General features: G+C 56.5%; 42 protein-coding genes (1 of these 42 running past the window's edge). 25 read left to right on the forward strand and 17 right to left on the reverse strand.

Annotated features, from left to right (window positions below):
• The 4 genes from HZU72_RS08750 to HZU72_RS08765 form a co-directional block, all read right to left on the reverse strand.
• Positions 1-781, reverse strand: the 5' portion of a protein-coding gene (locus HZU72_RS08750; RefSeq protein ID WP_371829538.1) for an ABC transporter substrate-binding protein. The gene continues 200 nt to the left of window position 1, outside the view; the window shows 781 of its 981 coding nt (coding positions 1-781); it begins with the start codon at positions 779-781; the stop codon falls past the left edge of the window.
• 72 nt (positions 782-853) lie between these two features.
• Positions 854-1,189, reverse strand: a complete 336-nt coding sequence (locus HZU72_RS08755) for an AzlD domain-containing protein (protein WP_027958561.1) — start codon at positions 1,187-1,189, stop codon at positions 854-856.
• Positions 1,186-1,926, reverse strand: a complete 741-nt coding sequence (locus HZU72_RS08760) for an AzlC family ABC transporter permease (protein WP_180091437.1) — start codon at positions 1,924-1,926, stop codon at positions 1,186-1,188. Before HZU72_RS08760 ends, HZU72_RS08755 begins: the two co-directional genes overlap by 4 nt.
• Positions 1,923-2,453, reverse strand: a complete 531-nt coding sequence (locus tag HZU72_RS08765; RefSeq protein ID WP_180091438.1) for a helix-turn-helix domain-containing protein — start codon at positions 2,451-2,453, stop codon at positions 1,923-1,925. The genes HZU72_RS08760 and HZU72_RS08765 overlap by 4 nt, the downstream gene beginning before the upstream one ends.
• 129 nt (positions 2,454-2,582) lie before the next feature.
• On the opposite strand from HZU72_RS08765, the gene HZU72_RS08770 reads away from it, so the two are divergent.
• Positions 2,583-3,887 (forward strand): MFS transporter, encoded by a 1,305-nt coding sequence (locus HZU72_RS08770; protein WP_180091439.1) that lies wholly within the window; start codon positions 2,583-2,585, stop codon positions 3,885-3,887.
• 96 nt (positions 3,888-3,983) lie between these two features.
• Here the strand turns inward: HZU72_RS08770 and sstT are convergent, their stop codons facing one another.
• Positions 3,984-5,207 carry a serine/threonine transporter SstT gene (gene sstT / locus HZU72_RS08775; protein WP_180091440.1) on the reverse strand — a complete coding sequence of 408 codons (1,224 nt, stop codon included), beginning with the start codon at positions 5,205-5,207 and terminating at the stop codon, positions 3,984-3,986.
• A gap of 99 nt (positions 5,208-5,306) precedes the next feature.
• Positions 5,307-13,943, reverse strand: coding sequence for a GH36-type glycosyl hydrolase domain-containing protein (locus HZU72_RS08780; protein WP_180091441.1), 8,637 nt, complete (start codon positions 13,941-13,943; stop codon positions 5,307-5,309).
• Between the two features lie 300 nt (positions 13,944-14,243).
• Between HZU72_RS08780 and HZU72_RS08785 the strand changes: the two genes are divergently transcribed.
• The 5 genes from HZU72_RS08785 to HZU72_RS08805 all read left to right on the forward strand — a co-directional run bounded on the left by HZU72_RS08785 (position 14,244) and on the right by HZU72_RS08805 (position 21,620).
• Positions 14,244-15,893: a DASS family sodium-coupled anion symporter gene (locus HZU72_RS08785; RefSeq protein WP_235976043.1), complete on the forward strand. Its 1,650-nt coding sequence runs from the start codon at positions 14,244-14,246 to the stop codon at positions 15,891-15,893.
• Between the two features lie 152 nt (positions 15,894-16,045).
• Positions 16,046-17,194: an exonuclease SbcCD subunit D gene (locus HZU72_RS08790; protein ID WP_180091481.1), complete on the forward strand. Its 1,149-nt coding sequence runs from the start codon at positions 16,046-16,048 to the stop codon at positions 17,192-17,194.
• Complete coding sequence (locus tag HZU72_RS08795) at positions 17,191-20,256, forward strand: AAA family ATPase (protein ID WP_180091442.1); 3,066 nt, start codon at positions 17,191-17,193, stop codon at positions 20,254-20,256. The genes HZU72_RS08790 and HZU72_RS08795 overlap by 4 nt, the downstream gene beginning before the upstream one ends.
• Positions 20,257-20,385: 129 nt before the next feature.
• Positions 20,386-21,132, forward strand: a complete 747-nt coding sequence (locus HZU72_RS08800) for a tellurite resistance TerB family protein (protein WP_180091443.1) — start codon at positions 20,386-20,388, stop codon at positions 21,130-21,132.
• The gene (locus tag HZU72_RS08805; protein ID WP_180091444.1) at positions 21,132-21,620 is read left to right on the forward strand and encodes a phosphatidylglycerophosphatase A family protein; all 489 of its coding nucleotides are present in this window, start codon (positions 21,132-21,134) and stop codon (positions 21,618-21,620) included. Before HZU72_RS08800 ends, HZU72_RS08805 begins: the two co-directional genes overlap by 1 nt.
• 93 nt (positions 21,621-21,713) lie before the next feature.
• Here HZU72_RS08805 and HZU72_RS08810 read toward each other — a convergent pair whose 3' ends face one another.
• The 6 genes from HZU72_RS08810 to HZU72_RS08835 form a co-directional block, all read right to left on the reverse strand.
• Positions 21,714-23,096, reverse strand: coding sequence for an NAD-dependent succinate-semialdehyde dehydrogenase (locus HZU72_RS08810; RefSeq protein ID WP_180091445.1), 1,383 nt, complete (start codon positions 23,094-23,096; stop codon positions 21,714-21,716).
• 237 nt (positions 23,097-23,333) lie between these two features.
• Positions 23,334-24,122 (reverse strand): IclR family transcriptional regulator, encoded by a 789-nt coding sequence (locus HZU72_RS08815; protein ID WP_180091446.1) that lies wholly within the window; start codon positions 24,120-24,122, stop codon positions 23,334-23,336.
• Positions 24,123-24,219: 97 nt separating this feature from the next.
• Positions 24,220-25,512, reverse strand: coding sequence for an NAD(P)/FAD-dependent oxidoreductase (locus HZU72_RS08820; protein WP_180091447.1), 1,293 nt, complete (start codon positions 25,510-25,512; stop codon positions 24,220-24,222).
• A 12-nt stretch (positions 25,513-25,524) separates the two neighbouring features.
• On the reverse strand, positions 25,525-26,253 hold the full coding sequence (locus tag HZU72_RS08825; protein ID WP_180091448.1) for an amino acid ABC transporter ATP-binding protein: 729 nt from the start codon (positions 26,251-26,253) through the stop codon (positions 25,525-25,527).
• The gene (locus tag HZU72_RS08830; protein ID WP_180091449.1) at positions 26,250-26,915 is read right to left on the reverse strand and encodes an amino acid ABC transporter permease; all 666 of its coding nucleotides are present in this window, start codon (positions 26,913-26,915) and stop codon (positions 26,250-26,252) included. Before HZU72_RS08830 ends, HZU72_RS08825 begins: the two co-directional genes overlap by 4 nt.
• 120 nt (positions 26,916-27,035) lie before the next feature.
• The gene (locus HZU72_RS08835) at positions 27,036-27,821 is read right to left on the reverse strand and encodes an ABC transporter substrate-binding protein (RefSeq protein WP_208458006.1); all 786 of its coding nucleotides are present in this window, start codon (positions 27,819-27,821) and stop codon (positions 27,036-27,038) included.
• A gap of 408 nt (positions 27,822-28,229) precedes the next feature.
• Between HZU72_RS08835 and HZU72_RS24295 the strand changes: the two genes are divergently transcribed.
• The 4 genes from HZU72_RS24295 (at position 28,230) to HZU72_RS08850 (ending at position 30,466) form a co-directional block, all read left to right on the forward strand.
• The gene (locus HZU72_RS24295) at positions 28,230-28,745 is read left to right on the forward strand and encodes an iron-containing alcohol dehydrogenase family protein (RefSeq protein WP_443089491.1); all 516 of its coding nucleotides are present in this window, start codon (positions 28,230-28,232) and stop codon (positions 28,743-28,745) included.
• 14 nt (positions 28,746-28,759) lie between these two features.
• Positions 28,760-29,710, forward strand: coding sequence for an iron-containing alcohol dehydrogenase (locus HZU72_RS08840; protein ID WP_443089492.1), 951 nt, complete (start codon positions 28,760-28,762; stop codon positions 29,708-29,710).
• Between the two features lie 95 nt (positions 29,711-29,805).
• Positions 29,806-29,991 (forward strand): CBS domain-containing protein, encoded by a 186-nt coding sequence (locus HZU72_RS08845; RefSeq protein WP_180091450.1) that lies wholly within the window; start codon positions 29,806-29,808, stop codon positions 29,989-29,991.
• Positions 29,951-30,466, forward strand: coding sequence for an AAA-type ATPase lid domain-containing protein (locus tag HZU72_RS08850; RefSeq protein WP_180091451.1), 516 nt, complete (start codon positions 29,951-29,953; stop codon positions 30,464-30,466). Before HZU72_RS08845 ends, HZU72_RS08850 begins: the two co-directional genes overlap by 41 nt.
• 17 nt (positions 30,467-30,483) lie before the next feature.
• On the opposite strand, the gene msrA is transcribed toward HZU72_RS08850, so the two are convergent.
• Positions 30,484-31,107 carry a peptide-methionine (S)-S-oxide reductase MsrA gene (msrA, locus tag HZU72_RS08855; protein WP_180091452.1) on the reverse strand — a complete coding sequence of 208 codons (624 nt, stop codon included), beginning with the start codon at positions 31,105-31,107 and terminating at the stop codon, positions 30,484-30,486.
• A 107-nt stretch (positions 31,108-31,214) separates the two neighbouring features.
• Positions 31,215-32,147 carry a LysR family transcriptional regulator gene (locus HZU72_RS08860; RefSeq protein WP_180091453.1) on the reverse strand — a complete coding sequence of 311 codons (933 nt, stop codon included), beginning with the start codon at positions 32,145-32,147 and terminating at the stop codon, positions 31,215-31,217.
• A gap of 180 nt (positions 32,148-32,327) precedes the next feature.
• Between HZU72_RS08860 and HZU72_RS08865 the strand changes: the two genes are divergently transcribed.
• The 10 genes from HZU72_RS08865 to HZU72_RS08910 all read left to right on the forward strand — a co-directional run bounded on the left by HZU72_RS08865 (position 32,328) and on the right by HZU72_RS08910 (position 45,291).
• Complete coding sequence (locus HZU72_RS08865) at positions 32,328-33,839, forward strand: CoA-acylating methylmalonate-semialdehyde dehydrogenase (protein ID WP_180091454.1); 1,512 nt, start codon at positions 32,328-32,330, stop codon at positions 33,837-33,839.
• 26 nt (positions 33,840-33,865) lie between these two features.
• A complete protein-coding gene (locus tag HZU72_RS08870; RefSeq protein WP_180091455.1) occupies positions 33,866-35,542 on the forward strand; it encodes a GMC family oxidoreductase in 1,677 nt (558 codons plus the stop codon).
• Between the two features lie 204 nt (positions 35,543-35,746).
• The gene (locus HZU72_RS08875) at positions 35,747-35,953 is read left to right on the forward strand and encodes a cold-shock protein (RefSeq protein WP_022522448.1); all 207 of its coding nucleotides are present in this window, start codon (positions 35,747-35,749) and stop codon (positions 35,951-35,953) included.
• Between the two features lie 295 nt (positions 35,954-36,248).
• Complete coding sequence (locus HZU72_RS08880; RefSeq protein ID WP_180091456.1) at positions 36,249-38,018, forward strand: SLC13 family permease; 1,770 nt, start codon at positions 36,249-36,251, stop codon at positions 38,016-38,018.
• 90 nt (positions 38,019-38,108) lie between these two features.
• The gene (locus HZU72_RS08885; RefSeq protein ID WP_180091457.1) at positions 38,109-38,774 is read left to right on the forward strand and encodes an alpha/beta hydrolase; all 666 of its coding nucleotides are present in this window, start codon (positions 38,109-38,111) and stop codon (positions 38,772-38,774) included.
• Between the two features lie 40 nt (positions 38,775-38,814).
• Entirely contained in the window at positions 38,815-39,513 is a 699-nt protein-coding gene (locus HZU72_RS08890) for a hypothetical protein (protein WP_180091458.1), read from the forward strand.
• Positions 39,510-41,000 carry a complex I subunit 5 family protein gene (locus tag HZU72_RS08895; protein WP_180091459.1) on the forward strand — a complete coding sequence of 497 codons (1,491 nt, stop codon included), beginning with the start codon at positions 39,510-39,512 and terminating at the stop codon, positions 40,998-41,000. Before HZU72_RS08890 ends, HZU72_RS08895 begins: the two co-directional genes overlap by 4 nt.
• A complete protein-coding gene (locus tag HZU72_RS08900; protein ID WP_180091460.1) occupies positions 40,997-42,502 on the forward strand; it encodes a complex I subunit 5 family protein in 1,506 nt (501 codons plus the stop codon). The genes HZU72_RS08895 and HZU72_RS08900 overlap by 4 nt, the downstream gene beginning before the upstream one ends.
• Positions 42,499-44,271: a complex I subunit 5 family protein gene (locus tag HZU72_RS08905; RefSeq protein WP_180091461.1), complete on the forward strand. Its 1,773-nt coding sequence runs from the start codon at positions 42,499-42,501 to the stop codon at positions 44,269-44,271. The genes HZU72_RS08900 and HZU72_RS08905 overlap by 4 nt, the downstream gene beginning before the upstream one ends.
• Positions 44,272-44,307: 36 nt before the next feature.
• On the forward strand, positions 44,308-45,291 hold the full coding sequence (locus HZU72_RS08910; RefSeq protein ID WP_180091462.1) for a YihY/virulence factor BrkB family protein: 984 nt from the start codon (positions 44,308-44,310) through the stop codon (positions 45,289-45,291).
• Between the two features lie 71 nt (positions 45,292-45,362).
• Here the strand turns inward: HZU72_RS08910 and HZU72_RS08915 are convergent, their stop codons facing one another.
• Together HZU72_RS08915 and HZU72_RS08920 are read right to left on the reverse strand one after the other, a co-directional pair.
• Positions 45,363-46,772: a PhoH family protein gene (locus HZU72_RS08915; RefSeq protein WP_180091463.1), complete on the reverse strand. Its 1,410-nt coding sequence runs from the start codon at positions 46,770-46,772 to the stop codon at positions 45,363-45,365.
• Between the two features lie 217 nt (positions 46,773-46,989).
• Positions 46,990-47,859 (reverse strand): LysR family transcriptional regulator, encoded by an 870-nt coding sequence (locus HZU72_RS08920; RefSeq protein ID WP_144811058.1) that lies wholly within the window; start codon positions 47,857-47,859, stop codon positions 46,990-46,992.
• Positions 47,860-47,974: 115 nt separating this feature from the next.
• Between HZU72_RS08920 and HZU72_RS08925 the strand changes: the two genes are divergently transcribed.
• Together HZU72_RS08925 and HZU72_RS08930 are read left to right on the forward strand one after the other, a co-directional pair.
• Positions 47,975-48,841, forward strand: a complete 867-nt coding sequence (locus HZU72_RS08925; RefSeq protein ID WP_180091464.1) for a cation diffusion facilitator family transporter — start codon at positions 47,975-47,977, stop codon at positions 48,839-48,841.
• 101 nt (positions 48,842-48,942) lie between these two features.
• Positions 48,943-49,215 (forward strand): hypothetical protein, encoded by a 273-nt coding sequence (locus tag HZU72_RS08930; protein ID WP_180091465.1) that lies wholly within the window; start codon positions 48,943-48,945, stop codon positions 49,213-49,215.
• Positions 49,216-49,278: 63 nt separating this feature from the next.
• Here HZU72_RS08930 and HZU72_RS08935 read toward each other — a convergent pair whose 3' ends face one another.
• Complete coding sequence (locus tag HZU72_RS08935) at positions 49,279-49,464, reverse strand: DUF3008 family protein (RefSeq protein WP_180091466.1); 186 nt, start codon at positions 49,462-49,464, stop codon at positions 49,279-49,281.
• A gap of 220 nt (positions 49,465-49,684) precedes the next feature.
• Here HZU72_RS08935 and ybaK point away from each other — a divergent pair, with 220 nt between their 5' ends.
• From ybaK to HZU72_RS08950, 3 genes are all read left to right on the forward strand, one after another.
• Positions 49,685-50,152 (forward strand): Cys-tRNA(Pro) deacylase, encoded by a 468-nt coding sequence (gene ybaK, locus HZU72_RS08940; protein ID WP_180091467.1) that lies wholly within the window; start codon positions 49,685-49,687, stop codon positions 50,150-50,152.
• 135 nt (positions 50,153-50,287) lie between these two features.
• Entirely contained in the window at positions 50,288-51,685 is a 1,398-nt protein-coding gene (gene dbpA / locus HZU72_RS08945; protein ID WP_180091468.1) for an ATP-dependent RNA helicase DbpA, read from the forward strand.
• 33 nt (positions 51,686-51,718) lie between these two features.
• A complete protein-coding gene (locus tag HZU72_RS08950; protein WP_180091469.1) occupies positions 51,719-52,594 on the forward strand; it encodes a PA4780 family RIO1-like protein kinase in 876 nt (291 codons plus the stop codon).
• The last annotated feature ends 138 nt before the right edge of the window (positions 52,595-52,732 follow it).

Raw genomic sequence — 52,732 nt, forward strand, 5'->3', positions numbered from 1 at the left:
AGAGAGGGTGGGAGGCCCAGTGTTGGTAATTATCTGCAATAGCAGGGTCATCGGGTTCAAGCAGAATAAAGAGGGCATCGGCATCCAGCATCGGAATGTTTTCGGTACTGGAAAGCTTCATTCCCCAACTCTGGCTTTGCAGTGTCTCCGGCTGAGCAAAGCCCAGCTCATCAAGAATCGCGCCCGCAAAGCCACTGGTATAGATACGCACGTGGTCGCTTTTAAACCGTACCACGGCCACTTTTTGCGGCCATTCGCTGCTCAACTTGGCGGCGATCTGCTGGCGAAAGTCGGCGACACGATCATCCCATTGCTCAAGCAGCTCATTTGCCTGCGCTTCGCGGCCAGTGGCATTAGCCACCATCGTGAGCGTGGTTTTGAAGTTAAACACCGTAGGTGCTGATACCGTGGGGGCGATAGCGTTGAGTAGCGGCGCTATTCGCGCATGGCGAAAGTCGCTGGCAATCACGAGGTCTGGATCAAGCCAGGCGATCTTTTCCAGATTGGGTTGGGTTTCCAGCCCCACATGCTCGACGCTATCAAGCGCATCGCGCAGATAGCGGTACATGGGCTTTTCCAGCCAGGAATCGACTACGCCAATAGGCATTAGTCCAAGGGCGACTGCGCTGTCGGTAGCCCCCTGGTAAAGCGTCACAATGTGTGGTGATTCCGGTGGGCTGCTCGGCGTGTTAGCGGCTGCCGTTAAGGGCATTAGCGCCGCCTGCGTTAACAGCAACACACTCATAAAAACCTTCTTGCGATGAGTGAGTGCTTTTAACATTAATGTCACTTTACGATTGGCTCGGAGTTAAGAGCCAGGATGATGGCATGACGTAAAAGTTAATGCAAAGCATTACCAAATGAAGGCCGCGACCTCTACTATCCCAAATACCGCGACCCCGGCCGCTACCGGCCAGCCCAGTGAGCGTACCCGCGACCACACCAGCAGCGTGACGGAAAGCCCGATGGCGGTGGCGATCCAGGATACAGCGCTTGGGTTAACCGGCACAATGGACACCCCCAGCACGGCAGCAATCATCAGCGGGCCGAGAATACCCAGCCACTGGGGCATGTTATTAAGGCCGCTTTCGCTGTTGAGGCGGCGTTGCATCCATAAAAATGGCACTACCCTCATCAGCAACGTGCCAATGGCAGAAACCGCTACCGCTATCCAAAGAGCAGTGCTCATGATGCACGCCTCCTGTTGGTGGCGAATCTTTTTGTATAGAACTGCATGGAGTAGAAGCACAGCGCGCCGCAGGCGGCGGCTAGGGGAATCGCCACGTTGCTCCAGCCGAACAAGGCCAAACACAGTGCCGCTAAAATGGTGCAGCCCATGGCGACTGCCCAGCGCTTGTCGGTAAAGCGCGGCGCCACCATGGTCAAAAACAGCGCGGGCAGCGCAAAGGGCATAATCTCACCCAGCAGTGGCCAACGGGCGGTAAAGGCCTCACCGGCGGTAGCACCCACCGCGGTGCCAATTATCCAGGCACCCCAGGCCAACAACGATGCACCAACAAACCAACTAAAACGCTTTACCTCAGGCAGTTGGGGCAGCCGGGTTAGGGCCAGTGCAAACACCTGGTCGGTGAGGCCGTGCATTAGCCAGGGCCAGTGGCGGCTGCGCGGCAGTAACGCCGCCAGGTTAGGGCCGTACACCACATGGCGCACGTTAATCAGCAGCGTCATCGCTATCACCAGCCACAGCGGGGCGCCGGTGGCGATCATACCGACAAATAGAAATTGCGAAGCACCGGCGTAAATCAGCGCTGAAATAGCCGTGGCCTCCAGCGTGCTGAAGCCGGCCTGGGTGGCGACTAAGCCAAATGACAGCGCCACGGGAATGTAGCCGCCCAGTAGTGGGATGGCTTCTCGCACACCCTGCAGCGCGCTACGAACGGGATAGTGGCTGGCAGCTTGGCTCATGGTGTTTGGCCTTCCAAACCATAGGTGATGGTCATCATCAAAGTGGCCTCCGCTGCGTGGGTACGGTAAAGGTGCGGTTGGTCGGCGGCGAAGGTGATGGCCTCTCCCGGTGTCAGTACCGTGGTTGCCCCTTCGGGCCCTGCTTCCAGACAGCCGCTAATCAGCGTGAGCGATTCACGGGTGCCAGGTGTATGGGCTTCAGCATGGCGCAATGTATGCGGTGCGCAGCGCATCCAGTAGGCGTCCACTTGGGGGGAATCCTTGCCTTGATCGATTAAACGCACCTGTACGCCATCTTCACCCAGCGGCACGCTGATGGGCGCCACCAGGGTGCCGAAGGGCACATTGAGCTGCACCGCCAGCCGCCAAAGGGTATCCAGGGTCGGATTGCCGTTGCCCTGTTCAAGGCGACATAGGTTGGATTTGGCAATCCCCGCCTCATTGGCTAACTGCGACAGCGACCAGCCCCGCTCAAGGCGAAGTGTTTGCAGGTGTTGGCCCAGCGTGTTGAGTGAGAGCTTATCCATTTTGTCATCTCGTGTTCCTTTTATAGAACGTTCTATATAAAGAACGCTAGCCTGTCAATGATTGTGGCAAGCGCTTTCAGTGGCACTCTTTATGCATGACCTTTAGGTTGGCTGCTGCGAGGAAGCGCAATGCGATCATTGGCAATGCTCAAACCGGTTAAATCGATCCTATACAGCGTGGCGTTACTGCTGCTGGGTAACGGCTTACTGAATACGCTGCTAACCCTGCGTGGTACGGGGGAGGGCTTTTCCAGCGCAGTGCTGGGGATGATTATGTCCGGCTACTTTGTTGGTTTCATCTGCGGCACCTGGGTGAGCGGACGCTTAATTCGGCGCATGGGGCATATCCGTACCTTTGGCTTCTGCGCCTCTATTTGTGCATCGGTGGCGCTACTGCACCTGGTGTTTATCAGCCCCTGGGTATGGCTACCGTTGCGGGTGATCTATGGGCTTTCGTTTATCACTTTAGTGACCGTGATAGAGAGCTGGCTGAATAGCCAAGCCGCCAGCCATGAGCGGGGACGTATTTTTGCGGTATACATGGTGGTTAACTTAGGCGCTCTGGCCACGGCCCAGCAGTTGCTGCGGCTCTCTTCACCCGACGGGTTTTTACTCTTTGTGGTGATCGCCATTTTGATCAGTTGGGCGCTGCTACCCATCACCATGACCCGTCGTGTGCAGCCCAAAATACCTGAGCGGCCCAAAAGTAGCCTGCGCGCGTTGTTAGGCTTTGCGCCCTTGGCGGTGGCTTCCGCCGCGTTGTCGGGGCTTGCCATGGGCGCGTTCTGGTCGATGACCCCGGTCTACGCCACTCAACTGGGGTTTGATATTGGCGGGGTCGGGTTGGTGATGAGCGTGGCGATTATTGGAGGGGCGCTGCTGCAGATTCCCATCGGGCGCTTCTCCGATAAACACGACCGCCCCAAGGTCATGATCTGGGTGGTGCTGCTTGCGGCCTTGATAGCAGCGGCCATGCCTTTTGCGCCTAGCCACGAGGTGCTGCTGGGGCTCTATTTTATCTGGGGTGGCTTGGCATTTTCGCTCTATCCGCTAGCCGTGGCGCAGTTAATTGACCAGCTTCACCCGGATGAAATTGTCTCCGGCTCGGCGGATATGCTGGTAATGCACGGCGCGGGCTGTGCCGTGGCGCCGATAGCGGCGGGGGCACTGATGAGCGCAGTGGGAGGTCATGGCTTGCCGCTCTATATTGCTTGCGTGTTTACCTTGCTGGGTATCTACGCCCTCTATCGCCGCCGCCGCGTCAGGGCAGTGGTCACTCATACCGCACACTTTGAGCCGATGGTGCAAAGTAGTGCAGAGGTGTTGGAAATGATCTTCGATGATACTCAGCGCGACTTATTTGATGACCCGAATTTTTATGAAGAGGATGAACGGGAGCGTTTGGCGGGGCTTGTTAAAATATCCACTCGTTAATGCGGGAAAGTACTGGGGGCAAGCACTGGGGAAAAACACTGGGGGAAAGTGCTGAGGGAGCGGCTGTTATAAGCAGCCACCCCCCAGGGTGAACGCTTAAGAGCGCTTCGCCTCTTGAGACTGGCAGGCGGCAGCAGTGAACAGCACATCGGTAGAGGAGTTGAGGGCGGTTTCGGTGGAGTCCTGTACCACGCTGATCACAAAGCCAATCGCCACCGCTTGCATGGCCACTTCCGTGGGAATACCGAACAGGTTGGCTGCCATGGGAATCAGCATGAGCGAACCGCCCGCCACGCCTGAAACGCCGCAGGCCGCCAGCGCTGAAACCACGCAAAGTAGCAGCGCCGTGGGGAAGTCGACGCTAATGCCCAGCGTATGAGTGGTCGCCAGAGTGATGACGGTAATGGTGATGGCCGCACCGCACATATTGATCGTCGCGCCTAGCGGAATGGAAATGGAGTAGGTGTCAGGGTCGAGCTTCAGGCGGCGGCAAAGCTCCAGGTTCACGGGGATATTCGCGGCCGAACTGCGGGTAAAAAAGGCTGTAATTGCACTGCCGCGCAGGCATGTAAACACCAGGGGATAAGGGTTTTGCCGGGTGGTGAAGTAAACCAGCAGCGGGTTGCTAACCAGCGCGACAAACAGCATGCAGCCCACAATGACACCTAGCAATTGGGCGTAGTTGAGCAGTGCCTCAACGCCGGACTCTGCCAGTGTGCCTGCTACCAAACCAAAGATACCCAGCGGCGCTAAACGAATCACCAGTGTCACAATGCGTGTGATTGCTGCGGACAAATCGCTCAATGCTTGGCGGGTGGTCGCGCTGGCTTGGCGCAGCGTTAAACCCAGGCCGATAGCCCAGACCAAAATAGCGATAAAGTTAGCCTCCATCAGTGCACTAACCGGGTTGGCCACCGCATTCAACAGCAGGTCGCGTAGAACGCTAAAAATATCCCCGGGCGGGTTACCGTCAACTTGGCCTGCATTCAATGTCAGCTCGGTGGGAAACAAGAAGCTGGCTGCCACCGCAATGAGCGCGGCGATCAGCGTGCCCACCACATATAGCACCAGCACGGGACGAATGTGGGTGGGTTGGCCTTTTTGATGAGCAGAGATTGCTGCGGCTACCAGTACAAACACCAAAATGGGCGCCACCGCCTGCAATGCGGCGATAAAAAGCTGGCCAAGCAGGGCCACGTCGCTTGCAATGCCCGGTGAAAACAGGGCGAGCACTACCCCAGCAACGATACCGATTAAAATCTGCGGGATAAGGCCCAGCCGAATAAGTGGCCGGAAAACGGTGCGGGCGGTGGCGATCATTGCGCAACTCTCAGGTAGTAAAAGGTGGGTGGCGTGGCGGCGTTTAGCCGCTAACGCGCCTGAAAGGGGCGGTATTCTATCAGCTACGACTTGCCTTCGTTACTTTTCAGCGACTGTGTTTGGCTTGACAAAGACCTCTAACTGGTGCTGTTTGCCATCCAGCGGAATGCGCACTTCACCTCGTTGACGCGTCAGTATTCGGCCATCGAGCTGTGAGCTGGGCGCTTTATCGGTGGTGATGACCTTAACCTTGTAGTGGGTGGCGGCAATGGTTAACGTTGCGCTAAAACCTGGCCAATCCTGAGGTAGACAGGGAGCAATCACCAGCCAGCCACCTTCTCGGCGAATGCCCAGAATGCCCTCCACCCCGGCGCGGTACATCCAGCCCGCTGAGCCTGTGTACCATGTCCAGCCGCCGCGTCCGGTATGAGGCGCAACCGAATAGACATCCGCGGCCAGCACATAGGGCTCTACGTGATAACGAGCGACCTCCTCGGCGGTGCGGGCATGATTGATTGGGTTGAGGAGCGCAAAAAGCCCATGCGCTTTACTGCCCTCGCCGAGCTTGGCAAAGGCGAGAATTGCCCACATTGCGGCGTGGCTATATTGCCCACCGTTCTCGCGCATGCCGGGCGGGTAGCCGCCGATATAGCCAGGATCGCGCTGGGGCTGATCGAAGGGGGGCCAGAACAGCAGTGCAAGTTGCTCATCGTGCCTGACCAGCTCGCGCTCCAGTGACGCCATGGCAAGGGCTGCGCGGAGGGGGGCTGCTGCTCCTGAGAGTACCGCCCAAGTCTGGGCAATCGAATCAATTTGGCAGGCATCGCTCTCTTTGCTACCCAGCCAACTGCCGTCATCGAAGGTTGCCCGTCGGTACCACTGGCCGTCCCAGGCGTTGCTTTCCAGAGCAATACGCAGCGCAGTGATATGGGCGCGCCAACGCTCGGCGCGGGGAGTGTTCATTGTGGCTGAGTCCAGTGCGGTTGAGTCCTTAGCCGCTGAAGGCGCTTGCTTTTCGCGCTGTTGGGCAAAGGGCAGAAACAGCTCCAGGGTATGCACCAGCAGCCAGCCAAGCCACACACTTTCACCTTCGCCCGCTTCGCCAACGCGGTTCATGCCATCGTTCCAATCACCGCCACCGATCAGCGGCAAGCCGTGCTCGCCGGAAAGCGATATGCTCTGATCCAAGCCTCGGGCGCAGTGCTCAAATAGCGAGGCGGTTTCCCCTGCGATCATCGGCTGAAAAAAACAGTCGTGCTCTTCAGGCGCTAATTCGGCCCCTTCCAGAAAGCTCACCGGCTCGTCGAGCACGGCGGCGTCGTGGGAGGTGGCGATATAGCGGGCGCAGGCATAGGCCAGCCATACCCGGTCATCGGAAATACGCGTACGCACACCTTGGCCGGAATGGGGCAGCCACCAGTGCTGGACATCGCCTTCGACAAACTGGCGTGAGGCGGCGCGCAGCAGGTGTTGGCGAGTGGTTTCGGGGCTGGTGAAGGTTAACGCCATGCCATCCTGTAACTGGTCGCGGAAGCCATAGGCACCGCTGGCCTGGTAGAACCCGGAGCGTGCGGTAATTCGGCAGGCAATGGTTTGGTACATCAGCCAGCCGTTGAGCATGATGTCCATGGCGCGGTCAGGGGTGGTCACTTGTACCGCGTTAAGCTGCGTTTGCCAGTGCGCAGTAACCAGCGCGAGCTCCGCGTCAATATCCGCCTGGCGATACCGCGCGATCAGCGATTTGGCTTCAGTATTTGAGCTGCTCTGACCCATCAATACAACGATATCGACGCTTTCACCTGCCCCTAGCGTTACGCCGCGGTTAAGCGCGGCGCAAGGATCCAACCCCGCACCGTGGGCTCCAGAAAGCGGAGCGTGACTGCGCAGCCCCGCTGGCGCTGCCAGGCTACCGCCGTGGCCGATAAATTCGCAGCGGTCAGCCGTCCAGGAAGTTGGTTGGGTGCCGATATCCAGAAACGCTACCCGGCCAGGGAAATTCATATTCCAGGGATTCTCCACCAGCAGCGCGCCGCTATCGGCGTCTGGGTGCGAGATCAGAAAAGGCGCTGAGCCGCTGCGTGAAGTCCCCAGCACCCACTCGGCATAAGCCGTTACAGAGAGTTTGCGTGGCCGCCCGGAGTGATTGCTAAGGCGTAGCCGCGAAATTCTTAGCGGGGCCTCTAGCGGCACGAAGTGCAGCAGCTCCAGGGCGATCCCGTCCGCTTGATGCTCGAACTGGCTATAGCCGAAGCCGTGTCGTGCCAAGTAGCGGCCATGATCACGCAAAGGGCGGGCAGTAGCGGTGAAGAACGTCATCGTCTCTTCATCGCGGACATAGATCATATCGCCACTTGGATCCACCACGGGGTCGTTTGACCAGGCCGTGAGCTGGTTTTCGCGGCTGTTATCCGCCCATACATAGCCTGCGCCTTCTGCTGATACCTGAAAGCCGAAGCCTGCATTGGCGACCACGTTGATCCACGGCGCTGGCGTTGAACTCCCTGCCTCAAGTACCGTCACGTACTCACGACCATCCTGAGCAAAGCCGCCCAGGCCATTAAAAAACTCAAGCACTGGGAGTGGCGTTTCGCTGGCATGGAGCGGGGTGTGCCTGGGTAGAGGACGTTTAATCAACGCTTGGGGCGGTGTTGTGGAGAGGCGTGTGGGCAGCGTCAAGGCTAATTGATTCGCTATGCTGCCGCGATGGGCCATTAATGCAACGCAGGCGATCGACTGAAGCTGCATTCGTACTTCCAAGCTCATCAGGTCGGCACGCAATGCAATCACGACGCCCTGAGCGAAATCCTTTTTAAGACGAGGCTGTGTTTGGCTGCTAAGCACCGCGGTTTCGATGGCCTGCTGCAGATCCTGAATATAGGAGGATGAGCGCTCATTGATAATCACCACATCCACGCCTAGCCGCTTCATGCGCCAATATTCGTGGGCGCGCAGCAGTTGGCGTACCTGGCCAATGTCATCAATGCTATCGATGCGCATCAGAATAATCGGCAGGTCACCGGAAATGCCGTGTTGCCAGAGGCGTGACTGCGGGCCGGCACCACGCTCAATGGCCTCGGCGGGTGCCCTAAACCGAGCATCAGGGTAAAGAATTGGCGCGGCAAGACGCTGAAAGTCGGCGGCTTCTTCAGGCTGAATGCCTAAATGGCGAAGCTGCACCTGAGCTTGTGTCCAGGCGAGGGTTTTGGCCCGCACAAACGCACTGCGGTCGTGGTGTTTATCAATTAGATCCATCAGCGCCTCACGGGAGGAGGCGACCACAGTCCAGTAAGCGATGCGGGCCGCTTTACCGGGGGCCACGCGCAGGCAGTAGCGCAGCGCAAAAATAGGATCCAGTACGCTACCAACACTACTCGAAAGGCGCTGCCCCCCCGCCAGCGCTGAGGCGTGCAGCGTACTTCGGCCGCGGCCTAAAAACCGGGCCCGGTCAGTCTCGAACTCCAGCTCGCCCACGGTGTCACCCTCTACCACCGCAAAGTGAGCCGCCCACACCTGCTCTTCATCGGGTGAGCGCCGCCGCCTTGTGGCGATCAAAGCGTTGAATGCTTCCAGATACTCGGTGACCACAAACATCTTGGCAAACGCAGGGTGCGCATTGTCGGCACTGGGAGCGGTCAAAACTAATTCTAGATAGGAGGTGATCGTGATGTCCCGGGCGTGACGACCGCTGTTGCTGAGCGAAAGGTGGCGAACTTCGCTATCGTCCTCGCCGGAAACCAGCACTTCCATATGGCTGGTGATGTCGTCATGACGGTGGCTGTAGCGAGCATAATCCTCGGCAAATATCGCATGGCTATGCTCATCGTTAGCGCCAGTTGGGTGCGTCGCCGTTTGCCCGGTGGCTGTCCACACACCGGGGAGCTTGGCATCGCGCAGAAAAATAAAGCTACCTAAGTGGTCGCGGGTGGCATCTGGCTGCCAGCGGCTAATGGCGACGTTGCGCCATCTGCTATAACCCCCGCCGGTGGCCGTTAGCATCACCGAGTAGAAGCCGTTGGAGAGTAAATGGGTAACGGGTGGGCCGCTGGCGGTTGTTGAAGCACGGCGAATGGTTTGTGCTTCGTTAATCATTTGACTCGCGTTTGACTTCACCTCTTCTGCGCGGGGGTGGGCAATCGCCACGTTACGCGGCACCCGCTCTTGAAGCAGCAGTTCGCTGGCTTGAATCATCGGTTCGCGGTGAAAGCGGGCACGCATTTGGCCGTGGTGGAGGGTGTTAGCGATGGCCGCGATAGTCATGCCCTGGTGGTGTGCCATAAAGCTGCGCACAATCACCACCTTCTCCCCTGCGGGTAGCCGCGAACGGGTGAAATCGAGCGCTTCATAAAAGCCATAGCGGCCTAGTGCGCCCATCTCCGCCAAGCGCTTGAAGTTACGACAGGCACCACTGGGGTCAACCATGGCGGCTAATCCAGTGGCGTAGGGTGCGATCACCAGATCAGCAGAGAGCCCACGTTTGAGCCCCAACCCCGGCACCCCAAAATTAGAGTATTGATAGGTGAACTCCCTGTCACGGGCGTTATAAGCAGATTCTGAAATACCCCAAGGGGCAGAGAGCTGGGCAGCGTAGGTCTCTTGACGCTTGACCACTAGCCGGTTGGTTTGCTCCAGAAGGCTGCCCCCAGGGGCGCGCATCACCAGCGAGGGCATCAGGTATTCGAACATCGACCCCGACCAAGAGATCAACGCCGAGCCAAAAGTGACCGGGGTGGCAGCACGGCCGAGTTTGAACCAGTGGCGAGTGGGAATATCGCCTTTGGCAATCGCAAACAGGCTAGCCAGGCGCGCCTCAGAGGCCAGCAGGTCGTAGCAGCTGGTATCCAGGCAGTTGTCGTCCAGCGAATAACCAATCGACAGCAGCTGGCGCTCGCTATCGAGTAGAAAAGCGAAATCCATGCCCAGTGCCAGGCGTCGCGCAGAGTCCGCAAGCTGCTGTAGACGTGGGGCGAGTGCACCCTCTTCAATGCTTGGTTGGGTTTCCCGGTCATGGCGGTGTTGCGCCACTGAGGCATGAAGTGCTTGCAACCAAAACAGCAGGTCTTCGCTGTATGGGTCGCTATGCTCGTTGGGAGGAGTGCACACCAGCGTTAACGTACTATCCGTCAATGCGGCGAGATTTGCCAAGCATCCCGCCGACATCACTTTGCCTTTCAACTGAGCGTCTATGGCCTCCAACTGCACGCTAAGCTGAGCTGTGAACTCTTTCGACAAAGTGGATGCTTGTTTAAGTGTCTGACGGGCCAGATTTAGGGTGTCGGCGATGCCTACGCCTGGGTCAGCTAAATAGCCTGTCGTCTGCCAGGTTTCGCAGGCATTGGCGATAGCGATAAGGTGCCCTGCAAGGTTGCCGCTATCCACCGTTGACACATACCGGGGGTTTAGCGGGCGCAGGTCGTGGGTGGCGTACCAGTTATAGAAGTGCCCCCGGTAGCGAGGTAGCCCCAGCATTACACCCAGGGTGGTTTCAAGCCGTTCAAGCGTCTCATGGGTACCCATCCAGCCGAAATCCCGTGCCGCCAGGGTGGAGAGTAGATAGAGCCCCATATTGGTCGGCGAGGTGCGCTGGGCGAGGGCGGGCTGAGGATCCTCCTGAAAGTTATCCGGCGGTAAGCGGTTATCGGTGGCGGTCACGAATGTTTCGAAAAAGCGCCAGGTTCGCCGAGCAATAACCCTTAGCTCAAGGGCTTCTTCTTCTGAGATGGTGGGTTGGACAACGACGCTTGTGCTGCTGCTTAACCAAGAAGCAACTGCTGGTGCCGCCAACCAAAGCAGCGCCATGGGCAGTGTGATTGGCCATGTGTGGCTGGCTGTCCAGAGCGCACTGATAACCACCGCTAGCCCCAGTGCAGTGCCTGGGGCCATGCGCTGATAGAACCCTAGAACCGTCAGTGGCGGGCTTTTCATCGACTGGGCGGCAGATGTCCACTCCAGTAGACGCCGGTGGGTGACCAGAACACGGACGAGCGTTCTGGCGATGGCATCCAGCATGCGCCACGCCTGGTCAGGCAAAAACAGGATCAGTAGCAGCATTTGTGCGCTACCCAGCTTTAGCTCGTCAAACCAAAGGTGGTAGTGGTGGCGTAGTCTAGACCACGCCCGGAAGGGAACGAATGAGGCCGTTAGGGAGAGCAACACCGGTGCCCCGACAACGGCCAGTAGTAGCAGTGTACTGGTGATAGCCATGCTCAGCGGCAACTGCCAGCTAACCGCAAGGCTTGCCAGCACTAATGGCAGCGTTACCGAGCGGCGCAGGTTGCCGAGCATTTTCATCCGCCCAGTGAGCGGCAGCGCCGGGGCGATTAGCCAGGGGAGCAGTTGCCAATCACCGCGTGTCCAGCGGTGCTGACGCTTGGCGGCTACATCATAGCGGGCCGGGAAGTCTTCAATCACTTCGATATCGGAGGCGAGCCCCGCACGGGCAAATACACCCTCGAACAAATCGTGGCTGAGCAGGCTATTGTCAGGCACCCGGCCAGCCAGCGACGCTTCAAAGGCATCGATCGCGTAAATACCTTTACCGGCGAACGAGCCTTCACCGACTAGATCCTGATAGAGGTCTGAAATAGCGGCGGCGTAAGGGTCGATGCCCCCAGGTGCGGAGAATAGCCGCTGGTAGATGGAGCCTTCGCCCCCTGTGGGCAGCGACGGAGTCACCCGAGGCTGCAGTATTGCATACCCCTCCACGACCCGGCGTAGCTGTTGATCCAGTCGTGGCTGGTTTAACGGATGCGCCATTTTACCGATCAACCGGCTGGCTGCGCCCCGGGGCAGGCGAGTGTCGGCATCCAGAGTGATGACATAGCGCACGTCACTGGGCAGTGGCGGCGGCTCGATAAAGGTGGTGTCCGTGGCGCCACGAAGCAAGCGGTTTAGCTCGTGCAGCTTGCCCCGCTTACGCTCCCACCCCATCCAGGTATTTTCGCTGGCGTTAAATACCCGCCGCCGATGGAGCAAAAAGAAGCGTTTATCGCTATCGAGGGCGAGAGGACAATAACGTTTATTTAACTGCTCCACCGCTGCTTGGGCAGCCGTTAACAGCGCGACCTCATGGGGTAGTTCCGCTTGTGTGGCATCCACGCCGTCAAGCAGCAGCGCATAGCCAAGCGCCCCCTCACCGCTGGACAAGTGGTGCACTTCAAGACGCTCAATCTGTTCGCGGAGATCTTCTTCGCTGGTCAGCAGCGTAGGCACCGCCACCAGGGTTCTTAACTGGGGCGGAACGCCTTTGGCAAGGTCGAGCGCTGGCAGCGGCTGAGCGTCAATAGCGTAGATAATCAGGCGGTTCACGATCAGCGTCGCGACTTCCATAATGGGCAGGAAACCGAACACCCCTAGTAGCATGAGCCAAAGTAACGGTACGTCGCCGATCGCCAGCGGTAACGAAAGCAGTAGCCCACCGGCCAGCGCCATCAGGCTCAGCGTCACCACGGGCATCAGTACGATATAGCTGCGAATACCGTGGTGAATGAGTGTCCGGCGCAGCCATTGGCGAGAGGAGGGGGTAAATCGTATCTGCTGCTCAAGGGTTATCCGGCCAGAGCCTACCAAGAAGTAGCCAGGGTCTCCCTGGCGTGCTGCTTCGGCCGGGTCGCTGGTGGCGCCCCCTGCCTGCTGGGAGAGTGAGAGTGCCGCTTCGACTACCTCAATCTCGCTGAAACGAGAGCCACGGGCGAGTTGTTCTATGGCGCTGCGATACTGATTGCGGGTGGGGAAATCGAGCTGGCTGAAGTGGCTCTGCTGGCGTAACCGCCTATCCACCAAACTAACACTCTCAAACAGCTCCGCCCAGTCGATGCTCGAAACGAAGCGCATGCTGGTGATGATATTGCGCACGGTTACGTTGGCGGCGCCTTGGCGCTGCTGGGCGTGCTGAACCATGTCGTCAATGCTTTCACCCTGCTGGCTAAGCTGCTCATCTAGCCAGCCTACCAGCGGGCTACAGCGGGGGTCTAAGCCGCGTAGCCGCTTAGCGAGCTGTGCGGTGAACGGCTCTGCTAATGGCCCTTTATGAATATTGAGCGTGCTGGTTTCCAGGTGAAAGGTATGACGCTCCTGGGAGGTTTGCCGGTCGGTGGGCGTTAGCCATTTAGCGGCCAATGCATCGGCTTCGTCCCTTGCGGTTTGTTCGCTGATAATTTGGTCGGCAAGGCGTCGCAGGTTCTCGATCAGTACAATGCGTAGCGTGATCGCCACTGCCCATAGTTCGCCAATGGTCAGTGGCTGAACGCGCTGATAAGCGGTAATAAAGTTCTGTAAATTATCCAGGTCGATATGGCTGTCGGTATGCGCCACAAAGGCCCAGGCGATACCGAATACCCGCGGGTAGCCTGCAAAAGGCCCGTTGGCTAACTTCGGTAACTGGCGGTAATAACCGGGGGGGAGGTCGCTGCGTATTTCACGAATTTGAGCTTCAATCAGGTGGTAATTATCGAGCAGCCAAGCGGCGGCAGGTACAATTTCTAGCCCACCTGCCAGCGCTGTGGCACTGGCACGGTAAACGTCTAGCAGGGCGAGTGCGTTATCGTTGAGCCGTCGTGTTAACGATACTACTTTGGGTGGCGTGCTGGTCACTGCTTGGTTAAGCGCCAAGCTGCCTGCGTGCTGTTCAAGTCGCTCTGCGCTGAAGAGCTCTTCCCTGACGGGGCTAGTCGAGTTCCACGGCGCTGCAAACGTAGGGTGCGGACGCACAAAACGGAGAAGTTGTTTCACAGATTCCATCCTGGTGAGAGTGCACCTCGGTGCACAAACGTTGCTTCCTTACCAGAACAATGGTCGTGCTGTGAGATTCCGTCCGTGCGCTAGCGCACATTGCGCTTATGTCACTGTTAGTATTTGCGCATAGTTAAACTAAAGTTGTTAGACTTTGGTTGTAATTAATGGCAAATCACTGGACTAATTGCCTATTGCAGTTAATAAAGGGCGCCAAAGGAGGTTCCGTATCGCCCATCGTGCGGCATATATCGGAATGTTGATCCTCGATTTGTTCTTTTCACTCTGACCGTAAGTGGCGCAAACTGTATGCATAAAACTGCCCTGATGACGGTATGGGATCAGCTATGGCATTCCCATTACCAAGCCAAAAACCTATTGATGTGCGCGCTACCTACGGGCGGGGCCGCCAACGCCGCGGCTTCGAATACCAAGCGTAATCCTTCCCCTCAACCTAAGCCGCCTGCCTACACCACGCCGCAGAAGATTGGTCTGTTGCTTGGCCCGCTGCTGTTCGCCTTTGTAGTGATGTTCTTTCACCCTGAAGACTTAAGCTTTGAAGGGCGTATGGTGCTCGCTACCACTCTGTGGGTGGCCGTATGGTGGATCACCGAAGCTATTCCTATTCCCGCGACCTCGTTGCTACCCATTGTGCTTTTACCGATTACCGGCGCGTTGGATGGCAATACCGTTACGGCCGCCTACGGTAATCCGATCATTTTCCTGTTCCTGGGCGGTTTTATGATCGCGCTGGCAATGGAGCGATGGGATCTCCACAAGCGTATCGCGCTGTCGATTATTGCCGTGTTGGGCACCAGTATTAATAGCATCGTCTTTGGTTTTATGGCCGCGACGGGGTTTTTGTCCATGTGGGTCTCCAATACCGCGTCGGTCATGATGATGCTGCCGATCGGTACCGCTATCGTCTACCAGGTTAGCCAAGAGCTGGCGAAAAGTGATGGCGACCACAGTGCCGAAATCGATAAGTTCAGCAAAGCGCTGATTTTTGGTATCGGTTACGGCGGTACCATCGGGGGGCTGGGCACGCTAATTGGTACGCCACCGAATATTATTCTCGCCGCTATTGTAAATCAGCTGTTTGGCATCGAGATATCCTTTGCCGGTTGGCTCATGTTTGCATTTCCCATTGTGTGTGTCCTGCTTTTTATCACCTGGCTGCTACTTACGCGGGTGTTTTTCCGCATTGACTTTAGTCACCTACCAGGTGGCCGAGAGTTGATTAACAAAGAAAAAGCGGCGCTGGGTAACACCAGCTTCGAAGAGAAAGCGGTGCTGGCGGTGTTTTTGTTCGCTGCCTTTATGTGGATCACCCGCTCGTTCTTATGGCAGGGGCAGATCATCAATATCCCTGGTATCAATGACACCATGATCGCGATTGTCGCTGCGCTGCTGCTGTTTTTGATTCCCTCCAAAAACAAAGGTGGCTGCCTGCTGGGTTGGGACGTTGCGAAAGACGTACCCTGGGGCATTCTGCTGCTGTTCGGGGGTGGTTTGGCGATTGCCGCAGGCTTCGGCTCTTCCGGTCTGGCGGAGTGGATTGGTGGGCAAATGAGCGTGCTGGAAGGCGCCAACTTCTTGCTGGTCATCCTGCTGGCGACCGGCATGGTGCTGTTCTTGACCGAAATCACCTCGAATACCGCTACGGCCACCATGATTCTACCGGTGTTGGCATCGCTGGCGCTGGCGCTGGATATCCACCCCTTCGTGCTGATGGTGCCCGCCGCCATGGCCGCCAACTGTGCCTTTATGCTGCCAGTAGGTACGCCGCCCAACGCAATCATCTTCGCCACTGGCAAATTGAAAATTATCGAGATGGTGCGCACCGGTTTCTGGATCAACATCATCGCCATGCTGCTGATTGTGGCGGCGGTTTACTTCCTACTGCCGGTTATGTGGGGAGTTGATCTCACCAGCTACCCAGATGCCTTCCGTCGCTAGCGCTTGTTGAACCTAGAACTTTTTGAGAAACGACCAGCCCCGCCATTGAGCGGGGCTTTTTGTCGGTCGTTTATGTAGGTGGGGAGTTTTGTGGGTAGATTGAGTATCGGGTTGTTATCATGCCGCTACACTATTTTTTTGCTGAGCCCGTTATGCGTCTACTTCATACCGCCGATTGGCACCTGGGGCGGCTGTTCCACAACCTGTCGTTGCTGGATGATCAGCGCCATGTGCTCGACCAGCTTATCGAGATTATCGACCGGGAAAACGTCGATGCGGTGCTGATCGCGGGCGATATCTACGACCGTTCGGTGCCGCCTGCGGCGGCGGTAACGCTGTTGGATGAGGTGCTCCACGCGCTCTGCGAGGAGCGCAAGCTGCCGGTGATCATGATCTCGGGCAATCACGACGGTGCCGAGCGGCTTCGTTTCGGCGCGCGTCACCTGCGCAAAGCAGGGTTGCATATTCTTTCCGACCTAGTCGATTTTGTCACACCTGTAACGCTGACGATTAAGGGCGCTGAGATGGATGTGTTTGGCATTCCCTACGCTGACCCTGAGCATGTGCGCAGCCAGTTTAACGTGGAGGTGCGCGATTTTGACAGTGCCCACCGCTACCTGGTTGAGCGCATCGAAGAGCAGCGTCACCCTACACGCCCCTGCATATTGATGAGCCACTGCTTTGTGGATGGCGGCAGCGCCTCTGATTCTGAACGCCCGCTGACCCTGGGCGGCGCCGAAAGCGTCGCCTGGGAGCCTATGCAAGGCTTTGACTATGTGGCGCTTGGCCACCTTCACGGCCCCCAGTACCGTGGCGGCGAGCATATTCGCTACAGCGGCTCGCTGCTCAAATATAGTTTTTCCGAAGCCAGCCAGCGTAAAGGCGTGACGCTGGTGGATATTGATGCGAGCGGCGTCACCAAGATCGAGCAGATACCCCTCATACCCAGTCGTGAAGTTCGCGTATTAGAGGGCAAGATCGATGCGTTGATTGCCGAGGGGCGAACAGACGCAAATGCCGACGACTACCTGCTGGTGCGGCTTACCGATCGCCACGCCATTCTCGACCCCATGGGCAAGCTGCGTGAGGTGTATCCCAACGTGCTACATATCGAGAAGCCCGGCATGCTGGATGCCCAGGGTAATCAGCAGCTTGACCGTGAGCGGCTGAAGTTCAGCGCACTGGATATGTTCAGTGACTTTTTCGCCCAAACCAGCGGTGAACCCATGACCGGCCAACAAGCCGAGGCGATAAGCGAACTGATAGGTGAGCTTAGCCGTGACGAAGAGGTTCAGGGATGACACCGCTAACTCTTACCATGCAGGCGTTTGGACCCTTTGCAGGTAGTGAGACCATTGACTTCACCGCGCTGGGAAGAAGCCCACTGTTTTTGATTAATGGCCCTACCGGCGCCGGTAAAAGCTCGATTCTCGATGCCATCTGTTTTGCACTTTACGGGCAAACCACGGGCAATGAACGTGATCCGGCGCAGATGCGCTGCGACCAGGCTGACGCTTCGCTGCTAACGGAAGTGACGCTGGATTTTCGTCTGCGAGGCGTGGATTACCGGGTTCGCCGCGTGCCCCAGCAGGAGCGTCCCAAGGTGCGCGGCGAAGGGACGACCACTCATAACGCTGAAGCCCAGCTGTGGCGATTAAAGGCAGAGGGTGAAGTGGAATCTTGCCTGGTAGCACGCAGGGTCAATGATGCTACTGCGGAGTTGCAAACCCTGATCGGCTTGGATGCCAACCAGTTTCGTCAGGTGATGGTGCTACCCCAGGGCAAGTTCCGTGAACTGCTGCTGGCAGGCTCCAAAGAGCGCGAAGTGATTTTTTCCCAGCTGTTTCAAACCCAGATTTTTCAGCGAATCGAAGAGCGCCTGCGCACCCAGGCCAATCAAATCGAGCGGGCAGTGAGTGATCATCGCCAGCATATCAGCGGCATCCTCGTCGGTGGGGAGCTTGAGAGCGAAGCCGCGTTAGCGCAAGAGCTTGAAGGGCTGACACCCCAGGTAGACCAAGCGCGGCAACGCTTTGAAACCGCGCAGCAGCAGCGCCGTAGCGCCGAAAAACAGCGCGATGAGGCCTTGGCGCTACAGCGTCAATTTGAGGCCCGCGATCGGCTGGCGGCGGATAAAGCCCGTCATCTTGAGCAGCATAAACAGATAGAAAGCACTAAGGAGCGCTTAGCGCAAAGCACTCACGCCCAGGCGCTGCGCCCCCAGAGGGCTGCCTTAGACCAAGCGCAGCAGACGCTGACCACCGCCCAGGCCGATCAGCGGCAGGCGCAAGCCGCGTTAGCCACTCAACGTACTAACGCCGAACAGGCGCAGCAGGCGTTAGAAATGGCCCGCCAGCGTCAGGCAGAGCTCCCCGCGCTCCGGGAACGGCATCGCCAATTAGGCGAATTTATTCATAAAAGCCAGCAATTAAGCGAGTTGCAGGCGCTTTTCCAAACGGCGCAGGCCTCCTGGCAACAAGCCGATGGTGCGCTCAAGCGTGATGAGGCGCAGCTAGATAACATTCGTCAGCAGGGCGAAGCGATAAGCGTTAATTTGGAACGCTTACAGACAGAATTTCAGCAACTGGCCAGTGCCCCCGCTGAGCTAAGCCGCCATAACGACCTGCTGACCCAGCGCCAAGAGCTGGATGAACTCACCCGGCAAGCGCATGAGTTAACCAGGCAACAGCAGCAGGCGACGGAGGCACTCAACCGCCAGCAAAGAGAAGCAGAACGAGCGCAGCGCCACGCCACTGAGCAAGAGATGCGCTGGCACCAGGGGCAGGCCGCGCTGTTAGCGCTCACCCTTGAACAGGATGTCCCTTGCCCGGTGTGCGGCAGCTTGGAGCATCCAGCCCCAGCGGTTAACAGTGCCGACGTGGTCAGCCAAGCGCAGGTTGAAGAAGCCAGGGCGGCGCAAGAGCAGGTTCGTCAAGCACAGCAGAGCGTCGAGCGTCACCACCATCAGCTCACTCAGCAGATTAACTACAATACAGAGCAGGCCCAGCGGCTTACCCAACAGCTAGGTGAGTGGGCTAGCCAACCGCTGGCTGAGCTGCAAAATGCCTGCGAGGGCTTGCGCCGCCAAGTGCAGCGCCGGGAAAACGTTGAGGGTGAGATTAGCCAGCAAACCGCCGCTCGCGAAGCGCTGCGTCGCGAGTGGGGCGCGCAGGATAAGCAGCTTAAAACCCAGCGGCCTGCGGTGGAAAAGGCGAAAGAGGACGCGTTGCGCCTGGAGAGTCAGCGCGATCAGCTTAGCCAATCGCTGCCGGAAGATGCCCGCGACCCTGAGGCGATGCGCCGAACCCTCACTGAGCTTGAACACCAGATCGCACAACTTGAAAAAGCCTGGGAGAGCGCCCAGCAGATGCTCTCGACCAGCCAAACCCAACTGGCACGGGCGGAAGAGCAGCTACGCGGAGCGAACGAACGAATCGGACGCAGCGAGCAGTCGCTACAGCAGGTGCAAGCTGAGTGGCAAGCCGCCTTGCAGACCAGCCCCTTTGAAGATGAAGCGGCGTTTCAGGCTGCGCGGTTGGATGATACCCAGCGGCAAGAGTTGACTCACAAAGTAGAGGCGTACCAACGCCGCCTGGCCGAGCTTGAAGGCGCGCTGGAGAACTACCAAACCCAGCTTACGGAAAAAACGCCGCCGAATATGGCCGCGCTGACCAGCCTAACCGAGGCCGCCCAAGTAGAAGAGAACACCCAGCTAGAGGCGTGGCGGGGACTGGATGGAAGACTGACCACGCTTCGCGGCATTCGTCAAAAGCTTGCGACTGCCCACACGGCGCAGGCAGAGCTCGAAGCCCAGTATCAGCTGTGGGGCACGCTCAGCGAGGTCGCTAATGGCCGTACGGGGCACCGTATTAGCCTGCAGCGCTTTGTGCTGGGTGTGCTGCTGGATGACGTATTGATTCAAGCTTCGGAGCGTTTGGTGCGCATGAGCCGCGGGCGTTATCAGTTGGTGCGTCGGGAAGATCCCTCCAAAGGTAACAGAGCGTCGGGTCTGGAGCTTGATGTGGCCGACACCTACACCGGCAAGAACCGTTCGGTAGCGACACTCTCTGGCGGGGAGTCGTTTATGGCCGCGCTCTCGCTGGCGCTAGGGCTCTCGGATGTAGTACAGGCGTACGCTGGCGGTATTCAACTGGATACGCTATTTATCGATGAGGGCTTTGGCAGCCTGGATCAGGATGCGCTGGATCAAGCGATTGCCATGCTCAGCGAACTGCAAATGGGCGGGCGCATGATCGGGGTGATCTCCCATGTCAGCGAACTCAAAGAGCAAATGCCAGTCCGTATAGACGTAAGTGCCAGCCGCCACGGGAGCTCGGTGGAAGTGAAGGGCGTACTTCTCTAACGCCGCATGGCCGAGAGCCAGCAGTTTTCTTACAAGGCCTGGTTCATGCTGCGTTCATATAGCGTGTTTTATAAAGTGAATGAATCGTCAAACGAGCCCTAAAGATACTATCTACTTAGGAGTACAAGAATGAACGCAAGCAAAATTTTACAGCAACTGATGCAGCAAGCCGGCGGAAGTCAGAAGGGCGGCAGTAGCAGTGGCGTCGATGTTAAAGGCATGCTGAGCGGGCTCTCTAAGCAGCTAGGTGGTGGCAGTAGCAGCGGTCAAGGTGGCGGCTCCTCCAGTGGCTTTGATGTTAAGAGCCTGCTCGGCGGCGGTGCCATGGGAATGTTGGTTGGCTCCAAGCGCGGCCGCAGCATGGGTGGCAAAGCGCTGAAATACGGCGCCATTGCTGGGGTGGGCGTGCTGGCATGGAAAGCGTGGCAGAGTTCTCAGGCGGCAAAAAATGGCAATGCCCAGCAAAATACGGCCCAGAATGCGCCAGAGGGCGAGCGAGTAGAAGTGCTTAGCGGTGAGTACCAGGAACGACGCAGCCTGGAACTATTGCAGGCGATGATCATGGCTGCCCGAGCCGATGGCCATATTGATGAGCAGGAGCAGGCGCTGATTACCGAGCAGATTGACGCCCTAGGCGCCGACCAGGAGATGCATAATTGGGTGGAGCAGCAGTTAAAAGCACCGCTGGATGCCCAAGCGCTGGCCCGCGAAGCGGACTCCCCACAAGCGGCCCGTGAAATGTACCTGATCAGCGTGGCCGTGACCGATGATCAAAACCCCATGGAGCGCGCCTGGCTCGACCAGCTAGCCAGTGCACTTAACTTGCCCAAAGAGATGACCGACGAACTTGAGCTTCAAGCGCAGCAGGCGGGTTAATGCTGGATACGGTTAATTTTTGGCTAGCTACCGGCTTTGGGCTGGGGCTAGCGCCGATGGCGCCGGGTACCTTTGGTTCACTTTTAGGTATCCCACTAGCATGGTGGCTGCTGAGCCGCCCGCTGGTTCAGCAGGGCGCTATCATCGCTGCTCTGCTGGTACTTGCAGTGCCGGTTTGCCACGTCGCCGCATGGCACTATGACGGTTTGGATCATGGCAGCATCGTCGCTGATGAGTATGTGGCGTTCCCGCTGGCGGTAATCGGTTTGCAGGCAGCACGCCAGCCGCTGGTCATGGCACTGGCATTCGGTGTTTTCCGTTTTTTCGATGCGCTGAAACCGATGCCGATTCATCTGGCAGAGTATGTTCATGGCGGTTTTGGCATTGTTTTGGATGATGTTATCGCGGCGTTGGTGACATGGGTGGTCATGGTGATTGGGCTAAAGCTTTGGCAGCGTCGAACCTCGGGGCAGCAGTTAAACTCGTAATAGGACTCGCAACGAAAAAAGCGCCGCTAGTCTAATAAAAAGCTAGCGGCGCTCTATGTTATCTATCGCTCACGATTGTGAGAGATTATAGCTTTACTCTTGTACGACAATCACCGACTTGGCATTGACGAACTCGTGCATGCCGAAGCCACCGTGCTCGCGACCATAACCGGAGTTTTTAACACCGCCGAAAGGCATTTCCGGGGTAGCGACACCAAAGCCATTGATAAACACCATGCCGGTATCAAAGTACTTGCTGGCAAGCTCGGTGGCGCGTTTCACATCTTTAGAGATGATACCGCCGCCCAGGCCGTAACGGCTGTCGTTAGCAATGCGCATGGCGTCTTCATCATCTTTGGCACGAATCAGCGCAGCGACGGGGCCAAACAACTCGTCGTCGTAAGCGGGCTGGCCGGGGGTGACGTTGTCCAGCACAGTGACCGGGTAAAACGCGCCCTTACCGGATGGCTTTTCGCCACCGCAGAGAATCTTCGCGCCTTTACGCACGCTCTCTTCCACTTGTTCGTGGAGGCCATCGCGCAGATCCACACGAGCCATGGGGCCCAGGTCGCTGCCTTCTTGAGTCGGGTCACCCGCTTTAAGCGACTGCATGCGTTCTACATAGCGCTTTTTAAACGTTTCGTAGTTCTTTTCAGTGACCACAAAACGCTTGGCCGCGACGCAGGTTTGACCGCCGTTGTAGACCCGCCCCTGGACGCAGGTATCGATGGCGACATCCATATCGGCGTCATCGAGCACCAGGTAGGCGTCGTTAGAGCCCAGCTCAAGCACGGTCTTTTTAAGATGCTCAGCCGCTTTACCGGCGACTTTACGGCCTGCGCCATTGCTACCCGTTAGCGTTACGCCACGTACCGCAGAATGAGCAATCACTTCATCAGAAACATCGTGAGAGATCACCAGCGTACGGAAGACGTTTTCCGGAAGACCTGCTTCGCGGTAGATTTTTTCCAACAGCAAGCCGCTACCGGTTACGTTTTCAGCGTGTTTTAGCAGTACGCCGTTACCCGCCATGATATTGGCGATGGAGTAACGTACCACCTGATACGCTGGGAAGTTCCAGGGCTGAATGCCGTAGATTACACCCATCGGTGAGTAGGTCACGAAACCGCGTTCGCCGTTGCCAGGCTGACGCTCATCGTCGGCTAGCTTTTTGGGGCCATGCTCAGCGGTGTAGTCACAGATGCCGGTGCAAAGATCGACTTCCTGGCGGGCCTCAGAGGGCAGTTTACCCATCTCTTTGACCATCAGATCGGCAAGCTCGTCTTTATGCTTTTGCAGTGCTTGGCCAATGGCTTTGACCGTTTTAGCGCGGCTTTCCAGCGATTCTAGGCGCCAATCGAGAAACGCCTCGTAGCAGGCATCCCCTATCTGCTTGGCTTCCGCGCTGCTCATTAGCGTATAGGTTTCGAGGGTTTCACCATTGGTGGGATTGATCGTCTTGATACTGTTGCTCATAAGATCTCCTATCTATTGATCAACGTGGGGTCAAAGCGTCCAGCTCCAGGGCGCCTAATCGACCGGTCTACTTCTGTTGCTCAGCAACCTTAGTACAAAATGAGTGCCTCTGCATAATGAAGCCTTCACTGTCCGGCAGTGACACGATCAATCAGTTCCTTTAATTGCTCAAAGAATTTGTGTGGGCCTGTTTGTGTTGCTCTGAAGTGTAATAAAAACTCGGCTTAATCACTACCATCAGCTACGCATGCGAGCGGCTTTGGTAATGGCGCGGGCGCACTCCATTAACAAGGGCGCGAGCTGTTCCAGGGCCCGCTCAAGGTTCCAGCGGCTGCTGGGCGTGGTGATGTGTACGGCGGCCACCGGCAAACCGGCGGCATTACGGATCGGTGCGGCAATGTTGATGTCGCCGAGAAAGTATTCGGCATCGTTCCAGGCGACCCCGCGTGAACGGCATTCGCGGATCAGCTCGCTGAGAGTGTCGATATCGGTAATCGTATTAGGCGTGTGGGCCTTTAGCTCGCAGGCGGTTAAATATTCGTGAACGCGGGTGTCGTCCAGCGCCGATAAATACGCTCTGCCAGAGGCGGAGCAGTACATCGGTACACTGCTGCCCACCGGCATATGAATGGGAATGTAATGGCGGCTGGTAAAACGGGCCATGTAGATCATATCGAGCCCGCAGGGCTCGGTTAGCGACACGGTTTCCAGGCAGCTGTTGCTCAATTCCGAGAGGTAGGGGTTGGCGCAATCGACCAGTAAGTCGGCTTCTAGATAGTTGGCGGAAAGTGTCATCAAGCGGATGCCGAGCCGGTATTTGCGGCTGGCGGGTGCTTTGACCAGGTAGCCGAGTTGTTCGAGCGTGTGGGTGATGCGCTGCACCGAGCCCATGCTTAGCGCTGAAAACTTGGCGATTTCCGAGAGGCTGAGTTCGCTGTGTTGAGCATCAAACAGCTCAAGCAAAGCAAATGCTTTCTCCAGCGATTGATTGAACTGTGGCGAGCGTGGTTCGTTGGTGTGCTTCATGCTTTTATAGGGTTCCTTACGTGCTCCTCTTGGGTGGCGATACCGCAAGGGGAGCGTATCAACATCGAGCGTGTTGGCGTGGAAGCATCTGGGGCGTTTAGCGCTCCAGCCAGTCCCTGGCCCGATAATAATTGACCACCGCTTCTACATACAGCCTTTGTAGGCCGTGCATGGGAATCGGCTTAATGGGCGTGAGCGAAAAGGGCAGGGCTGCATCCATCGAGTGCTGCCCTAGCTGTTCTCCCAGCAACTTGCCAAGGTGGGTTCCCATGGCAACGCCACGGCCGTTATAGCCTAGCGCCACGGTGAGCCCTGGCTGGGGTTCGTGTACGTGGGGAAGCGAATCCTGGGTGATGGCGATGCGTCCTGCCCAGCGAAAGGCGATCTCAATGTCCTTTAGCTGCGGGTAGAGTTTGATGATGGCGTTTTCGAGATGCCGAAAGTCGCTGGGCTTCTGCGGGTCGTTGAAGGAGCCACGGCCGCCCATCAGCAGGCGGCCACCCTGGTCGCGGCGGAAGTAGAGCAGCAGCTTGCGGGCATCTGACGCCACTTCGCCACCGGGCAGAATATGATTGCCTTCCTCTGCCGTAAGGGGGCGGGTGGCGATCTGATAGCTATTGGCGGCGATTAGGCTGCTGGCGAGTTTAGGTTGCAGATTGTCACTGTAGCCGTTGGTGCAGAGCAGAACCCGCTCTGCCTGAATTTCCGCACCGCCTTCCGCCGTGACGCGCCAACGACCTTCGGCACGGGTAAGCGAGCTTACGCGAGTGTGTTCATGCAGCGTTGCTCCACTATCGTGCGCTGCCTGTGCCAGCCCGCGGGCGTAGGCTAGCGGATTCAACCCGCCAGCCCTAGGGTCTACCCAGCCGCCAAGATACTCTGAAGTGCCGAGACGCTCGGCGCACTGCTGCTGATCTAGCCAGGCGATATTTACGCCACGCGTTTGCCATTGGCGGGCACGGTATTCAATCGCTTTCAGGCTGGCATGGGTAGCAGCGGGTTGAATCCAGCCGCGCTGCTGTGCGTCGCAATCAATGTTGTGCTGCTTTATAAGGTCAAACACCACATCGGCATTGCGGGCAGAGAGCTCTATCATGCGTTGGCCGCGCTCTTCGCCATAGCGTGTGATGAGTTCATCTGGGTCGTATTTGAGGCCGGGAATGACTTGGCCGCCGTTACGGCCTGACGCGCCCCAGCCGATGCTCTCGGCTTCCAGTAAGGCGGTGCTTATGCCGCGTTTGGCGAGTGCCAGGGCGGCGGAAAGGCCGGTAAATCCGCCGCCGATAATCACCACATCGCTGTGCTGGGCACTCTGCAGTGCTGGGTAGTCTCTGCCCGCGGGGGCTGTGTCAGCCCACAGGGAGGGGGGCATATGAGATGAGATTGCCATCCTTGGTCTCCGTTAATGGTTTAGCACGCGGCGCAGAAAATCCTGGGTGCGCTCGTGGGAAGGCTGGGTAAGCAGCGTGTGGGCATCGCCGGATTCGACAATCTGTCCGCCATACAAAAAGCAGACGCGGTCGGCGACTTCCTTGGCAAAGCCCATTTCATGGGTGACGACCACCATGGTCATGCCTTCGTTGGCCAGATCACGCATGACGGTTAACACATCGCCCACCAGTTCGGGGTCGAGGGCGGAGGTGGGTTCATCGAACAGAATGGCTTCCGGTTGCATGGCCAGGGCGCGGGCAATGGCGACACGCTGCTGTTGGCCGCCGGATAGCTGCTGTGGGTAGGCTTCGACTTTGTCGCCTAGCCCGACTTTCTCCAACAGCGCGATGGCGTTGGCGTGGGCGGTTTCACGGGGTTCGTTTTTGACGAAGATCGGCCCTTCCATCACGTTTTCGACCACCGTGCGGTGGGGGAATAGGTTGAAGCGCTGGAAGACCATGCCGACTTGAGTACGCAGGTCGTTAATATCTTTGCTGGCCACATCGACCTGGCGGTCGTTGATCGTAATGCTACCCTGATCATAGGACTCCAGGCCGTTGATACAGCGAAGGACGGTCGACTTGCCAGAGCCCGAGGGGCCAATCAGACACACCACTTCCCCCTTGGCGACCGTTAGGCTGACCCCTTTGAGCACTTCTACATCGCCGAAGGATTTGTGAATAGCGTTGATGTTGATCATGAATTGCCTCCTTTCGCCGACTTTCCGAAATAGCGCTCTAAGCGGTTAACCCCAAATATCAGCGGTAGGCTAAGGCAGAGGTAGAGCAGGGCCACCAGGGTGTAGACCGTGGTGTTCTGAAAGGTGGAGGCGGCAATTAGCTGCCCGGCCCGGGTCATTTCGGCCACGGTGATGGTGGAGGCTAGCGATGAGTCTTTCAGAATCATGACGGCCGTATTGCCATAGGGAGGCAGCGCAATGCGTATCGCCTGGGGCAGTACAACGCGGCGCATGATGAGCTTGCTTTTCATGCCGATGGATCTGGCGGCTTCAATTTGGCCGGCTTCAATCGCTTCTATACCGGCGCGGAAGTTTTCCGCTTGGTAGGCACTATAGGCGACGCCGAGCCCGATAATACTTGCCTGGAAGGCGCTAAGTTGTATGCCGAGTTCGGGGAGTACGAAGTAGATATAAAACAGTTGAACGATAATCGGTAGGCCGCGCACCACATTGATGAAGGTGCCTGCGGTGAGCGACAGCGCCCGCACGGGTGAGAGCTTCATCAGGGCTAAGAGCAGGCCGAGCAGGGTGCTTAGTAGTAGGGCGCCAATGGTGATCTGCACCGTAATCAGAGCACCTTTTAATAGAATGGGTAGAAAGGCGGTGATGTCCGAAAACTCCATGGGAAGCCTTTATTTTGCATGCACTTCTTCAACTACCCCCGAAGGGGCAGGGAAGCGGTGCTGGGGTGATCATTAGCAGGCTGTTTGGTTAACGCTGCCGGTGGGTTACCTGGGAGTGGTTTACAACCCCCACTCTTCGAAGATGGCATCGAGAGTGCCATTCTCTTTCAGTTGAGCTAGTGAGGTGTTCACTTGTTTCAGCAGTTCGGTGTTTTCCTGGTCAACCGCAAAGCCAATATGGCCAACCATTTGTTGCTCGTAGTTGTCTGCTAGCTGGAGCTCTGGAAAGCGGTCTTGGCTGAGGTGATAGCTCATGATGGGGGCATCACCGACACCCGCCACAATGCGGCCTAACGAGATGTCGCGCATCATGTCTGCCAGGGAGTCGTAATTACGGATTTCGGGAAAAATGCCCATGTTGTTGAGCTGTTCAACGTAGGTGGTGCCTACCTGGGCGCCAATCACTTCGCCTGAAAGGTCTTCCAGTGTGTTGATCTTGCCATCGTAGTCCTGGCGGGTAACGACCCCTTCGCCATAGGGGTAGACATCATCGCTGAACGCGACTTGTTTGGCGCGCTCTTCGGTCTTCAGCATCGCGGCGGAAATGATGTCGATATGCCCAGCGGTCAGCGAGGGTATTAAAGCGTTGAACTGCGATTCCTGAACAGTAACCTCATAGCCCATATCTTCGCCCAGTGCATTGACCAGATCGACCATCGCGCCGGTGATCTCATTGGTTTGCACGTCCAGGAACGTAAACGGAATCCCGCTTGGCGTTCCGCCTGCTTTTAGCACTTCCTGTGCGTTTGCCGTGGCACCAAGCGATAAGGCTGCGCCCAGTATGGCCGGTAACAGCATCGCTTTTTTAAAGTGAAGAAGAGGTTGGCTGTCGGATGTAGGTTTCATTGGGTCACCATTGAGAGTGTTGGGGGTTGTTATTTACGCCTTGTTAAAAGCTATTCGGTAACGTCACTTCAGAGCCTAGGTGAGTTTTTATTTATCGGCAAGAGTTATTATTTATCGCAATGCGATAAATTGGCAAGGCGTGTTTGTTTTACGCGCGTAGTTACCGTGCTTGGGCCAGCATGCGAATACGTTGTTGAATTAAGTCATCAAAATGTCGATGTTCGATGATTTTTTGCTTCCCATCTACCTATATGGTTTTATCTTCAATTTTTTTTATCAATTAAATCAGCTGGTTGTTTGTTTTTTTAGGTTGGCATGGCGTTTGTTAAGTAAAAAGTGGCCAGCGTTATTCTCTGTTTGATAATCGAGCTGGTAAAACAACCAATAAAAGCTAATAGGAAGCGCCATATGCAGTTAAGTAGCTTTAATCAAGTGAGTAGCTTTAAAAGTGCCGGTAAGCTGATTACCGGCCATGGGGCCGCACAGCAGTTGCAGCCTTATGTTCAATCGTTGGGTATGCAGCGCCCCTTAATCGTTACCGATAGCGGTGTAGTGGCTTCTGGCACGCTGGATATGATTATTGAGCAGCTCACGGCACTAAAGGTGAGCTATGAGGTGTTTGATCAGGTAACGCCCGAGCCTGAAGTGGAAATAGTCGAAATGTGTACCCGCGCTTTTAATGCTGGCAAGCACGACAGCGTTATTGCCGTCGGCGGCGGGAGTGCCATGGGCATCGCTAAGTGTGTGGCGGTATATGCGCACTATGAAGGTCCGCTGGAGGCGTTGTTTGGCGAGAACATGGTTGATCAACGCGCACTACCTTTGATCGCCATGCCCACCACGGCGGGCAACGGTTCTGAAGTGACCAATATCGCGATTCTGTCGGATAAAGCCCAACAGATGAAAGTTGCCCACGTTCTGTGACGGCGGCCAGCGGGGTGGATGCGTTGGTCCATGCAGTAGAGGCGTATCTATCTAACTTTGCCACGCCGATTACCGATGCATTGGCGGTTAAGGCAATGAACCTCATTGTGCATGCGCTCCCCAAGGCGTTTGCCCCTCCCAACAATCTCCAGGCCCGTGAAGATATGGCCACCGGTAGCCTGCTGGCAGGCCTGGCCTTTGGTAATGCCGGCGTGGGCGCAGTCCATGCGTTGGCGTATCCTTTAGGTGGGCGCTACCACTTGGCCAATGGGGTGACGAATGCGCTGTTACTGCCCTTCGTCATGGAGTGGAACAAGCTGGCCTGCGTCGAGCGCTTTCGTGGCATTGCGGTGGCCTTTCATGAACCCGTGGCTGGGCTTTCGGATGATGCAGCCGCTCATGCGGTTATCCAGCGCATGCATAAGCTGTGTGCTGATGTGGAGATTCCTTCCGGTTTACGCTCGTTTGATATTTCTGAATCCGCCATTTCTGAACTGCCCGCCGAGGCCATTAAAGTGGAACGTTTGCTGCGTAATAACTCGCGGGTGTTAACCCTTGAGCGTTACAAGCAGGGCAAAGCGGCGATGAACTCTATCTTCGGCGGCTCTGGTTCGTTTCGTTGGGGTACGAATACGGGTTTGTTGTTGCTACCGATTGTGAGCCTGGTGGAACCTATCCTGGGAATTGCGCTGGCCCTGACGTTGTTCATTCAAGGCTATGTCAGTGTGCGCATCGGCATTATGGAAGCGCGCAGCCAGCGGGACTTAGGTATCGCAGGGATTATTGCTGCCATGCTGGTGATAAAGGGCGCTACCTGGGCCTTTGGGGTGGGTATTTTGCTTTGCGCGTTAATTTACGGCAAACGCTTCTTCTCTGGAGAGGTGGATAAAACCTTCGTTAAGGATTGGGATGAGGCAGCGCAGCCAGTAGCTGACTTTGAGCCGGCAGTCCCGTTACGCAAATAACAGTCTCAGCCCCTATAGTGGCTTAACCGCCAATACAGTTGGAAAACTAGTACCCACCGCTTAGGCGGTGGGCCTGGCTTAGCAGAGGAACTGTTATGCAACGTATCGAAGAAGGGCTTTCACTCGAAACTGCACTGCCGTTATTTGATTTACACGGTACTGATGCGGTGGAAGTCTTTGATACCCAGGGGCAGGTAATTGGGGTGTTAACTCGCACCGATATCGAAAAGGCGCAGTGTGATGCGGCATTGGATTACCGCTACCCATCAGGATTTAAATGACCACGTTAAGAAAGGGAGCTTTCATGAGGATCTATTTTATCGCATAAGCGTGGTGCCGCTATGGTTACCCCTTTTGCGGCAACGTCGCGATGAGGTAATCCCATTACTGAACTATTATCTAGACCATTTCAATCAGTTACACGATGTTAATAGGCGCTGGAATCCCGAGGCGTTGGAATTACTTTCGAACTACTCATGGCCTGGTAATATCCGCGAGCTGATCAATTTAACCGAGCGCTTAGCCGTCACGGCTGTAGAGAACGAGATCACTACCACTACGCTGCCGAGTGAGATATTTCCCGCTCTGCCCCTTAGTTTAGAGTCCATGAATGGTGATCTTCGGCAGCAGGTTAAGCGGTTTGAACAGCTACTAATTCAACAAGCGCTTGCCAAGCATGTCACGACGCGCGCAGCGGCCGCTGTGCTGGGAATCGATCAGTCGACGTTGGTGAAAAAGCAGCGGCGCTGGCGTTAGATCATATTGTGCACCTGCTACTCAAACGTAGGCCCTCCGGCTTCATCGCCCCACACTTCTTCAAGGCGGCCGTCGCGACCACAGCTGTAGCGGTAGAACTTATAACGCACAGGGTTCTTTTGATAATAGTCCTGGTGGTACTCCTCAGCAGGCCAGAAGGTAGTGGCTGGTACTATTTGGGTGGCGATCTCCCGGTCGAAGCGCGCTTCCATTTCGGCTTTGGACGTTTCGGCCAGTTCACGCTGGACTTCGTCGTGATAGAAGATCGCCGAGCGGTATTGATCGCCTACATCGCAGAACTGACGGTCAACCGCAAAGGGGTCGATGTTGCGCCAGAAGATTTCTAATAGCTGCTCGTAGCTGATCTGCTCGGAGTCGTATTCGATTTGCACGACTTCAGCATGACCAGTACCGCCCTGGGAGATTTCTTCGTAGGTGGGGTTCTCTAGCTCGCCGCCGATATAGCCGGAAATGGTGGCGCTAACACCGGGCTGGTTATCGTAAGGGGGTTCCATACACCAGAAGCAGCCGCCTGCAAACGTGGCTTCTGCACTGCTCTGGGCTTGAAGCGAAGGGCTGGCTAGGCCAGCGGCAGCCAACACGCTAAGCGTGAATGGACGAAGAGGGGGCAGTCGGATCATTGCAAGCACTCCAGTAGCGGGGCGAGTTACTGTTCATTATGGAGTTGATTAGTCGTTTGGTGTTCCCTTTCCTTACAGCCCCTTTGTCACAACCCTTTTTTTATGACTTAGCCTAGACGATGGGGCCATACCTCATCCAGCGTACTGAGCGCAGCGTTGACGGTCGATTCGTTGGTACTTTCATGACGCCAGATAAAGCTTAGCGCGCAGGGCAGGCGAATATTCTCCGCCACTGCCAGACCGCTCTCCTGGCGCTCGGTCATCGCCAGGGCGTCCCGGGCCAGGCTTAAACCAACGCCTGCGCGCACCAGGTCAAGCATGCAGGCCTCCTGGTCAACTTGGGCCACCCGGTTGGGTACTGCGCCGCTCGGTGCCAGCGCCTGCTTTAACAGCCGATGGTGGGCGGAATCCTGTGGCGTAACAATCCAGGGCAGCGTGGCTAAGTGCTCCCAACGAGTATCAGTGAGTCGATTTTCCCAGCCTGCAGGGGCAATCACGTGATAATCAAAATGGGTTAGCTCACGCCAAGCAAGCGTCTCACGGCCTTTTCCAGGCCCTTTTTCAAGGCCTGACCCAGGGCCTTGACCGGGCGGTGCCAGATAAAAACCAACATCCAAGTCGCCTTGCTCAATGCGATTAAGCACGCTGCCGCTCATACCATGGTGTAGTTCGGTTTCTAACTGCGGCGCACGAGCCATCAAGCGGCTCAAAAAAGCACCTAGGCGGAGAAATTCGGGGTCGACAATGGTGCCGATCGAGAGCTTGCCGCGCAGCGTGCTGTGTAATGTCCCGGCGGTTTGCTCAAACGACAGGGCGCTGGCCAGGGCTTTTTCAGCGGCAGGCAGCAGCGCATGGCCGTCAGGCGTCAGCGCAAGGCCTTGAGGGCGTCGGCTAAACAGCGTGAGGCCTAAATTCGCCTGCAGCTGCTTCAACTTTAGGCTAATGGCTGGCTGAGTCAGGTGCAGCTGTTCTGCGGCGCGTGACACGCTGCCTGTTCGTGCAACGGCCACGAAGGCGCGCAGAGTGGCGTACTCTTGCATGATTAGCCTCAAATATTTGTCGTGATATTAGCAGAGCTTATAACTGGCTTTTAAATAACTCAATTGATCCGTTCGCTAGGCCCAGTAGGCTAGGCTGACATTAGGCTCTTGCTAGCAAGCGTTTTTTGGCAAGCTTTTCACACGTGTTATTAACATGCGTTTTTAAAAACAGGCACTCCCATGACAACAACAGCGATTCAGCACTTTATTAATGGCCAGGTCACCGCTGGTGAGTCTGCTCAATCCCAGGACGTATTTAACCCCGCCTCTGGCCGTGTTACCGGTCGTGTATCGCTCGCTTCTCAGGCGGACGTCAATACGGCGGTAGCGGCCGCACAAGCCGCTTTTCCCTCCTGGGCCGATACCCCGCCGATCCGCCGCGCCCGGGTGATGTTCAAGTTTTTAGAGCTGTTAAACGCTCATAAAGATGAGCTAGCCGAAGCAATTACCAAAGAGCACGGCAAGGTGTTCACCGATGCCCAGGGTGAAGTGGCCCGTGGTATCGATATTGTTGAATTTGCCTGTGGTATCCCGCAGTTGTTAAAGGGGGACTACACCGAGCAGGTGAGTACCGGGATCGATAATTGGACGATGCGCCAGCCGTTAGGCGTCGTTGCAGGTATAACGCCATTTAATTTCCCAGCCATGGTGCCGATGTGGATGTTCCCGCTGGCAATTGCGGCGGGTAATACGTTTATTTTGAAGCCAAGCCCGCTCGACCCCAGTGCCTCGCTGCTGATGGCTGACTTGCTAAAGCAGGCGGGCCTGCCCGATGGCGTGTTCAACGTTGTGCAGGGCGATAAAGACTCCGTGGAAGCGCTCATTGACCACCCTCACGTTAAGGCGTTGTCGTTTGTGGGCTCAACGCCGATTGCCAACCTGATCTACGAGCGTGGCGCGCGCAACGGCAAGCGCATTCAAGCCTTGGGCGGGGCCAAAAACCATATGGTAGTGATGCCTGATGCACATTTGGATAAAGCCGTCGATGCACTGATCGGTGCCGCCTATGGCTCAGCTGGCGAGCGTTGCATGGCGATTAGCGTAGCGGTGTTAGTCGGTGATGTGGCGGATAAAGTCGTGCCAGTATTGGCTGAGCGGGCTAAAGCGCTAAAAGTAAAAAACGGTATGCAGCTTGATGCGGAAATGGGCCCCATTGTGACCCGCCAAGCCCACCAGCGTATTACCGGCTATATCGAAAATGGCGTGGCTGAAGGCGCTGAATTGGTGGTCGACGGCCGCTCCTTTGACGCCTCTTCGGCGGGGGAGGAGTGTGCCGAAGGCTTCTGGATGGGCGGCACGCTTTTTGACAATGTCACTCCGGAGATGACGATCTACAAAGAAGAAATTTTTGGCCCAGTGCTGGTCTGCGTGCGAGTACCGGATATCGCCACTGCGATCCAATTGATTAACGACCATGAGTTCGGTAACGGGGTTAGCTGCTTTACCGAAAGCGGTACGGTAGCGCGGGAGTTTGGCCGCCGCATTCAGGTTGGCATGGTGGGTATCAATGTGCCCATTCCGGTGCCCATGGCATGGCACGGCTTTGGTGGTTGGAAGCGTTCGCTGTTTGGTGATACCCACGCCTACGGGGAAGAGGGCGTGCGTTTCCACACCAAGCAGAAGTCGATTATGCAGCGTTGGTCGGATTCGATTGATGCCGGGGCTGAATTTGTAATGCCCACGGCGAAGTAGCGACTAAACGTTACCGGAGCCAACCAATGTCAGAATCTACCCATAACAATGTCGACCATATCAGTTACTTCGACTATATCGTGATTGGCGCAGGCACCGCGGGGTGCCTTCTGGCTAATCGTTTGAGTGCCAATCCCAATAATAAGGTGCTGCTGATAGAGGCGGGCGGTCGCGATAACTACCACTGGATTCATATTCCGGTGGGCTATCTCTACTGCATAAATAACCCACGCACCGACTGGCTGTTTCGCACCGAGCCCGATAAGGGACTCAACGGCCGTTCGCTGATCTATCCGCGGGGGAAAACCCTGGGCGGCTGCTCTAGCATCAACGGCATGATCTATATGCGCGGCCAAGCGCGAGACTATGACCACTGGGCGGAAGTTACCGGCGACGACGCTTGGCGCTGGGAGAACTGCCTTCCCGACTTTATCAAACATGAAGATCACTATCGTCTGGATGAGGGGGGCGATGCAGATGCCCTGCACCGGGATTTTCACGGCCACGGTGGGGAGTGGCGGATCGAAAAGCAGCGCCTAAAGTGGCAGGTGCTGGATGATTTCGCCGAAGCTGCCGTGCAGGCGGGCATCCCGCGTACCGACGATTTTAACCGTGGCTCTAACGAAGGCGTGGCCTACTTTGAGGTCAATCAGCGCTCGGGCTGGCGCTGGAATACCGCCAAAGCGTTTTTGCGCCCTGCGCTCAAGCGCAAAAACCTCACGCTATGGCACTCCACCCAGGTAAATCGGCTGCTGTTCGAAAAAAGTGCCAACATGCTGCGCTGCACTGGGGTGGAGGTGGAGCGTGAGGGCAGCCCCCTTCACGTCATGGCGAACAGGGAAGTGGTGCTGTGCGCAGGGGCTATTGGTACGCCGCATCTGCTGCAGCTTTCCGGTGTGGGCCCCGCAGAGCCGTTGCGTGAGCATGGAGTTGAGGTAGTGCATGAGCTGCCGGGCGTCGGCGAGAACTTGCAGGATCACCTGCAGATTCGTTCGATATATCGGATTACTAATGGCAAAACCCTGAATGCCATGGCCAGTACGCTGTGGGGTAAAGCGGGAATTGGCCTTGAGTACCTGTTTAAGCGCTCTGGGCCGATGAGCATGGCACCTTCGCAGTTGGGGGCTTTTACCCGCAGTACGCAGGATCAACCGCACCCCAATATTGAGTACCACGTGCAGCCGCTAAGCCTGGAAGCCTTTGGCCAGCCGTTGCATCCGTACCCAGCGATTACCGCCAGCGTATGTAATTTGAACCCGACCAGCCGGGGCACCGTGCGGCTGAAAAGCAGCGACCCGCGCCAGGCACCAGCGATTTCTCCCAATTACTTGAGTACCCCAGAGGATCGCAAGGTGGCGGCGGACTCCCTGCGTGTGACTAGGCGCATCGCCGAGCAGGCTGCGTTTGCCAAATACGCGCCGGAAGAGGTGAAACCTGGCGTCGAGTACCAAAGCGACGATGAGCTAGCCCGGCTGGCCGGTGATATCGGCACGACTATTTTCCACCCAGTGGGCACTGCAAGGATGGGCCGCGAGGATGATGCGATGGCAGTGGTCGATGCCCGGCTACGAGTGCGTGGCGTAATGGGGCTAAGAGTGGCCGACGCAAGCGTTATGCCGACCATCACCAGCGGCAACACCAATTCTCCGACGCTGATGATTGCAGAGAAGGCCGCCGGTTGGATACTGACTGAGAGGCCCTAGTGGCAAGATCTATTAATCAACGTTTTATGAGGGTGTTGACGCGGGAGGGTGGTTGAGCGCAAAATGATTGGAGTTGGTTAGCAAGTCGAACGTTGTCAGCAGTATAGAAGCGCCTCTAGCGTTAAATCTGGTGAAAGTCTCTTGTTATACCCACTGCAATTCGGGTATTTCCCGGTTTAATTAGCAACATCGAGGATTTCGATCATGGCAACTGGTACCGTTAAGTGGTTTAACGACACTAAAGGTTTCGGCTTCATTTCTCCTGACGACAATGGCGACGATCTGTTCGCGCATTTCTCAGAAATTCAGGCAGAAGGCTTCAAATCTCTGCAAGACGGCCAGAAGGTTTCCTTCGACGTCACACAGGGTAAAAAAGGCCTTCAGGCTTCTAACATCAAAGTAGAAGGTTAATTCCTTTACTAAGGTGTTAACAATCACCGCCTAGCGTTGATTGACCAAAAAACCCCGCCGAGCGCGGGGTTTTTTGTATCTGTATAATTAAGGCAATCCTTATGCTTGCCTCACACCTCACACCTCACACCTCACACCTCACACCTCACACCTCACACCTCACACCTCACACCTCACACCTCACACCTCACACCATATTCCATTTCGATCTTTAAATGTTTCTAAAAATAACTTTTTAGAATATAAGATTGGCTTCACAATACCGCCATGCTTATTTGTTAAGGATGTCGTGGTTATGTCGCTGGATGCTTGGATAGCGGTCGGGGTGGTGCTCACCATCTTCCCGTTGATGGCCTTTTCACGCCTGGGGCCAGATATTATCTTGCTGGGCGCGGTTATTTTACTGATGACGCTGGGTGTGATTGACCCACAGCAGGCGCTGGGGGGCTTCTCCAATAGCGGCCTGTTTACCGTGGCGTTTATGTATGTGCTGGTGGCCAGCATTCGCGAAACCGGCGGCATCGATCTGATTATTCGCTATGTGCTCAAACGGCCAAAAAGCGAGCGAGGCGCGTTGGTTCGCCTGCTGCTCCCCGTGGCCACGCTTAGCGGTTTTGTCAATAATACCCCGGTTGTCGCTACCTATATTCCCGCGGTCATGAGCTGGAGCCGTCGGCTGCGCTTGTCTCCCCAGCGGCTGCTGATGCCGCTCAGTTTCGCCTCTATCCTCGGTGGCACCATCACGCTTTTTGGCACCAGCACTAACTTAGTGGTGCATGGGCTGCTGCTGGAGCGCTACCCTGAGCTTGGCATGGGCCTGTTGGATTTGGCCTGGGTAGGTGTACCCGTGGCAATCGCAGGACTTGCTTATCTAGTCTTGTTAGGGCCACGTTTGTTGCCCGCTAGGGAAGGGCTGGCCAATGCGTTTGCCAACCCACGTGAGTTCACTATCGAAATGGAAGTCGACCCGGCAGGAGTGCTGGTGGATCGCACTGTCGAAGAGGCGGGGCTACGCCACCTGCAGGAGTTGTTTCTGGTCGAGATTGAGCGCGCAGGCAACGTGGTCAGCGTTGTTGGGCCTGGCGAGCAGCTCAAAGGCGGCGATCGGCTGGTGTTTGCAGGTACCTCTGATGCGGCGGTGGAGTTGCAGCAAATTCGTGGCTTAATTCCCTCCCGAGACGACACCTCCAGTTTGGAGAAAGAGTTCAAAGAGCGCCGCTTGGTAGAGGCAGTGGTCTCAAATCAGTGCCAGTTTATTGGCCAGCGTATTCGCGATGGCCACTTTAGAACCCTTTATGGGGCAGCAGTGCTGGCGATCTGCCGTGGCGGCGAGCGGGTTAAGGGTAATCTTGGCCAAGTGCGGCTGCAGCCCGCCGACGTGCTGCTGCTGGAGGCGCGTCCCCCCTTTATTGAGCGGCACCGTCAGTCGCGGGATTTCCTGCTGATTAGTGAGTTGAATGGCGCGGCGCGGCCGATCCATGAGAAAGCGCCGCTAGCGTGGGGCTTGCTGTTAGGCGCCGTGCTGCTCGCCGCCTTCGGTGTGCTGAGTATGCTCAATGCTGCCATGTTGGGGGCGGCATTGGCGCTACTGACGGGCTGCTGCTCGGTGGGCGCCGCCAAGCGTGGCTTGGATACCCAGGTGTTGCTCACCATTGCCGCGTCGTTTGGGGTGGGGGCCGCGCTGCAAAGCTCTGGTGCTGCCGAAGTAATAGCCGGCGGGGTGCTCACTTTAGTGGCCGGGAACCCTTTGCTACTGTTAGTAGGCACTTACTGCGTGGTGGCGCTGCTCACCGAGCTGGTGACCAACAACGCAGCGGCAGTGATTATTTTTCCGGTGGTGATGAGCGCGGCCGAAAGCTTGGGCGTGAGCCCGATGCCCTATGTGGTGGCGGTAATGTTTGCCGCCTCAGCGAGCTTTTTAACCCCCATCGGCTATCAAACCAATCTGATGGTGTATGGCCCAGGTGGTTACCGGGTGAGCGATTTTCTACGTCTGGGCAGTGGATTAAATATACTGACGGGTGCCATAGCGCTCGTTTTGATTCCCCTTGTCTGGCCCTTTTAAACGTGGCGTGACCTTTTTAAACATGTCATGGCTCGCTGTTAACGCGGGTTTGCGCTAGGGTGGCCCTTTTTGAATAAGGAATACGATGTCATGACTGCTCCTGGCGAACTGATTATTGAGCCGAAAGATGGTCAACCCGCCGATGCCTGTGTGTTTATTATTCACGGCTTAGGCGCGGATGGGCACGATTTTGAACCCTTGGTACCCGCATTAGCGCTGCCTAAAGATTCCCACGTGCGCTTTATCATGCCCCATGCGCCACGCCTGCCGGTGACGATCAATGGCGGTATGGTAATGCCGGCTTGGTACGATATTTTGGCCATGGATTTGGGGCGTCGGGTCGATGAGATCCAGCTCAAGAAATCTGCTGAGCGAATCCAGGCGCTGATTCAAGAGCAGATCGACCAGGGCATCGATAGCCAACGCATTATTGTTGCGGGCTTTTCGCAGGGTGGTGCTGTTGCCTACCACGCCGCACTGACTTTCCCCGCGTCGCTAGGAGGTTTATTAGCCATGTCGACTTACTTCGCAACCGCCGACAATATCGACCTTGCGGAAGCCAATCGTCAAATCCCTATAGAAGTGCAGCACGGTAACTTTGACCCCATTGTGCCTGAAAGCCTGGGTCGTAGTGGTGCCGACCGCTTAAAAGAGATGGGCTACGCGGTCAACTACCGCCAATACCCTATGGCCCATTCGCTCTGCCCCCAGCAGGTGAATGATATCGGCAAATGGCTGAGTTCTCGCCTAAACTAAGCGCCTATTCGTGACCGATGCAAGGATGTAGCGAAAACGAATGACAGCCTCCTTTGATGCAATACACTCTCTTGACGCAATAGAAGTGCTGCTAGCGCTGTGCCTCACAGCGTCGGCGCTGGTGTGCCTGTTTGATCGTCACCTGGTGCGCGCCTGCTACTTTTTTGTGGCCTTTGCGGCTGCAATGACTGCGGCTTGGTTGCAGCTTGGTGCTCCCTGGCTGGCAGCTGTTGAGCTAGTGCTAGGGGTAGGGCTAACCGGGCCCTGTTTTTTTTATGCCCTGGGTCACGTTTTGCCCGGCGCTTCCTCCCCTCTCGAGCGCGATAAATTCAGCGAGCCTTGGTCGCGGGTGGCGATGCGGATGGTATTGGCGCTGGCTTGGGTTGTCATGGTCGGCGCAGCGATTCGCTATGTCGTCGCCGATATGGCGTATGCACCTTCAGAGCATCCGCTGCTCGTTGCTGGCGTGGTGATTGCCGCTACCGCCTTAGGGGCGTTTGCGCTACACCGCCATCTGCTGCGTCGCCTGCTGGCGTTTAATCTGCTCGGCTCGGCGGTATTTATGCTACTGGCTGGCGTGGCAGGCACCTCGGCGAATGCTCAGGCGTTAATTAGTGTAGGGCTGCTAGTCGCCTGGCTGGGGTCAATGCTGGGTGCGCTGTTGATTCGGCAGCTTTTGCATCTTGAAGGCGTCGAGGCCTTGGGGCGTGACGGTAAACCTGGGGAGGGCGCCACATGATTTGGCGCTTTGGCCTTTTCGATAGCACCTTTGAACCCCTGCTTCCTACTCACTGGGCGCTGCTAGTTGCACTTGGCTTACCTCTGCTGCTGGGCATGCTGGCGGCGCTATTTCCCCCTAAGCGGGCATGGCCCGTGGTGCTGGCGAGTGTGCCGGTATTGGCCTCTGGGCTAATGCTGCTATCTGCTTACGATCAAGCGGGACTACTGCGCTGGCATTGGGATATAGCAGGCGTTCAGCTGTCGCTGCGCTTAAACGGTCTGAGTGTTCTGTTGCTATTAATGACTCAGGTGATTGGCGGTGCGGCAGCGCTCTATACGCCAGGGTATCTGCGCTTAAGCGAAACCGGGCCGTTGGCACGCTGGCTGTGGCCGCTGATGGGCGTAGTGCTGAGCGCGCTTTCGTTAATTTGGTTGGCCACTGACCTGTTGACCCTCTATGCGGGGCTGGAGTTGATGGGCCTGGCGGCGGTCGGCATGCTGATGTTATCGGGCAAGGTAGCCGCGCTGGTGGCGGGAATGCGCTATTTGCTCTTGGCCCTGATGGGATCGTTAACCTATCTACTCGGGGTGGCGCTGATTTTGGGCCACTGGGGGCGATTGGATTTGCAGGGCTTGGCTGAGGTCGTAGAGCCTGGGCCGGTGGCGTGGTTTGCCGCCGCATTGATAGGCGCCGGGCTGGCCTTGAAAGCCGCGCTGTTTCCGCTGCATGCCTGGCTGACTCCTGTCCACGAGAATGCCTGGACACCGGTAAGCGCGTTACATGCGGCGCTGGTGATCAAAGCGTCGCTGTTTATATTGCTGCAGCTGTGGAGCATTCTGCTCCCTGATGCGTTCTACGCCCCGCGTGTTATTGCCTGGTTAGGTCTGCTGGCGATTGTATGGGGCGGGTTGCTGGCGTGGCGTACCGATTCACTTAAAACCCTGGTGGCTTCTTCTACCGTGGGTCAGTTGGGTTACCTGATGGTGGCTTTTCCGCTACTACTGGGGCCGGATATTGCCCCGCTACCCCGCGCTTTGGCTTGGGAAGGGTTCTGGCTGCAGCTAATGGGCCATGCCTTTGCTAAAGCCGCTATGTTCATGGCTGCAGGTAACCTGATATTGGCCACCGGGGAGAGCACACTCAAAGGCCTGGCCGGCACCAGTCGCCGCTTGCCGCTTTCGCTATTAGTGTTTGGTATTGCCTCCATTACTTTGATGGGACTGCCGCCCAGCTCGGGGTTTACCGCCAAGTGGCTGCTGCTACAGGCGATGGTGATATCCCAGCAGTGGTGGGCTGTGGCCGCGTTATTGATCGGTACGCTACTCACTGCCGCCTATATATTTCGACTGTTTCGCTACTGTTTTGATGAGACGGCTCCCCGCCATCGCTATCAACCCCTTGCGCCGGGCATGGATCTGATCGCACTAACGCTTGCTCTGATTGCGTTCGCCCTGGGGCTATTGGCGCATTTTCCGCTGGAATTGATGCATGGAGGTAGCCCATGAATGCCGCCTGGTTACCGCTGACCGCTCTGGCCACTTCGCTATTGGTAGTGGTGGTTATCTTTGCACTGCCGGAAGAAGCCCGGCGGCTGCGCACGACGATCAACCTTATGGCGGCGGTGGTTAAGATTATTCTGGTTACTCTTATGGTCAGGCGGGTTGCCGCGGGACATGAGGATATTTTTAGCTTTCAAGTGATCGGTGGCGTTGATTTTGTGCTGCGCAGCGATGCGCTGGGGGTGATGTTCGCCGGACTATCGTCACTGCTGTGGTTATGCACCACAATCTACGCCATTGGCTACTTGGAAGGTTCAGCTAATCGGAAGCGCTTTTTTGGCTTTTTTAGCCTCTGCGTTGCGAGTACGATCGGCATTGCGCTGGCTGATAACCTGTTTACCTTCCTGATTTTCTACGAAATGTTGACGCTCTCCACCTACCCCTTGGTGGTTCATAACGGTACCCAGCAAGCACTCGATGCGGGGCGCGTCTATTTGCGCTACACCTTAAGTGCCGGTGTGGTACTGCTGCTTGGCACCGTGCTGCTGTATAGCCTGACCGGGGATCAGTCATTCTCCTCTGAAGAGGGGTTGGGCGACTATTTAAACGATCATCGCGGTTTGCTAACGCTAATATTTGCCCTGCTCGTAGGTGGGCTGGCGGTAAAAACGGCCATGGTACCGCTGCATGGGTGGCTACCCAGGGCGATGGTTGCCCCCGCGCCGGTGAGTGCGCTGCTACACGCGGTAGCGGTGGTGAAGGCGGGGGCTTTCGGGATTCTGCGGGTCGTTTACGACCTGTTTGGCATTGAACTTAGCGTGGAGCTCGGCGTTATTACCGCGCTAGCGGTGGCTGCCTCATTTACGATTATTTATGGTTCATTAAGAGCCATTGCCCAAGAGGAGCTGAAGCCCCGCCTAGCGTACTCCACCGTCAGTCAGGTCTCCTATGTCATCCTCGGTATAGGCCTGTTTGGCCCTTTCGGCACCGTCGGTGCTTTAGCGCATTTGCTGCATCAGGGCCTAATGAAGGTCACGCTATTCTTCTGTGCGGGCAACTATGCCGAAGAGCTGGGGATTCATCGTATTGATGAAATGGACGGCGCCGGTAAACGTATGCCGTTGACCAGCATCGCGTTTACTATCGGCGCGTTTGGCATGATTGGCCTTCCGCCCGTGGCGGGGTTTATTACCAAGTGGTACCTCGGTGTTGGCGCGATTCAGGCCGAGATGTATTGGGTTGTCGCCGTGCTAGTGGCGAGCAGTACCCTCAATGCCATGTACTTTTTGCCCATTGTGCACCGCTTATGGTTCCGTTCAGGGCCTGCCCATGGCAAAGGCAGTTGGCCCAAAGAGCAGCGTCTAGGCCGTTTTGAAACTCATAGTTGGCTGCTGTTACCGATGGTGTTTACCGCCTTGGTGAGTTTGGGGGCCGGGTTGTTTGCCGGGCTCCCCTTTAGCCCCTTGGATTGGGCTGCTCGGGTAGCCAACGGGGAGTATCTGCCATGATGACCATGCTGCTTGCCCTGGCGCTACTTTGGCCGCTGGTCGTCATCGGTTGGACGCTATGGAGCGCCTACCGCGCTCCGGCTGCTTATCAGAGCTATTTTTCAGCACTATGGCTAAGCGCCGCTTGGCCAGCGCTGCTGCTAGCCTACGGCGGTGAAGCGCAGTGGACGATGGATGCCTGGATGCTGGGTGGTGAATGGGCGCTTAACTCGTTAAGTCGCCCCTGGCTTGCGTTTACCGCATTGCTCTGGGGGGTGGCAGCCATCCACGCAAGGGGCTATTTTGCGGCGGAACAGGCGAAGGCCCAGAAGGGTGATCAGGATACTCAGCGACGCCTGTTGCGCTTAGCGCTGCTTTGGCCGCTGACACTGCTCGGCAACGTATTACTGATTATTGCCCAGGATATCGCCAGTTTTTATCTAGGCTTTGCGCTGATGACCTTCGCCGCCTACGCCCTGGTGGTGCATAGCGGTACTGTGGAGGCACGGCTGGGGGCCAAGGCCTATTTGATGTTAGCCGTGGTGGGCGAAGGGCTCATTATAGGTGGCTTTCTATGGGCAGCCGGCGAAGCTGACACATTAACGCTGCAAGGTCTGCGTGAAGGCATTTTAGTCGCAGAGCAAGGCGCATGGATGGCCGCCTTGTTGTGCTTGGGCTTTGGCGTGAAAGCAGGGGTTATTGGCTTACACGTATGGCTACCGTTAGCCCACCCGGTGGCACCGGCACCAGCCAGCGCGGTGCTTAGCGGGGCGATGATTAAGGCGGGGCTGCTGGGCTGGATCAGTGTGCTGCCGTTAGGTGATGAGCAGGTTTCAGTTTCCTTAGCCCAGTTTGGCAACATCATGTTAATGGCAGGGCTGGCGGCAGCCTTTGGCGCCGCGCTGTATGGCGTTTTTCAGCGCCACCCTAAAGCCGTTTTAGCCTACTCCAGTATCAGCCAGATGGGCATGATGACCTCACTGGTGGCCATGGGGTTAGTTGCGCCAGACGTATGGCCGCTGCTATGGCCAGGCTTAGTACTGTTTGCCGCCCATCACGCGCTGGCCAAAGGTTCACTGTTTATGGGCACCAGTATCAGTGAACATCTACCCCGTTGGCCGCTGCCGTTGGTCTGGGCTTTGCTGGCGCTGCCAGGTATCTCGCTGGCGGGCGCCATTGGGGCGGGCATGATCAGCAAGTGGGGGGTGAAGAGTCCGCTCTACGAAATGCATCATGAATCGTTAATCAAACTACTCAGTTGGGCGGCTGTTGGCACGGCAGCTCTGGTAAGCGTTGCCCTATGGCGTCAGTGGCAGCAGCGCCATAAAGGAGGCAGTAACCGAGAGCAGTGGGGCGCCTGGTTAGTTGCCATAGCGGCAGCGCTGTTAACGCCATTTTGGCTCCCTCTTCCTGCTGGTAGTATCGAGATGCCGCCGTTTAAAGAGTGGTTGGGGATTATATGGCCATTCCCGGTAGGGGTTCTGTTCGCCGCGTTGGGCTGGCTATTAACGCGACCGCTTAAGGGTAAATCCCTCCCCGCTGGCGATCTATGGTGGCTCTATGCGGGAATGTTCGGCGCTGCATTGGTGCCGATACGACTGTTTGGGCACTACTGCGCCGAGCTTAAAGCGGCGAGCGTGGCAAGCGCACAAAAAACTGAAGAGATGTTGATGGGCGATTTAACACGCCTGTTGTCGACGGAGTCCTGGTTGCGCCACCATGCCAGTGGGCTGATGATGTTGCTTGCCGTGCTGCTTGCGGCGCTAATGATGTGGGAAGGTCAGCGATGAGACGACTGTGTGGACTGTACTTGTCAGGAGCCTGCTATGGGTAAGCTCCCGCGCGGTCGCCGTGCGCAGGTGCCCGGTGATATTCCCCAGCGGGGTTGGCACGATATCGCTTGGCGGGTAGTGCGCGCCGCTCGTCGTAACCGCCTTACCATGCTGGCCGCTGCTGTGGCTTTTTACGCATTGCTGGCGCTGTTTCCCACTATCGCGGCGGTCATTTCTCTCTGGGGATTACTGTTTGACCCTTATGAAGCCGGTCAGCAGTTGTATGAAATCAGCCGGTTCATGCCGCCGGATGCTGCCAAACTGATTGATCAGCAGGCTCAAAAGGTCGTGGAGAGTGCGGAATCGGGTAATTTTCTGGGTGCTTTAGCCGGGCTGCTGATTGCGATGTTTATCGCTTCCAAAGGGGTGGCAGTGCTGGTTATTGGCCTTAACGTGGTGTATGGGGAAACTGAAAAACGCAGCCTGTTACACCGTAGTACGGTATTGGTCGCGCTGACTTTTGGTTTGATTTTTATGACGCTGATCTCGCTAGCGTTTATCGCCATCGTACCGGTGGTGGTCAACTCCTTGGCGATTAACCCTCCGTTGGATCAAATCCTGCAATGGCTACGCTGGCCTGCACTGTTAGTGGTGATGAGCATGCTGATTGCGCTGCTCTACCGCTACGCTCCTTATCGGCGCTCGGCTCAGTGGAATTGGTTAAGTTATGGCACCCTGCTGGCGACGGGGATGTGGCTGTTAGGTTCCGGTGGGCTTTCGCTCTACGTACGCTACTTCTCTACCTTTAGCGAGCTTTATGGCTCACTGGGGGCGGTGGTGGCGCTTATGATCTGGTTCTGGCTCTCCGCCTTTGTGGTGCTGTTTGGGGCGGAAGTCAACTGTGAGATGGAACGCCAAACCTTCACCGACACCACCATTGGCGAGGCGCGCCCGCTAGGTGAGCGCGAGGCGTTTGCCGCGGACACCATTGGTGCCCCCCGGCCGTGGAAGGACATTGAGGAGAGTAACGATACTTGAGGGCGGAGAAGCACCTCCCACCAGCGGTGGGAGGCGGTTGGTTATAAAAAAGCAGGTTTAAAGAAGAAAGCTTAAAGCAGCTCTTCCGCCGCCAGGGCCAAGCGCGAGCGTTCAACGCTTTTCAGCGTAATATGCCCGGCATGGGGCCAATCACGGAAGCGCTCCACCACTGCGGCCATACCGCAGGTGTTGGCGGTGAGGTAGGGAGTGTCAATCTGCCCGACATTGCCCAGGCAGACGATTTTGGTATTGCGCCCCGCCCGTGTTACTAGCGATTTAAGCTGTTTGGGGGTGAAGTTTTGCGCCTCATCAATGATTAGAAAGGTGTCGTTTAGAGTGCGTCCGCGCATAAAGCTCGGCGAACGGATCTGTACCCGTGAGCCAATTAGCTGCCGCGTGGCACCGTTATCCCAACTGGTTTCGCCCTCCTCGTTGCGCAGCAGGTTATCCATATTGTCGTGGAAGGCACCCATCCACGGTGACATCTTCTCCTCTTCGGTGCCGGGTAGAAAGCCAATGTCTTCCCCCATGGGGATCGGCGCGCGGGTAAATACAATACGCTCAAATAGCTTGGCATCCAGAGTCTGTTGAAAGGCGGCGGCCAGGGTCATAAAGGTCTTACCCGTACCGGCATTACCCGCAATGGTGACCAGGTCAATATCGGGATCCATGAGTAGGTTTAGCGTGAAGTTTTGCCGGCTGTCGTGGGCGTGAACGCCCCACACGCCCGAGTGATGGCGGTAGTTAGTCAGCAGTTGAAGGCGTGCCGAAGAGGGCCCCAGTTCACGAACGATCGCTTCGAACTCCGCCCCGTTTTCGCTATCCGAGACCAGCATGCCCACGTGCCAGTGGCGGGGCATAGTGCCGGTGAGTTGGTAGAAAGTGTGGTGGTCGAGTCGTTCCACCGTGACATCTACATTCAACGCTTCCCACAGTGAAGCGCCATGCTGGCCGGCGGAGGCGTAGACCTGGGCGCCCTCAATCATGGCGTCGCTGTCGGAGAAGGCGCGGTCGTTGAGGTAATCCTCAACGGGCACTTTCAGCGCGGCGGCTTTAACGCGGAGGTTGATATCTTTGGTAATCAGAATGACCGAGGCGTCGGGACGTTCTTCGCGAAGGCGGCAGGTCTCCGCCAGTATGCGGTTATCGGGGCTATCGTCGAGGGCGTCAAAGAGCTTTAAATCGTTGTAGCATAAAAAGTGTAGGCGTCCTGTGTCGCCGCTGATACGGGGAATCGGAATACCGCGTTGGATCTCATCAAAGGTGACTTGGCTGGTAAGGTCAGAGAGCGTACGGCTGATTTGGCGAGCCGTGCGGGCAATTTCACGTACACCATTTTTGTGCTTATCAAGTTCCTCCAGGACGGTCATGGGAATAACAACGTCGTGCTCATCGAAGTGGTAGAGCGCGGTGGGGTCATGAATGAGGACATTGGTGTCCAACACATACAGCCGAGTGGCTTTCTTATCGAGTCGTACCATCGTTGGAATCACTCCTTGGTTGACGGCAACATCGACACTGGCAGGTGCGTATTACGCCCAGATGACACTTGCCAGTGTTCCTCACGTGGCGTGTCCTGGCGGCTCCTTATTTAGCTCTTTGTAATAGCGTGGAAGGCTTTGGTGTTTTTTTCCATAAAAAAGATTTCAACGATATGTCAGCAAGCCCTGGGTGTTAGCTTGGTATTCGCCCGGAGTCTCAGTTCTGGGAAGCTAAGAAGTGCGCCACCTTGTTTAATAAGGCGGTGGCCACCACGCCGCGGTTATCGCTCTCCACATAGCGGTAATAGTGGCTATCTAGCACTAGATCGTGATTTAGCGTGCAGAGCGTGCCAGCCTCTAGGGCGCCTTTAACCAGCGGGTAAGGCAGCAGCGCCCAGCCGGTCGCGTTGATGACGGCGTCGCGGATTACCTCAAACATGGTTAAACCCAGATAATTACCTGAAAACAGCGCCTCGCTTATCAGCTTATCATCCTGTACGTGGGTCAAACACACTTGGGTGTACTGGGCCAAGTCGTCGCGGTTAACGCTAGGGAGGCGACTTAAAGGGTGGTGGGGCGCTGCCACTAAACGCATGCTGACGGGAGCAAGGTTGGCCGCATTGGCATCAATGCCTTCAGCGGTATACAGACCGAAGGCAATATCCACCGTTTGGCGCTGCACAAACTGGGTGTGTTCCTGGGGTGGCACTAGGTACACCGAAATCGCGGTTAGCGGAAACTGCTGTTTTAAATCGTGCATTACCTGACGCCAAAACACCTCGGGCAGGGCGTCATCACGGGCGATGCCGAGCTGGCTTTCAACGCCCTGCAAATGCTGGTGGCAGTGTTTTTTGATTCGGCTAGCGCTGGTCAGCAGGCGGTAGCAGTCGGGAAGCACGCTATCGCCCACGGCGGTAAGCGTTAGGCTATTGCCCGAACGCTCAAATAGCGCCACGCCCAGGCTATCCTCAAGCGCATTGACGGCGGCACTCAGTGTGCTCCGTTTAAGGCCGGTATGTCTTGCTGCGGCGGCAAAGGAGCCATGCTCGGTGACATCAATAAAGGCCTGTACTTGTTCTGCACGCATAGTCGCCTCGTTTAACGCTTTTAGCGCCAGTTAATTTGGCGCTGAGCGATTCGTGATTGTCATAACTCTTCTCTATTATGGCGCATAATTCGCCTAATGTTATGGAGTTATCCGCGTGTCCCCCTTTGTTGCCGAGCGCCGTGCGCTAAGATTTTCAGCCATTTCAGCTAGCCTATTTGCGTTTACCGGGCTTGCGCTAGGGCTGACCAGCGGTTCCATAACGATTCTTTTTGACAGCGGCTACTCGCTGCTGAGCCTTGTGCTGGCATCGTTGTCTCTGTTTGCACTTCAGCAGGCGCGTAAACCTGCGGATGATCACTACCCTTTTGGGCGGCTGACGGTAGAGCCGCTTGCAGTGCTGCTCAAAGGCGTAGTGATCGCGATGGTGTGTATCGTGTCATTGGTTTCCGCGCTATGGAGCCTGCTCGATGGGGGGCGGTTGGTCACGTTGGATTTGGCGCTGATGTTTGGCGTGGTCAACGTCACGGGTTGTTTATTAACCTGGTGGTGGCTGGCGCGCTACGCCCGTGTAGCGCGCTCTTCGCTGTTGGACGCCGAGCTACGTCAGTGGCAGATGGATACCTGGCTGAGTGCCGCTGTCATGTTGGGGTTTGGACTTACCTGGCTGTTAACCCAGTCGCCCTGGGCCAGCTATGCGCGCTTTGCTGACCCGGTGATGGTGCTGATTATCGCGGGTTACTTCTTACCCATGCCGATTCGCATGGTGAAGGGAGCACTGCGTGAGCTGATGTTCGGCGGCTCATGCAGCAGCGTGCGACGCGATGTGGTGGAGGATGTCGCCGATTTTGATGTCACCGCCGACGATGTGCGACTGGCCCAGGTGGGCAGCTTTTTAATGGTCGATATCCAGCTCGACAAGCAGCAGTTCGACGACGCTCAAGAGATTGTAGAGAGCGTAGAGAAGCGCTGTAAACGGCTAAACCTGCGCCCTATTACCAGTCTTACCTTAGTCGCTGGCTGAGGCGGGTGAAAAAAGATTGACGTTCTGTTAGTGGCAGTGCTATTTAGCGCTACCGACAATAGGTGTCGGCTTAATAGTGCTACGTTGAGGGTTGTAAAAACATGCCACTGCGCCGCTGTTTACCCGTACTGCTACTGACCGCACTGGTCGCTGGCTGTGCAAGTTCTACCATTGCGCCAAGTTATACCACCGACAATCCTGATGTTATGCGGATTGGCGGCGAGCGCCCGGCTAACCGCGATGCAAGCGTTGAAAGCGCCGGATCGTTCTGTCTGGAAACCGCCGAACGCTGGAGTGAGCACGGCCGTACACCGGATGGCCAAACGTTATGGGCAAAAGACACCCTGCGTAAAGTGGTGCCTTGCAAGCAGTAGTCGTTAGCAAAACCAAAACCGCCAGCTTCGATAAGCTGGCGGTTTTATACGCAAAGAGGATAGTTAATCCTGTTTCTTTTCCGGTTTGCCTTTGCGCTTTGTACTCGCGAAATCTTCTAGCTCCTTCTCGCTCATGGAGTCATACATCTCTTTAGACGAACCATAAAGTTCACTGGGCTTGGTTTCTCCGCGCTTAGCGGATAGTGCCGCGCCCGCCGCTTTCTGTTGCGCTTTGGAGGTTGCTGGCATTGTTGAACTCCTTTCATTTAGCTTCCGTTTACCTACTGCACTATTGAGCATTGCATTTTTAAGCATAGTCACTGGTGCTCAGCTTTCCAGAAGCATCAATCAAACCTTCTACATGTGCCAATCAGTTGACTTCCATTTGCCTGTCGCGTTATTAACCTACCGGTCGAAGTGTGCCACTCAGTAACGTCATCGTATCAATGCTGTTAACGAAGAGAACGCCATGACACCGGCTATCAATAGTGCAAAGCATGCAGGCATTGCTTTTCAAATCCATGATTACGATCACGACGCCACCGCGCACTCCTATGGATTGGAGGCGGCGGAAAAACTGGGCGTCGCGGTGGAGCAGGTTTTTAAAACCTTAGTGGTGAAGCTGGATGGCAAACAGCTGGCAGTAGGCATTGTGCCGGTCAATGGGCAACTGGGGTTAAAGCAGATCGCCAAAGCCGCTGGCGCGAAGAAAGCGACCATGGCTGAACCGTCGGAAGTCGAGCGCACAACCGGCTATGTGCTGGGCGGTGTTAGCCCGTTGGGTCAGAAAAAGCGCTTGGCCACCTTTATTGATCACTCTGCCGAAAGCTTTGCCAGTATCTATGTAAGCGCCGGGCGTCGTGGACTTGAAATCGAGCTGGCCCCGGGGGATTTAGCCACGCTGAGTCAGGCTACCTTTGTACCCCTGGCCACCTGATGTCGATGTGATGGCGGCGCAGCCCGGGGCACTTTCTGGTATGGTGCGGTAATATTTGCGTGTGTCGTTTGTCTTGTAGGCAGCGAGCGCTGTTTTCCGATGGCCACCTACCTGTGGCCCAAGTAAGGTAATATCGTGTCTGACTCCTCTTTCTCCTCGTTAGCGTTGCCAAAAGCTCTGCTGAGCAACCTTGCGTCCCTTGGCTACCTCGAAATGTCGCCGGTGCAGGCAGAGAGCCTGCCGCCGATGCTGGCCGGACGCGATGTGCTGGCGCAGGCGAAAACCGGTTCAGGCAAAACGGCGGCGTTTGGTTTGGCACTGCTGGCTAAATTGAGAGTCGAGAGCTTTGCGGTGCAAGGCCTGGTGCTGTGTCCTACCCGGGAGCTCGCTGACCAAGTGGCTGAAGAGCTGCGCCGTTTAGCCCGCGGCATGGCTAATGTAAAAATACTGACCCTCTGCGGCGGTGCACCCTTTGGCCCGCAGCTCGGCTCTTTAGAGCACGGGGCACACATTGTCGTAGGCACACCAGGGCGTATTGACGAGCACTTGCGCAAAGGCTCGCTCACTCTGGAATCCCTCGCCATGCTGGTGTTAGATGAAGCGGATCGCATGCTGGATATGGGCTTCCAGGCAACCATTGATGACATCATTGCTGAGACCCCAACTGACCGCCAAACGCTGCTGTTCAGCGCAACCTTTCCGGATGAGCAGTCATCGGGCGGTCTAACCGAGATGACCCGCGGCGTCATGCGTGAACCGGTGATGGTAAAAATCGCCGAGGTGCACGACGCCACGACGATTCAACAGCACTTCTACAGTGTCGCCAATGAAGAGTCGCGATTTGACGCCCTGCGCCAACTGTTGCTGGTCTATCGGCCCGCGACCAGCGTGGTATTCTGCAACACTAAACGTGAAACCCAGGCAGTGGCTGAGCAACTAACCGATGTTGGTTTTAGCGCCGTAGCGCTCAATGGCGATTTAGAGCAGAAGGATCGTGATCGCATTCTGATTCTGTTCTCTAACCAGAGTGCGTCTATTCTGGTGGCCACGGACGTTGCCGCCCGCGGTCTGGATATTGCCCAGCTGGACGCGGTGTTTAACTACCAAATTGCTCGCGAGCTTGATGTTCACGTGCACCGGGTAGGTCGAACTGGGCGTGCCGGGGCCAGTGGCATTGCCTGCACGCTGGTGACTCCTAAAGAGAGTTATCGGCTGGAGCGACTGGAAGGGTTGCTGGAGCAGGCGATTAAAACTGAGCCCTTGCCTAAACCGCAGTACTCGGTGCCGTTCGAGCCGTTAATGGCGACACTGCAGTTAGCTGCTGGCAAAAAAGACAAGCTGCGCCCCGGCGATATTCTTGGCGCGCTGACCAGTGAAGGCGGCTTGCGCGGCGATCAAGTGGGTAAAATTAAAGTGCTCGCCCGCAGTGCCTATGTGGCCGTTGAGCGCGATGTGATTCAACAAGCTCAGGCCAAACTCGAGCGTGATAAATTAAAAGGGCGGGCTTTCCGTGTTCGCCGTATCCGTTATTGAACGCGTACCAAAGAGGAGCCGACGCAGCTAATCATGAAAATCCCTAAGCGATTACAGCCCCTGGTCGATGATGGAATGATCGACGAGGTGTTGGTGCAGTTAATGAGTGGCAAGGAAGCGCAGGTCTACGTGGTGCGCTGCGGTGAAGAAGTGCGCTGTGCCAAGGTATTTAAGGAGGCCAAACAGCGTAGCTTTAAACAGGCCGTTCAGTATCAAGAGGGACGTAAAGAGCGCAATAGCCGTCGTTCACGGGCGATGGCCAAAAAAACCCGTTACGGCCAGAAAGAGCAGGAACAGGCGTGGCTGAATGCCGAAGTCGACGCGCTCTACCGTCTTGCCTCGGCGGGTGTGCGGGTACCTGAGCCTCATGGTTTTGTTGATGGTGTATTGCTGATGGAGATGATCAGCGACGCTGAAGGCAACGTCGCGCCACGCTTGGACGAAGTGACGCTAACGCCAGAGCAAGCCGAGACCTACTACGCCAAGGTTATTCAAGACGTGGTTAAGATGCTGTGCGCGGGCCTTATTCATGGCGATTTGTCGGAATTTAATGTGCTGGTCGATGCCTCTGGCCCGGTGATTATCGATCTGCCCCAGGCCGTTGACGCTGCCGGTAATAACAGCGCAGCCGCGATGCTGTATCGCGATGTGGATAACATGCGCAATTACTTCGCCCAGTTTGCGCCAGAGCTTCTGAATACCGAATATGGCAGAGAGATGTGGGCGCTGTATGAAACCGGTGAACTGCATCCGGATAGCAAGCTCACCGGCCACTTCGATGCTGACACCCATATTGCTAACGTCGATGAGTTGATGGAAGTCATCGACGATGCCAAAGAGGAAGAGGCGGAACGTCAGGCGCGTATGCGCGACGATGATGACGACGGCGAGGTTCCGCAGCCTTACTGAACAGTCAGGCTCCTCTCGTTTTACAGCAAAGCGAGGAGCCTGGTTCGAGCTTTTGCCTGCTTTTAAGATTTAACCCAGCAGTTCATTCGCGTGCTTGACCACATTGTCGACGGTAAAGCCGAAGTGTTTGAACAGATC

Origin of the sequence: Vreelandella sedimenti, assembly GCF_013416325.1 — a bacterium.
Taxonomy (GTDB): Bacteria; Pseudomonadota; Gammaproteobacteria; order Pseudomonadales; family Halomonadaceae; genus Vreelandella; species Vreelandella sedimenti.

Coding starts and splice junctions, on each gene's coding strand:
- HZU72_RS08900 (WP_180091460.1), top strand. CDS start 40,997: ATGAATGCCGCCTGGTTACCGCTGACCGCTCTGGCCACTTCGCTATTG.
- HZU72_RS08905 (WP_180091461.1), top strand. CDS start 42,499: ATGATGACCATGCTGCTTGCCCTGGCGCTACTTTGGCCGCTGGTCGTC.
- HZU72_RS08870 (WP_180091455.1), top strand. CDS start 33,866: ATGTCAGAATCTACCCATAACAATGTCGACCATATCAGTTACTTCGAC.
- HZU72_RS08895 (WP_180091459.1), top strand. CDS start 39,510: ATGATTTGGCGCTTTGGCCTTTTCGATAGCACCTTTGAACCCCTGCTT.
- HZU72_RS08915 (WP_180091463.1), bottom strand. CDS start 46,772: ATGGTACGACTCGATAAGAAAGCCACTCGGCTGTATGTGTTGGACACC.
- HZU72_RS08935 (WP_180091466.1), bottom strand. CDS start 49,464: ATGCCAGCAACCTCCAAAGCGCAACAGAAAGCGGCGGGCGCGGCACTA.
- HZU72_RS08860 (WP_180091453.1), bottom strand. CDS start 32,147: ATGCAAGAGTACGCCACTCTGCGCGCCTTCGTGGCCGTTGCACGAACA.
- sstT (WP_180091440.1), bottom strand. CDS start 5,207: ATGATCGCCACCGCCCGCACCGTTTTCCGGCCACTTATTCGGCTGGGC.
- HZU72_RS08805 (WP_180091444.1), top strand. CDS start 21,132: ATGCTGGATACGGTTAATTTTTGGCTAGCTACCGGCTTTGGGCTGGGG.
- HZU72_RS08785 (WP_235976043.1), top strand. CDS start 14,244: ATGCATAAAACTGCCCTGATGACGGTATGGGATCAGCTATGGCATTCC.
- HZU72_RS24295 (WP_443089491.1), top strand. CDS start 28,230: ATGCAGTTAAGTAGCTTTAATCAAGTGAGTAGCTTTAAAAGTGCCGGT.
- HZU72_RS08810 (WP_180091445.1), bottom strand. CDS start 23,096: ATGAGCAACAGTATCAAGACGATCAATCCCACCAATGGTGAAACCCTC.
- HZU72_RS08780 (WP_180091441.1), bottom strand. CDS start 13,943: ATGGAATCTGTGAAACAACTTCTCCGTTTTGTGCGTCCGCACCCTACG.
- HZU72_RS08850 (WP_180091451.1), top strand. CDS start 29,951: ATGCGGCATTGGATTACCGCTACCCATCAGGATTTAAATGACCACGTT.
- HZU72_RS08920 (WP_144811058.1), bottom strand. CDS start 47,859: ATGCGTGCAGAACAAGTACAGGCCTTTATTGATGTCACCGAGCATGGC.
- HZU72_RS08765 (WP_180091438.1), bottom strand. CDS start 2,453: ATGGATAAGCTCTCACTCAACACGCTGGGCCAACACCTGCAAACACTT.
- HZU72_RS08885 (WP_180091457.1), top strand. CDS start 38,109: ATGACTGCTCCTGGCGAACTGATTATTGAGCCGAAAGATGGTCAACCC.
- HZU72_RS08890 (WP_180091458.1), top strand. CDS start 38,815: ATGACAGCCTCCTTTGATGCAATACACTCTCTTGACGCAATAGAAGTG.
- HZU72_RS08820 (WP_180091447.1), bottom strand. CDS start 25,512: ATGGCAATCTCATCTCATATGCCCCCCTCCCTGTGGGCTGACACAGCC.
- HZU72_RS08800 (WP_180091443.1), top strand. CDS start 20,386: ATGAACGCAAGCAAAATTTTACAGCAACTGATGCAGCAAGCCGGCGGA.
- HZU72_RS08865 (WP_180091454.1), top strand. CDS start 32,328: ATGACAACAACAGCGATTCAGCACTTTATTAATGGCCAGGTCACCGCT.
- HZU72_RS08795 (WP_180091442.1), top strand. CDS start 17,191: ATGACACCGCTAACTCTTACCATGCAGGCGTTTGGACCCTTTGCAGGT.
- ybaK (WP_180091467.1), top strand. CDS start 49,685: ATGACACCGGCTATCAATAGTGCAAAGCATGCAGGCATTGCTTTTCAA.
- HZU72_RS08770 (WP_180091439.1), top strand. CDS start 2,583: ATGCGATCATTGGCAATGCTCAAACCGGTTAAATCGATCCTATACAGC.
- HZU72_RS08835 (WP_208458006.1), bottom strand. CDS start 27,821: ATGAAACCTACATCCGACAGCCAACCTCTTCTTCACTTTAAAAAAGCG.
- HZU72_RS08930 (WP_180091465.1), top strand. CDS start 48,943: ATGCCACTGCGCCGCTGTTTACCCGTACTGCTACTGACCGCACTGGTC.
- HZU72_RS08825 (WP_180091448.1), bottom strand. CDS start 26,253: ATGATCAACATCAACGCTATTCACAAATCCTTCGGCGATGTAGAAGTG.
- HZU72_RS08875 (WP_022522448.1), top strand. CDS start 35,747: ATGGCAACTGGTACCGTTAAGTGGTTTAACGACACTAAAGGTTTCGGC.
- HZU72_RS08815 (WP_180091446.1), bottom strand. CDS start 24,122: ATGAAGCACACCAACGAACCACGCTCGCCACAGTTCAATCAATCGCTG.
- HZU72_RS08910 (WP_180091462.1), top strand. CDS start 44,308: ATGGGTAAGCTCCCGCGCGGTCGCCGTGCGCAGGTGCCCGGTGATATT.
- HZU72_RS08790 (WP_180091481.1), top strand. CDS start 16,046: ATGCGTCTACTTCATACCGCCGATTGGCACCTGGGGCGGCTGTTCCAC.
- HZU72_RS08830 (WP_180091449.1), bottom strand. CDS start 26,915: ATGGAGTTTTCGGACATCACCGCCTTTCTACCCATTCTATTAAAAGGT.
- msrA (WP_180091452.1), bottom strand. CDS start 31,107: ATGATCCGACTGCCCCCTCTTCGTCCATTCACGCTTAGCGTGTTGGCT.
- HZU72_RS08880 (WP_180091456.1), top strand. CDS start 36,249: ATGTCGCTGGATGCTTGGATAGCGGTCGGGGTGGTGCTCACCATCTTC.
- HZU72_RS08845 (WP_180091450.1), top strand. CDS start 29,806: ATGCAACGTATCGAAGAAGGGCTTTCACTCGAAACTGCACTGCCGTTA.
- HZU72_RS08950 (WP_180091469.1), top strand. CDS start 51,719: ATGAAAATCCCTAAGCGATTACAGCCCCTGGTCGATGATGGAATGATC.
- HZU72_RS08755 (WP_027958561.1), bottom strand. CDS start 1,189: ATGAGCACTGCTCTTTGGATAGCGGTAGCGGTTTCTGCCATTGGCACG.
- HZU72_RS08760 (WP_180091437.1), bottom strand. CDS start 1,926: ATGAGCCAAGCTGCCAGCCACTATCCCGTTCGTAGCGCGCTGCAGGGT.